Source organism: Oscillatoria sp. FACHB-1406 (assembly GCF_014698145.1).
In the GTDB taxonomy this organism is placed as follows: Bacteria; Cyanobacteriota; Cyanobacteriia; order Cyanobacteriales; family Spirulinaceae; genus FACHB-1406.
On the sequence record NZ_JACJSM010000002.1, the window covers coordinates 230,686 to 288,356 of the forward strand.

Here is a 57,671-nt window from a genome sequence, read left to right on the forward strand (position 1 = left end):
TGGGTTGGAGTTTGCGCTTGCTGTTGGGGGAAAGTATTCCTCGCTTGCTTCGCAATTATGAAGTGAGTAACTTCAACCTGTGGATGAGTTTAACTTTTCTCTTAATGTCAATTTTTGCTGTTATTTCGGGTTATTTGACCGCAAAAATTGCCCATCGCCAACGCAATCATTGGTCGCTCGCCGCAGGTAGCGCGCTAATTGTGGTTAGCCTCGGTTTGTTACTGCTAAAACCACCAGTCGCGATCGCGTTTTTGCTCGCAATTATCCTACTTGCAGGCTTGGGAACGGTTGCCAATAGTCCGCTCCCCCTTGCCCTCGAATTTTTCCCGTCCAATCGCGGGGGTTTAGCGCTGGGTTTATATTTTGGGGCGACGGGATTAGCAGCGGCAATCTTCAATTTAGCGATACCCAAACCGGCAGAAAGTTTGGATTTGTTGGCTGCTGTACTGTTCGCCCAAGGTGCAGTTGCACTTGCTGGAATTGGCGCGTTACTTTCAACTCCGCTGCAAGAATAAAAGATGTCATTCAAGGGTAAATTTTTAGCATTGAGAATGCGAAGCTAAAAATATTAAAGGCATAGCATTGCTATGCCCCATATTGAATTCGGTGGTCAAATTTACAATTCAGTTGATTTTCCACGTAATACCAATTCTCATTGATTTTGCACGATTCCAGAAGAGGGCATAACAATGTTATGCCCCTACTACGAAAAATTTAGTGCATCGCGATTGGGAATTGGTATAATTACATGACAGAAATGTCTGTCTTGACAATCATGTCGTTGTAATCGAAGTCGCCTCCTCCGGGAAGATCCTCAAATCCAAAGACATTATTTCCCAGCAAACGAATACGATCGACTTTATCAGCGTTAGCGCCAGAGTAAGCGAAGTAAACGGAGGGATCGTTAGATTTATCGACATCTAAAAGTTGCTCTACAGAACCGTTTGCAATCATAAACGGAGCAAAAATAGAGCCGCCCTGAAATACTGTGTCTATGGTTATCGTAGATTGGTTGGCAGTTTGTAAGTCGATCCCTGCAACACGATTTTTAATAGCGGCTTCGACATAACCTGAATCTCCTGGTTTTAGGAACGTTCCTGTCAATGGATCGGCGATTGTGCCTTGATAGTCGATGACCTTATATAAGCCAACAGAGTTGTTGTAGGCAGCTTCTCTACTGACTGTAAAGCTAGCTTGAACTGTTTTGGTTGAATCAACACCGCTTAAATCGAGAACTTCACCCTGTTGCCGATCTTGAAGATTTGCACCTAACGGTAAGGGGGTATCCGTGGCTTGAATATTAACTACGAAATCTTTAAAGTCGCTACTGTTGCCATTGCCATCTTCCCAAGCCAGGGTGAAACTTCCTGTGCTAGAGGCTGTAATTTTTTGATTGGAGGCATTGGAGAATAAAATGTCTGGATTGGATGCGTTTTTGTTACGAACACTATCTAAGGTGTCATTTTTAATCAGCAGGAACCTAAGATTATTGCCAGAGTCGAATTCTAATGACCGGTTCAAAGATTTTGGATCGAAGCCTTGGGGAACATTAGCAAGCATGGAAAAGATAACTTTGGCACGGCTTAGTGCAGCTTGAGCGTAACCCGTTTCGGTAGGAGCAATACCATCAATTGTTCCTCGAATATCATCAACAGTGAATACAGCTAACTCATTTACAGAGCTAGGTCTAGAATCTGAGATGGTAATTTGCAGTTTGGGTTTGTTGGCAGCACCACCTGAAATTCTGAAAATGTCATCGGCTATCCTAACCAGAGATGGCAATGTTGATGGTTCTGGGGTCGGGGTTGGAATGGGTTCTGGGGTCGGAGTTGGAACGGGATCTGGAGTCGGAGTTGTAATGGGATCTGGGGTCGGAGTTGTAATGGGATCTGGAGTCGGAGTTGGAACGGGATCTGGGGTTGGGGTGGGAATGGGATTTGGGGTTGGGATGATAACACTATCGTCGTCGCGGATGATGCCTGTAGCGGTAGCAGTGGCGAGCGTTGCTCGAATGGGATTGCTTAAGGTGACGGTGAATTCCTCATCGGGTTCGATCGTGGCATCGCCTCTGACGTTGAGGGTAATGGTGGCAGTGGCTTGATTGGCGGCAAACTCAATGCTGCCGGTGGTTGCGCCATCGAAGTCGGTAGCATTGGTGGGACTGCTGCCACTGCCAGCGACGGCATACTGGACGGAACTGGTGTCGCTGGTGTCGCCTGAGCGCGTGACGGTGAAGGTGAAAGGTGTGGTGTCAGTGTTACCTTCGGGACGATCGGCGTTGGTGGGGGCGATCGTCAAGCTAGGGGTTGTTGCATCAATCTTCCATAGCTCTGTCCCAGTCCCAGTTCTGCTGCCACTCGTGAAGGTAGAAGCAGTGAACAGCAACCGATCGCCCAGGATAGTGAAATTTTCAGGGTTATTAGAGAAGATGTCGGAAACCAGTTGAGTCCCTGCTGTCGTGCCATCACTGACCCATAGCTCACTCCCAGCGCTAATGAATAGTTTGCCATCGAAGACAGCAAGCTCCTCTATAATGCTGCCAAACGCGCCCGGTGTAATATCTTTCAGGAGTTGAGTCCCCGCCGCCGTGCCATCACTGAACCAGACTTCTCGCCCATAGGTGCCGTCGTTGGCGCTGAAAAACAGTTTGCCATTGAAGGCAGTTAAGTTTCTTGGACTGTAGATGCTAAATCCTGAAGAAATATTCTTAGTCAATTGAGTTCCCGCCGCCGTGCCATCACTCACCCACACTTGTTCTCCATTCGTGCCGTCGTTGACGCTGAAGAATAGTTTGTCATTCACGACGGTTAAACTTTGTGGACCAGAACCGATGTTGCCGCCAGGTCGAATATCTTTGATCAATTGAGTCCCTGCTGTCGTGCCATCGGTCACCCACAGTTCATCACCAGTACCTTGCCACTCCCTAGCAGTGAAAAATAGTTTGTTACCGAGGATGGTGAAGTTCTCTGGACTAGAACTCCAAAAGCCAGTATGACCCCTCCAGGAAATATCCTTCAGGAGTTGAGTCCCAGCCACCGTGCCATCGGAAATCCACAACTCTCTTGCAGTTGTCGGGTCTTGTGCAGCAAAAATTAGTTTGCCATTGAAGACGGTCATGCCCGTTGGACTAGAACCGTTGATGCCTGGAAAGATATCCTTGAACAGTTGAGTCCCAGCAGTTGTGCCATCGGTACTCCACAGTTCCCGCCCATTGATGCCGTCATTCGCAGTAAAAAACAGCCTGCCGTTGAAAACAGTAAAGTTTGGTGGGTAGTTAATGAAATCTAATGAAGAACCAGTGCCCGGTCGAATATCCTTTAGGAGTTGAGTTCCAACATCCGTGCCATCTGTCACCCACAGTTCTTCACCAGTGCTGCCATCATCCGCCGTGAAAAACAGCCTGCCGTTGAAAGCACAAAAGTCCTTTGGGTAAGAACTACCGACACCCGGATTGATGTCTTTGACCAATTGAGTTCCAACATCCGTGCTATCCGTCACCCACAGTTCATGCCCAGTGCCGCTTGCACGCGCACTGAAATACAGCTTGTCGTTGAAGACCGTAAGACCCTCTGGGGAGGAACTTCCAAATCCAGGGATGATGTCCTTAACTAATTGAGGTAGTGCAGGCACAACAGTTCTCCTTTGCTCTATCGGTTTCAATTGTCATTACAACAGAACGCAAGAGGGAAAGTCACCCAACTCGCGTTGGGGATCGATCGAAAAACTGGGTCTAAAAACCTGCCCATAAAAGTGCGGATTTTTATCCATCTCCAAATTGTTCCCCAATTCAGGCAGGGCCATTACCATTATTGCGAGAATGCACCCGCGTTCCCGCCCATTGTAACTTCTCTCTCAAGGTTTGATAAAAAGAGTTTTGTTCGCGCAGAATAATGAATTTTGCCTGACAATCGGCAATGCGAATATTAACCCGCTGTCCCGGCCAAATGGTAGTCGCGAGTACGCCGTCCGTCCAGAGTTTGGTGTTGACTTCACGATCGCCTAACGGACAAACTTCAATCGTTGCGCCGGGGGGTAAAATCAGCGAACGGATGGAAAGACTGAGGGGACAAATCGGCGTTACCGCGATCGCATCCATCCCCGCGTGCAAAATCGGGCCGCCCGCCGAAGCGTTGTAGCACGTCGATCCCGTGGGTGTAGAAACGATTAAACCATCCCCGTGGTAGCGATCGACCACATCGCCATCGACTTCCACTTCCAAAATCGAAGAGGGCATTCGGTCGAGACTGGCGGGTTTAACGCACATTTCATTCAGGCAAAGGATAGGATCGCTGGCGGTTTCCGGATGCGTGTGACTGCCTTCCACCAGTCGCGCTTGCAGCATCATGCGGCGCTGCACCGCATACAAATCCGACTCCAATCGCTCCCAAACGTGCGGCGTATCCTGAAAGTCTTCCGGCGATTCCGTGAGAAACCCTAAATGTCCGCCCACGTTCACGGCTAAGATCGGAATGCCTTCGGGGGCGAGATGTCGCGCTGCGGCGAGGGCAGCACCGTCGCCCCCCAAAACGATCGCGAGATCGAGCGGTTGCTGGGAAGAAGCCAAAAACACCGGGTAAGGGTTATCTTTAAAACCGCTCGGCCCCATCAAAACTCTGCTGCCGCGCGCTTCTAGCTCTTGGGCGCATCGTTCGGCTAGGGCTTTGCTGCTGGAACTTTCGGCTTTGTGAACGATAATAACGCGATCGAGGCGCACGGTGACAAGGCGGGTGGGTGGACGCTCTTCACTCTAGGGTTTGTCGAAGGGAAGTTGGCATCTCTGAATACTTTTTTCCGAATTCCCCTCAACCGAGGCCTCAAAATCGACTCTTCCCCATCTCCGGGACGCACCAAGCGGGGCTGAGAACAAATTTCCCCAATCCTGCTTGACATATTAATAGCTATATAGCTATATTGTGAATGTCATGGTTAATCTTTGCCTTGAACATTCATTAACCTTGAGGTCTTTATAGAATGACAACCACATATCAAACCGCCGTAAATCCGAACTTGTGGGAACGGTTTTGCAACTGGATTACCAGCACCAGCAACCGCCTCTATATTGGTTGGTTTGGCGTACTGATGATTCCCACCGGCTTAACCGCCACCATTGTTTACATTTTGGCAATGATTGCCGCACCGCCCGTCGATCTCGATGGAATTCGCGAACCCGTCTCCGGTTCCTTGCTCTCGGGCAACAACATCATTACCGCCACCGTCGTTCCCAGTTCCGCCGCCATCGGCTTACATTTATACCCTTTGTGGGAAGCCTCTTCGATGGATGAGTGGCTTTACAACGGCGGTCCTTATCAACTCGTCGTCTTCCATTTCCTCATCGCCATCTATGCGTATTTAGGGCGGCAATGGGAATTAAGCTATCGCCTGGGAATGCGCCCTTGGATTTGCGTTGCCTACTCCGCGCCCGTCGCCGCAGCAACCGCAGTGCTATTGGTGTATCCCATCGGACAAGGCAGCTTCTCCGACGGCTTAATGCTCGGCATCTCCGGAACTTTCAACTTCATGATTGTTTTCCAAGCCGAACACAACATCCTCATGCACCCCTTCCATATGCTGGGCGTAGCGGGAGTTTTTGGCGGCGCGCTATTCGCAGCCATGCACGGTTCCCTTGTCACCTCCAGTCTGGTGCGGGAAACCAGCGATAACGAGTCTACCAATGCCGGTTACAAGTTCGGGCAAGAGGAAGAAACCTATAATATCGTCGCCGCCCACGGCTACTTCGGACGATTGATTTTCCAATATGCGAGCTTTAACAACTCTCGATCCTTGCACTTTTTCCTCGCCGCTTGGCCCGTTGTTGGCATCTGGTTCGCCTCCCTGGGAATTGCAACGATGGCATTCAACTTGAATGGTTTCAACTTCAACCAATCGATTCTCGATACTCAAGGACGACCGATTAATAGCTGGGCGGATATTCTCAACCGCGCTAACTTGGGGATTGAAGTGATTCACGAACGAAATGCTCACCAATTCCCGCTCGATTTAGCCTCCACCGAACAACAGTCCGTCGCCTTAAGTGCGCCTGTTATTCGCGGCTAGGATGCGATCGCTAGAATTAGGATAATCTCTCTCTCAAATCAACTCAATTGCGCACCGCGCAACCCAGTTTAAAAACTATGGGTTGCGCTTTTCTTGTGATTCTTTGTTTTCAAGACGTAGGGTGCGTTAGGCGCAAGTTCAATCTTGATAAAAAAGGTCGATTTTTATCAGCGCCGTAACGCACCAACCTAGCTTATCGGTGCGTTACGCTTCACTAACGCACCCTACCTAAACCACTTTAATAACCCGATTGAGGGCGGGAAAAATGGCGATAAATTTGTTTTAAAGTTACATTTTGTAAGCCGTCTATAGCATTGATTTTATCAAGACTGCTTTGATTTTTTAGGCTATAGTTCTTTAAATCATTCAGATCGATTTGATCGGGTGTATAAAAAAAGGCTCGGCGATGTAACGGCGGCACGCTTTCCGATTCAATAGCCAGCATAATATTTTGACTTTTGACTATTTTATCATCTTCATCGTAGACAATTTCTAAGCAGAGGTGATAAACGTGGGTGATAAAACCAAAGTCACAACTTTGTGGAATGCTAGGGGGGAAAATCAAGGATAAGGTGAAGCGATCGACATCGTTATGAGCGACGCATTGGGATATACTAAAAGTTTCTGTTACCAAACAGGGTGGAGTTGCAGGATCGCTAGTAATAGAATTAAGTTGAGATTGTAACTCTAGCGCTTCAAACTCCATCTCTTCTAAACTAACTTCATAGTCATAACTCGGTTGAACCGTGCGACTTCTTGTCATGCTTTCTTCGGGGAGCGTTCTGGATGAAACGCTGGGTGCAGCACAGGGTACAGAATGCCTTTCCAGCAGACTTGCAAACTGCGGTATCCAACTATAAAGCGTCCAAGTTTTATAAAACTGAAACTCTGCTCGTTTTAAAAACGCAACTTGTTGACCGATATTGCGAACTTTTACATCTAAAACTGGATTTTTGCTCGTTCCGGCGAGGGAAATATCGACGATTTTAAGGATTGAATCGGGTTTAGGCTCTGAAATGCTAACAGAATTAATATTAATTTGATAACAACTCAACCAAGTTGCTACATCCCGCCAATCTTTCAGTTCGTTAGAGTTTCGCCCAGCTAAAATTTCAACATACCGATACAATCCTCGCGAAAGATCGACGCGCAAACCGCGAGTTTCTCGATTGAGTTCGGCGGCAATTTCTGGTGGGCTACACCCACACAATAATCCGCGCAAACACGCCGTTTCTAACAACGTCAGCGGCTTAACTTTATCGCAGTATTGGTGTTTGGCTTTGGCTAAGTCTCGATAAAGCTGTTCTAAATCCCACTGCTGTTTTGCTTGTTGAAAGGGTTCGGCAGAAGATCGCATGGTTTCGATAGGTGAGTAAGGGCTGATGCAAAGATATAAAAGATTTTTTGAGTGCCTCGTTAACGACAAGGAAGAAAGTCAAAATTCCGAACTGAAAATATTTCCTTGAATAGAGAATATTTAGTTTGCACTTCGGACAGGCTTCCCGTACTCGGAAACGTCTCAATCGTAGCTCTCTGGCGGGGGTAGCCGAAGTGGTAAAACCCGAACAGCAGGAGCGGGTTTCGCAACGATCGACTACACAAAAGTTTATAAACGCTAATTATGTAACATTATTGTTACACAACTTTCCGGAATGCGCTAGGTTGCATTGTAGCTACTGTCTGGAACTTTGCTAAGACTCTCCTAACAAACTTCCTAATACGGATTAGCAGCCAGTGGGAAAAGGCGATCGCTATGCTAGTTATAGGTTCGATAAAGACAACAAAGTTTCAGTTAGATTCTAGAAATATTCAGGGTGAAACACATCGACATTCAAACCATCCTTAAAGAATCCCTAGCGACCGGATATTTAACGATCGCGACAGAAAATAAACTGCGATCGCTGCTTAAACATCCCGTCAATGCTACCGAGCTTCAAGCCTTTTGGCAACTACAAGAGGCAGTAAGAAGGGGATTGGTTACGCAAGAATCAAAACAAGTTTTATGTAGTTTGGAGAGAAATTAATGAAAGAGGAAATAGAGTCTAAAAACTTAAGCTATCGCAACGCTTTAGAGCCATTGGTAGAGACAGAAGTGCGATCGCAGATCGAAAAATTCTCATCTCAGAGGGTGGAGTATTTGCGTCCCGAAGAAGCGATCGCGTTTGCGCTCAATCGCTTGCCCCCATTATACGCCACAACAGCGGAAGGATGGGACGAACAACAATATCGCGCGATCGCTCAGTACGATTCTCACATCAAAACTGCCGCGCGTTGGGGAATTGAGGTGGTGCAACGCAATCCTTACCGCATGGGTACGCCTCTAGAAAACCGATGTCAGGTGTCTTAATTCAACGATCGGAAGTCAAAAATTATGACGAATGCAAGCGAAAAAGTTTACGAAGAAACGTACCAAGGTTACAAGCTTGAAATTCATCGAGTCTGTAAAATGACTCCCGATGGAACGGGTGTTTATCATTACAAGGTAACAATCGATAACTGTGAATTACCGGGAGAGTTTGACGAATATTTTCATTTTCCTAACATTGCAGAAATGTTTTTTGAAGGCATGAATGTGGATTTTAAAGATCCCTCATTTGCAATGCTTAACGAGGTAGGTGAAAAAATGCCTACTGAAGAAGTTAAACAACTTTTGAGTGACGATCTCAATCGTAATTATAAAGTCGAAAATATTCAAACGCCTCCCCAAGAGTCGCAGGCATTGAAAGCAGCAAGAGAGTATTGCGATCGCGCGATCGCAGATCTCAAAGTTTTAGAAGAGCGCGGCGATGAAATGCTAGTTTTAAGACTTTCTGACGAAGAAGCCGAACTCTTACAGCGCGTACTTAAAGTCATTGGCGAACGTCCTCAACTTTCCCTACAAGCCTTGCAAAAACGCCTAAATCTATTACGGTAAGAGCGCTGAAGCAGTCGGTAATAATGAGTTTTCTTGGACTTTTTAGTAAAGAAATGGGTTACAAACAATGACTGGAACTATCATCGGTACAATTTACGAAGAAACTTACAAAGGTTACGCGATTGAAATAATAGCGAGTTGTTCGTCCGCGCCGGGAGGTCCCGTTCATTATTGGTGCAACTTTCGCGTTCAGCCGCTTGCTGCTAAGAAAGTTTTGGAGGGATTATCTCGCCCAGATCTCTGGTCTCCAGAACAATATGCGGCAACTTTAGTAGAAGCAAGGGCATATTGCGATCGCGAAATTGAAGAAGCCAAAAAGCTATCCCTAACCCTCTCCTACCGGGAAGCAAAAAACTTACAGCGTGCTTTAAAGCTTGCTGAGAAGCAAGATCGAGTTCCTATCTTGGACTTGCAAAAAAAGCTCGAATCTTTGTTGGAATAATGGCGCGATCGCTGCCCGCTTAATAAAGCATTTTTACCTTGCATCAGGGACAATACCCCCCCTAAATTACCCGAATGAATTCCTTTTTCACCCCTTACACCGGAGCAAAATCTCATGACTGCAACTACACCAGAACGTAAAATTGGCGGTTTATACGCGACTCACGAAGGTCAAGAAATTGCCTTTCCGCTCAAACATACCGATGTCAATGCCAAAGTTAACGGCAATCTTTCGCGAGTTACCGTAACGCAAACCTTTGAAAATCCGTTCGTTAAAACCCTCGAAGCCGTTTATATCTTCCCTTTGCCCGATGAAGCAGCGGTGGATGAGATGGAAATTCAGATCGGCGATCGCGTCATTAAAGGTAACATCAAAAAACGCGAAGAAGCGCAACAAATTTACCAACAAGCCAAAGCAGAAGGACGCACCGCCGGACTCCTGGAACAAGAACGCGATAATATTTTCACTCAATCCCTCGCGAACATTTTGCCGGGAGAACAAATCGAAGTCGTGATTCGTTACAGCGATAGCCTCAAATTTACCGGCGGCGATTATGAATTTATCTTTCCGATGGTCGTCGGGCCGCGTTATATTCCCGGTACGGGTTTAGATTCCGGCGGTGGCGGTAGCGCACCCGCACCCATGACGCAAAATCAAGATACCGATATTGTTCCCGATGCGTCGCGGCTTAATGCTCCGATTTTACCGGAAGGGATGAGATCGCGTCACGATATTAGTTTAATGCTCGAAATCGATGCAGGCGTTTCGGTACAGAAAATTGAGTCGCCTTCTCATAAATTACAAATTGAATATTTCGATCCCCCCCAGCCCCCCTTACTAAGGGGGGAGGAATCTAAGCACTCTTTAGAAGATACTTCTAACCTCCCCCTGGGAATCCGCATTCAACTCGGCGGCGGCGATACAATTCCTAACAAAGATTTTATTCTACGCTACCAAATTGCAGGCGATAATACCCGAGCCACAGTATTAACTCAAAGCGACGATCGCGGCGGACATTTTGCCCTCTATCTCATCCCAGCTTTAAAATATCGCAGCGACGAAATTCTCCCTAAAGATGTCGTTTTTCTCGTCGATACTTCCGGTTCGCAGTCTGGTGAACCCTTGCAGCAATGCCAAGTCTTGATGCGGAAGTTTATCAACGGTTTAAACCCTGACGATACCTTCACCATTCTCGATTTTAGCGATCGCGTTCGCCAACTCTCCAAAAATCCCCTGCCCAATACCGAAGACAATCGCAAAAAAGCCCTCAAATATATCGATAAATTACAAGCAAGCGGCGCAACCGAAATGTTAAGCGGTATCCAAGCCGCGATTAAATTCCCCACCCCAGAAGGACGAGTGCGAACCATCGTTTTACTCACCGACGGTTACATCGGTAACGAAGACCAAATTTGCGCTGAGGTGCAGCAAAATTTGCAACGGGGAAATCGCCTTTACTGCTTCGGGACAGGTAGTTCCGTCAACCGCTACCTCGTCAATCGCGTCGCTGAAGTCGGACGGGGAATGTCTTACGTTGTTCGCCACGACGAACCCATTCACCAAGTTACAACAAAGTTCTTCCGAGAGGTTAATAATCCCGTTTCAACTAATATTGAGGTGAAATGGAACGGAAGCGGAGAAGCGCCCGATATTTACCCCCCCAAAGCCCCTGATTTATTCGCCAAACAACCCTTAGTGTTGTTCGGGCGCAAAAGGGATGGTATCGACGGCAAACTTTCCATCAGCGGCACTACTGCGGGCGGTCAAGCCTACGAAAAGACGTTTGACCTCAAATTCGAGCAAAATAGCGGTAATCCCGCCGTCGCGCAACTCTGGGGACGGCAGCGCATCAAGGCGTTGAGCAACCAGATGCTTACCTACGAAACCCGCGAAGGCGTGGAAGCCGTAACGGAAACCGCGATCGCCTACCAATTGCTGTCCAACTATACCGCCTTTGTTGCCGTCAGCGAAGAAGTGCGCGTCAATCCTGATGGGGAAAGCATTTCCGTGCAAGTGCCGGTAGAAATGCCCGAGGGCGTGAGTCACGAAGGCGTTTTCGGCGGAGGCGCGCAGGAAATGGAGCGCGGAATTACTATGTATGCCGCACGCGGGCTTCGGTTAGCAAGCCCGCCGCCCGCCCCAGCAGCAGCACCCACCATGTATGGATTTTCCTTAACCGATCCGGGAATTACGGAGGAAGTTCATGTCCTGGCATCTTATATCGAGCCGCAGGAAGCTATTGCCTTTGAATCTTATAGCGACGAAGAGAGTTACATTGCGCCCGAACAACCCGTTTGCGTCCTTTCTGCGGTTGGGTTGGATAATGAAGCGATTACATCTTTAAACCAACATCTCCTGCAAGCTAATATTCCGACTGGATTAAGCGGCAATCTCGAATTACAGGTACAATTCAATGCCAACAACCGCGCGATTAAAATTCTCGTGGACGAGCAAAGTTCTACTGTTACCGATGCGGCGATGATTGCCGAAATTAAGCGCGTTCTGCTGCGGTGGAAAGCACCCGTTCCGGTTTCGGGAACGGTAACGCTCGTGCTGCAAATTGCGTCCTAATTTTGTGAGTAGGGACGTTAAATTTAACGTCCCTACGCCTTTTTCTTCAGGATTGTAGAGTCAATGTAATAGCGTGGGCAGCGCCATTGGTGTCAACTTAAGCTTCAACCTTCTCACCCAGACCGCCTTGGGTTCAAACCCAAAGCTAATAACTCAAGTCCTCTTCAGAGGACTGGGAAATTCAGATGTATCCAACCCGTTTCAACGGGTTTCAGCTAATCGCTGTGGAACTTGAGTTCCTGGCGGGCTAAGTATTTCACCTTAAGTTGACTCAATTCCCAGGATAATGGTGCGTTACGCTTCGCTAACGCACCCTACTCTCTTCCTAATTTTGCAAGTCCATCTTTCAGCGTAGGGATGTTAAATGTAACGTTCCTACTACTGCGTTCCTTCTGCTGGCAACTCCAGAGAGCAGAAGGCTATACTAGCTCGTAACTTCACCGCTTAATCCCCAGCCATGCCGAGCCTCCAAGAGATTATCAAACAGCGCCAGCGCACTAATTTTGTCGGTCGCGAAGAACAAGTGAATCTCTTTGGCGATAACCTCAAGTATTCCCCCGAAGACTCTCGCCGTCGCTTTATTTTTAACGTTTGGGGACAGGGTGGCGTGGGTAAAAGCACGCTGTTGCGGCAGTTTCGCAAAATTGCAGAAGAAGCGAAACTACTCGCCGCCTACATCGACGAAGCCGAAAGCAGCGTTCCCGAAGTCATGGGACGTTTCGCCGAACAATTGGAAGAAAAAGGGCAGAAGTTAGCGCAATTCTCCGAACGCTACAAGGTTTATCGCCAGAAGAAACAAGAATTAGAAGCAGATCCCGATGCACCTCAAGGATTTTCCGCGTTTGTGGGCAAATCGCTGGCAAAAACAGGAATGAAGCTGGGGCGGCAAGTTCCCGGCGCGGGGATTGCCCTGGAATTTGTCGATGAAGAAGCGGTGGCGACGCAGGCGGGAGAATGGGCGAGTTATGTGGCGAAAAAGTTGGGCAACAAAGATGAAGTCAAACTGGTGCGGGAACCGGAAGAAGTGCTGACTCCCCTCTTTTTAAAAGAGATCGGGAAACTGGCTGAAAAAAATAGCATTACGCTCTTGTTCGATACCTACGAACGCACCGATAGTTTTTTAGATCGCTGGTTGCGGGAAGTGTTGGAAGGGCGTTATGGCGAGGTTTCGTCTCAGTTATTATTCGTCATTGCAGGGCGAGAAGAATTAGATGAAAATCGCTGGGCGGACTACGAAGGATTAATCGCTCGTTTGCCTTTGGAACCGTTCAGCGAGGAAGAAGCCGAACAATATCTGGCGCGCAAAGGGATTACTAACCGTCGCGTTATTGAAGAGATTTTAAAATTATCCGGGTGTTTGCCGTTGTTGGTGGCGACGCTGGCGGCGGAAAGTCCCAACGATCCCGATAAACTGGGGGATGCGAGCGGAACGGCAGTGGAACGCTTTCTTAAGTGGGTGGAGGATACCAAACAGCGGCAGGTAGTGTTGGATGCGGCTTTAACGCGCTGTTTGAACCGAGATATTTTGGCGCAGTTGCATGGGACAGAAGAGGCGGATAAGCAGTTTGATTGGCTGAAAACGATGCCTTTCGTGCAGGAACGCAGCAGGGGTTGGGCGTATCACGATGTCGTGAGGATGCAAATGCTGCGCTACAAGCGGTTAACTTCGCCGCAAGGTTGGGCGGAGTTGCACGGGAAATTGGCAGAGTACAACGATAAGCTGCGGCAGGGTTTGGAATTGGAGGAGAAGAAACGACAGCGCGATGAAACTTGGCAACGTTATACGCTGGAGGTGCTGTACCATCGCCTCTGTCAAGCGCCGCAAAAGCATTTACCCGTTGCGCTGAATGAGTTTTTGGCAGCGTTAAAGGCGCAATATGAGTTTGCTCGGAAATGGGCAGAAACAATGGAACGGGCGGGGAAGGATGCGGAAGTGACAGAAGTGCAGCGTTGGGGAGCGCGTTTAACTGAGGGGTTGACGGCTTACGATGAGGATCGGTATGAGGTGACGGTTGCGATGTTTGCCGAACTGTTGAAGTGTTCTGAGATTCAGGAAAGGTGGCAGGCGGTGGCGTTGGGCTGGCGGGGCGAAACCTATCGTTTGATGGAGCGTTATGAGGATGCTCTTAAAGACTTGGATAAAGCGATTGAACTCGATCCCAAATACGATTGGGCGATCGCGCGTCGAGGCAATACTTACCGTTTAATGAAACGCTACGAAGATGCACTGGCTGACTTCAACCGCGCTATTGAACTCGATCCTGAGTATAAATGGGCGATCGCACAACGGGGCGAAACTTACCGTTTAATGGAACGTTACGAAGATGCGCTTGCTGATTATAATCGCGCGATCGAACTCGATCCTGAATTAGATTGGGCGCTCCTTTCATTGCGAGGAGTCACTTACCAAGCAATCAAACGATATGATGATGCACTTGCTGACTTCAACCACGCCATTGAACTCGCTCCTGAGTATAACTGGGCGATCCTTCAATTACGAGGAGTCACTTACTATTTAATCAAACGATACGAAGATGCACTGGCTGACTGCAACTGCGCCATCGAACTCGATCCTGAATTTAAAGAAGCGATCGCGTCTCGAGGCGAAACTTACAAAGCAATGGAGCGCTACGAAGATGCGTTGGCTGACTATAACCGCGCTATCGAACTCGATCCTGAGTATAAATGGGCGATCGCTCAACGAGGTCAAACTTACCGTTTAATGAAACGCTACGAAGATGCACTTGCCGACTTCAACTGCGCCATCGAACTCGATCCTGAATTTAAAGAAGCGATCAAGTTTCGAGGTGAAATTTACCGTCTAATGAAACGATATGAGGAGGCGCTTGCTGAATTCAACCGCGCCATCGAACTCGATCCTGCATACGATTGGGCGATCGCGTCTCGAGGCGAAACTTATCAAGCAATGGAGCGCTATGAGGATGCTCTTACTGACTATAACAGTGCCATCGAACTCGATCCTGCATACGATTGGGCGATCGCGCAGCGAGGTGAAACTTACCGTCTCATGAAACGATACGAGGAGGCGCTTGCTGACTTCAACCGCGCCATCGAACTCGATCCTGAGTATAAATTGGCGATCTCGTCTCGAGGTCAAACTTACCGTTTAATGAAACGCTACGAAGATGCACTTGCCGACTTCAACCGCGCGATCGAACTCGATCCTGAATATCAATGGGCGATCGCACAACGGGGCGAAACTTACCGTTTAATGGGACGTTACGAAGATGCACTAACTGACTTTAACCGCGCCATCGAATTCGATCCTGAAGATAAATGGGCGATCGCGTCTCGGGGCGAAACGTACAAAGCAATGGAGCGCTATGAGAATGCTCTTACTGACTATAACCGCGCGATCGAACTCGATCCCAAATACGATTGGGCGATCGCGCAGCGAGGCGAAACTCACCAAGCAATGGAGCGCTATGAGGATGCGCTTGCTGACTTCAACCGTGCCATCGAACTCGATCCTGAAGATAAATGGGCGATCGCGCAGCGAGGTGAAACTTACCGTCTCATGAAACGATACGAGGAGGCGCTTGCTGACTTCATCCGCGCCATCGAACTCGATCCTGAGTATAAATGGGCGATCGCACGGCGGGGCGAAACTTATCTCATGCTTCAACGCTATAGCGAAGCATTAGTAGACTTCAACCACGCTATCCAACTCGATTCCAATAATGATTGGAATTTATATCTTCGCGCCCTTGCCTACCAAGTTCTTAACGAACCCGACAACGCCCGCAACGACCTGCAAAACGCCATTCAACTTGCCCAACAAGCCTACAACAAAGACCCAAAACACTGGAGTAACACCTTTAACCTCGCCCTCTACTTTCTCGCAGCCGATAATATCGAAGAAGCTAAACATTTTTATCGCGATGCCCTCACCCGTGGCGCACCTCCCGAACGCATCAAAGAAGCAATCCGCGATTTAGAGGATTTTTTGCGAATTTTTCCCCAAAACGCCAACGCCCAAGCCGCGCGACAGTTCTTACAGCGCGCTCTCACTCCCTGAAAATAAATTTTATGGACTCAGAGATTATTTATAAACCTTTGTCAAGGAACTGTAGAGACGTTGTATACAACGTCTCTACAGTCCGGGAATGTATGGGGCAGTCGTCGGCAAGTACAGTTTTTGGCGAGCGATTCAATTAAATGACTGCCTTTGCCCACCCCACCAAGGCTGAAAATTACAGCATTTTTTGAGTGTAAAATATGGAGTGAATCATCAATGATTTTGCTCGACCTTTAATATTTTTTTTCAGGGAATGTCAGTCCTAATTGTTCTGAAACCGGCAACAGCCGAGGAAATTGAATCAATGCTCTCAACTCTCCAAGTTTACATTAAACTTGCTGTCGATATTGAAAAAAAGATACTTGCCGGTGGAGGGGAGATGCACGCCGACTGCGAACGTAAGCTCTTAGAAACTGGTAGTTTACAGCGGAATATTTGGGGAGCCGATTGGAACCCAGAAACGCAAGAAGTTACTTATGAGTCGTTAATTAATATCCGACCGAGCCAAAATAACCGTTCTATGGTTATCTCGGATTTAGGAATCCGTTGTAAAATCGAAGCTATTGTTCGCCATCTTTTAGAAATCAAATGAGCCAATTTTTAACCAGAAAACAGCGTTATATCATTGACCAACTGCCAATTCGTTTAGGGGGGATTGCTGCTAATTTAGCCAGAGTCAATTCTTTTGGCAAAAATCCTAAAAATAGCAAGCTTGTTGCTAGTTTATTAAGAGAGAGTGCTTGGTTTATCGAATGGTCTGCACCCGATACATCGCTCGAATTTGCCTTAGAACTTGTAGAGATTCAACGTCAAATCGTGCGATGGTTGGCAGACTGGTCTAGAATCTGGAATGATGAGTTGGAGAGAGAAATAGTATTAGCTAAATCTCAAAATTGGAGTGAAAGCTTATTAATTCGCTCTGGTCTGTTGGAGCCATAAAACATGAGCGATCTAGAAATTAAAGTTGTTTCTTACGAGACTTCCTGGAATGAAATCAAAGCGATTCGTCGCGCGGTTTTTCAGGAGGAACAGGGCGTTGATGAAGCGTTAGAGTTTGATGGTTTGGATGCGGGGGCGACGCAGTTCTTAGCTTATTGGCAGGGTAATGCAGTCGGGACGGCACGGATGCGAAATTTGGATGATTCTACGGTGAAAATCGAGCGTTTGGCGGTGCTGAAAGCGGCGCGGGGGCGAGGGATTGGCTCGCAGTTGATGCGAAAAGCGATCGCGCTCGCAAAAGAAGGAGGACGCGATCGCGCTGTTGTTAATGCTCAAGAATATGTCAAGCAATTGTATGAAAACTTAGGATTTGAAGCGGTGGGCGAACTGTTCGAGGAAGCGGGAATTCCCCATATCAAGATGGTGCTGAAATTTTGAGGGGATACGGGGAATTTGCACTCTTTTGAGATTAAATCGGGAAACGCGATCGCGCTTTTAATCTCGATCTAAATCCCGTTGTAACGGCCGTTGGTAGGTAAAAGTTATTGTACTGCCCATTGCTAAAACTTGGTTGATTTCCTCGTAGAGTGGATAGTTACCAACACCGCTTAAATTAACCCAACCGCGCGATCGCGTCAGGGCAACAAATAACTGATTGCGAAGGGCTAAATCGCTTTCAGTACGGGCAACGCGATCGCACCCTACCACATAAACTAAATCGGCTTCGTTGCCCTTAGCGCGGGAGATTCGGGATACCGTTACGCCGCCCTCCATCCAGAAGCGATCGGGATCGTTATCTGGATGTTTGGGATTGATTCGATCTAATTCTAAGGCAGTTGGAACGTAAACTTTTAAACCGCGATCGATTAAAAATTGAGCGACTTTAGTTTCCAGTTCTACGGCTTCTTCACTCGCACCTAAAACAACGACTAAAATTTCTCGACTGGGCTTCAAACCGTCATCGCCAATATTCGATGATATCTTCTGCGCTAATGCCTCTAATTCTTGCGATCGCGAATCATACGCAGTAAACTCAAAAACAGGTTCTTCCCACAACTCTTCAATACAATTGGGTGAATTTTCTTGCGGACGAGAAATAACAATCTTTTGACCGACTTTTTGAAAACTTCCGGTCACTTCGTAACCGAGTTTTTCCCAACCGTCTTTTTGGGTAATTCCGGCTAACATTCCTTGGGGACGCAATAATCCCATCCCAATTGCATGGGCAGCCATTAAAATCGTTCCTGGCGTTCGGTAACAGCGCCGCATAACTTCCGATTTTTTAATTCCGCCGGGATAGTTACCTTTGGACAGTAAATCGCCAAATTCTTCTCCAAATAACTCCTTCGCTGTCGGAATTTGTAACGAATCTAAACTTTGTGCTTCGTCATACGCCCATACTAAACGGCGCTGTTCTGGATGTTCGCGATCGACGGGGCGAAGCGCTTGATAAGCTAACCAATAAATGGCTTGTTTGTCAAGATATTTGAGGTCATTGTTCGTGACTAAATCTTGTCCCTCATCAATTAAAATTGCATCAAAAACTGGCTCGATTTCGCGCTCTTCTAGCAACCATTTACAAAATTCTGCGAGCGATCGCGTCGGCTGTTTGTGAGTGGTATCGTTAACAGTTTTGCGTCGAACATTAAGCGTTTTGCAGAGCGTGCTGTAGAGTCCGGGACGATTGCTAGCTCCCCAAGCATGAAGGACGCGCAATTTTGGATTGGTTTGGGGATCGTAGCTGAGTTCCCCATTACTAAATCGGCGCACCCAGCGATCGATTAAGCTGATAATTTGGTCGTAGAGCGATCGCGTAAAAAAGACCAAAGCAATATCCCAATCGGGATGTTTGAGGTGCATATGGGCTGCTTTCTGGCAAAGCAAAACGGTTTTTCCAGAACCGGCAATGCCTCGAATTCGCTGTACTCCCGGAGCAATTTCTTTACCGATATGTTCCTGTTTGAGGTCGAGTTCGTAAAGATGTTCGCGTAAAAGTTCGACGACAGCAGCGCGGTTTTTATTGCTGCTTGCAATGCGAGGTTGCGACGATTTTTTTAAAATCGAAGTTCCGCTGACAGCGATTAATAATTTCGTCCATTGTTCGTCGTTTAATCCTTCTCCGGGAACGAGAGGATCGAGATGTTTAATCAAATCGGGAAGGGTATCGAAGCGATCTTGGAAAAGAATGGGCGGTGAATGGGGATGTTGATGAAAACCGCGTTCTTGCCACTGCGCTTCGGGAATTGAGGGAAGAACAATTAGGGCGCGCCCGGTTACTTTTCGCCACAAACTCGGATCGCGATCGCACAATCCAATGATAGCCCGTAGGTGATGTTCTGCTAAAGGGTAAGGTTGACCGGAAAAGGGAAAATCGGCGCTAAACTCCCAGTCTCCTGCCTCATTAATTTGGGTAATTTGTGCGATCGCAGCCGCACAAATTTCGATCGCAACAATCCCCCACTCGCGATCGACAATAACGATATCCGGTTCTTTGCGCTGTTCCCCCACCTTACTAAAAAGAGGATAGCGCCAATAGACAATACAATCGCGATCGGAAAAGCTCGTTTTCACTGCCTCCCAAACCTGCTGTTGCCCGCCGTCTAACTCTTGGGTTTCAGTTATCACAAATTTCATCGCGCGATCGTCCATTTTTGTACCCCTGGCTAAATAAACATTGTGAGTTTCTAGCTTCAGAGTTCCCCTCATTTCAGGGAAAATCCACGCGATCGCCCAAAAAAACCGTACTTGAGTTGAAACCCACATTCCGCACCTGTTATAGGTAGGGACGTTGTATACAACGTCCCTACCTATAACCTGAGTAGAAAGGTTTGGGCAAAAGTCCCGTTAATCCGGACTTCGCCTTAAAATAACGGCTTGAGCCACTGAAATAAAACCCGCTCGACTAACCAAGGATAGCTGTTGTTACTGTCCGTACTCGCCAGTTCGCGATCCGCCACGACAGAACCCGGAGAACTTCCCGGCTTCCCAAGCGCCTGTTCCCGCGAGCTATCGAGCAATTTTTGCCAAGCACTCACCACAGTACGCAACGAAGACGGCAATTTCTCCACATCGTAATCGGCATAGCGCGTCGTCCCTTGGCGCGCGCTTAACGTCACGCTAATAATATCTGCCGAACCGGACGGCGGCGGAAAAGCGAGTTTGTTGTACTGCCCGAAACGCTGCTGTTGGAGAATTTGCTCGAATTCGCGGACTTGTTGCGGCGACACCCGGCGGGTTTGAGTGGTTCCCCCGCGCGTCGATTGGCTTGTAATCTTGCCATCTTTCCACAAAATAACTTCCCGCACGTCTCCAGTAATTCCGCCCCCAGAAATCGCACGAAAAACAGCGTTAGCCGGTAAGGGCTGCGGTAATTCGTTTTCGGGAATGGGAACGGAATTAAGCGTGCTGCTGTTACTCGAAATTTGGCTAATAGTGGGATTGAGGCGCGTATCGGAACCATTTTGGTTGGTATGGTAAACGAGGCGGTTATTGTTGCCTTCAACCGTCACTTGCCAGCCGGAAATGGCAATTTTCGTACAAACTTGGTTGGGTTCTGTGTAAATGCCGAAGCAGCCATCCCAAACGCGGGGAAAGGCGCTGGTGAGGCGCAGTTGGTTGCGCGGTAGCCCGGTTTGGCGGGCGGCAGCCGTTAATACGGCATCGCGCACGGAGGCGGGCAAAACGCTAACCCCATTTTCTAAGTAAAGGGTTTCGCCGCTGCTGTCGGTGCGATAGATGAGTTGCTTCTCGCCCGCACGGACGGTAACGCGCCAACCTTCAACCAGGGCTTCGGTACAACTGCGATCGGGAAAATTCAATCCCAAACAACCGTTAGGCCAAGTTTGCCGTTCGCTGCTGGTAATTTGAATCTTATCAACGGGAAGGTTAAGAAGTTGGGAAGCTTGCGATTTGACGGCATCGCTGATGGCTTGCGGCAAGTTTTCGGCAGGCTTACTATCTTCAGCTTGAATGATATTGCCCCGAGTGTCGGTACGATACGTCAGTTTTTGGTTGCCCGCGCGCGCGGTAACGATCCAACCTTCAGTGATGACTTGGGCGCAAACGCGATCGGGTGTTTCGATTCCCATACAAGCGTTTGGCCAGGTGCGAAATTCCGCCGAAACGATTTGAATGCTAGCCGCCGGAAGTCCGGTACGGCGCGCGGCATCCTGTTTAATCGTGTTGGCAACGTCAGGGGGCAGGCGGCGCGTTTGGGAGGGAGGATTTGTCGGAGGTGAGGTCGGTTTTTCGAGCAGTCCGAGGCGTTGGAGTTCGGTTTCGAGTTCGGCGTTCCAAGGGCGAGAGGAACCGAAAGCGCCATCATAAACGGCAGTCCAGTTATTTCTACCGTCGCGGTCGCCAAAAAAGAGGTAACGCCCGCCCGTTTCGGAGATAATATCTTGGCAAGAGGTTTGATTGAATCCGCTCAGCCGCACGGTTTGCGGCCCTTTACCTTTGAGGTAGCGGTTGACGCGAATGGTGAGGGTTTCACCGTCAACGCGAGCGATTGTGCCTTCAAAGACGTAAGGAGCGCTACTGATGCGCTGTTCGATCGCGGCAGGACGGCTGTCGGGAGCGGGCTTGCAAGCGCTGGCGGGGTTGGTAGTTGTGAGGCACAGGGCGATCGCGATCGGAAAACCCCAGAGCGGGAATTGCAGGGATTTGGGCTTGGAGGTGGAGTGAGTCATAGAAAGGCGGGTCTTTGCTCTAGCGTTGAAGGTGAAGCGTTTGTGGAAAATATTGACCATGCAAAGGGAGCCGACGAGGTGCAACGATGGCATCTGGGTTGGCACGCTCGTCTTCTTTAGAACTGTTGCATGGGTTCGTTGACGCAGAGATGCGTCAAAGGTTTCTGGGAGAATGCGCGCGATACTTCGACCTTCGGGGAGCTTGGATGGCGTGAAGATTTGCCAATGGCATTGCTTCAATCGTTAAGAAATTGTAGATTATAAGGGATGAGGAATTACATTCCGTTCTCTGGCAGCTAGCATTTTCACTTAGAAGTGGGAACTTTAATCGCCTACTGGTCGCTGAATTCCGGAGAACGCTTAGCTCCTGACTTTCAAAAAAAACTCTAATTTTTAGAAAATTTCATAATGAAAAACGTTTGTTTTACCGCCTCGGAGACGGTTCAAATTCCCGTTGAGGAACAAGAAATCCCGATTCGTCACTATTTGCGCCAACCACAACGGTTAGTGAACGCGATCGCAGAACCGCAACTCATGACTCCCTTAACCCAAGACCGTTACAGCTTGCGGATGCGTCCTCTCAATTTTATGGATTTGTATCGCCTTCAACCGACGGTCGTCCTGAAAGTCTGGACGAGTAGCGAAGGAACGGTCTATTTAAAATCCGAGTCCTGCGAGATTCGCGGCATTGATTATATCAACGATCGCTTCTCTCTCAGTCTCGCCGGCCAATTATCTCCCTGCGAGCAAGCCGGAACGACTTACCTCAAGGGAAAAGCTGACTTGCAGGTTAACGTCGAGTTACCTCCCTTGCTTTGGTTAACTCCCGCCCCGCTACTAGAAATGACCGGCAATGCGTTGCTAAAAAGCGTTTTAGTCCGCATCAAACAGCGCTTGCTCGGACATTTACTGGCAGATTATCGTCAATGGTCGAACAGCCAAAGCCGCACGAAAACTGCAACGCATCTCGGAAATGTCTGGACGGGCTAAGCTCAGAGCTAAGGCTTGTTAAGGCTAATTAATTTGTACTACATATCGTCAAAGGTAAAGCGTTACAATCAAAACCTACCTTAAGATAGAAAATTCTGGCGATCTCAGCAATTTTACGGGTTCGCCCGGTAAAGCGCTCGTCAGTTTTGGAAGAAAAACTTAATATTATGAAATAATTGGCGAAATATACAGAAGGGACGAAGCCATATCGCCTAAATTTCGCTTAAAGTACCAAGAGAAAGGAATGAGTTTTGTCGTCTGGCTAGCTGTTTGCTTGCTGCTCGGCTGGACCGCTCCCCTCTCTGATTTAACCCTCGAGCGGGAGATTGACAATTAACCATGTTTACTTACTACGATTTCCAACGCGGTTGCGACCCCAGAACCCAACAAACCTGTTATATCTTTTACTGCAAGCAAACGCAATTTGGAAATAAGCGTTTTCTCCTCGTTATCTGGCAGTCAGAGCGAGATATTGCGAAGACCTTAGCCACTTGCTGTTTAGAACTGCTCGCCTTTTTTTACAGCGATAACTACTATCAAGAGGTGGGAAATAATGGTTTCCACGTCTCGCAAATGTCATCGCTCTTAGCAACTTGGGGCGAACGCAATATTCTGAATGCAATGACGATTCTGCGTTTAAACGGCTTGCTTAAATACGTGCCGCTGATTCCAGCGAATGGCCCGGATGCCTGTCAAATTCCCTTTATCCCAGAAGGTAACGCCCGTAGAGATGCTTCTAAACTCACGGCTTAAATCTTGAGTTACGAATTATGAATTAGTTAATAATCTACAGTCAGGTCGAGCGATCGCGGCGGCAAGGTTGAAAGGAGAGACGGTGTTGGCTCGATGGACCGTGCTGCTGTAAGCCTAAGCGATGGCGCGGCGTTCCATAGCCTTTATTCGAGGCGAGATCGTAGTCAGGATACTTTTGTTCTAAACGAATTAATAATTCATCGCGCCAAACCTTAGCAACGATGGAAGCTGCGGCGATAACTAAACTTTGGCGATCGCCGCCGATGAGCGTTTCTTGGGGGATGCAGAGATTTGGCACGGGAAAGCGGCCGTCGATTAAACACTGTTGGGGCGGCGGCTGGAGTTGAAGGATCGCGCGTTTCATTGCCAAGAGGGAGGCTTGGAAAATATTGATGCGATCGATCTCGCGCGCGGTTGCCCAACCAATCTTCACATCCAGGGCAATCGCGCAAATCATTTGACTTAACTCGACTCTTTTTTTGGGCGAGAGTTGCTTGCTATCCTTTACGCCCGCGATCGCTAAATCCGGCCAAACCGAGGGCGGTAAAATCACAGCAGCAGCAACCACCGGACCGAACCAAGCACCCCGACCGACTTCATCGACTCCCGCAACGCGATCGCCGCCTAAAGACTCGCTCATGCGTTCAACCTTCCTTCTACACCTATACAATCCCAGAAACGCGAGTTCGATTAGAGAGCCAGTCACGTAGAATCATTCTCATCGGTCAAACACGCTCTATCGTAGGATGGGCATTGCTGTTTCTGGGATTAAACCTAAAAAAAGGCAGAAAGTCAGCAATGCCCACCAGCGTAATTTTGCCCGCGATCGAGTAGTTGACCCGCTCTCTAAAAGCAAAGGAATAGGAAAGCAAGTTTTAGATAGCTCAATCGCTCTGGGAGCGAGCCTTATTCCCCATCTCGGGCCGAAGAACGGCGGCGGCGGCGGCGAATCAGGGGACTGCGAGAATCGCCTTCCTCTTTGCCTTCCTCACTGCCCTCAAACTCGGCTTCCTCGTTACTCTCGAGGTCGGACTCTACTTCGCTACTCTCGGACTCTAACTCTACCGCGCTCTCAACCTCCGGCACCGGCTCTTCCGCTTTGAGTTCAACTGTCGGCGTTTGTCCCGGTTCCCCGATCGAGATCGCGACGGATTTTGCCTCTTTAACATCGCGATCGATCCGCACGAGGGGTGAAATCCCCATTAAGGCGTAAACATCCTGCTCTAAGGTCGTCATCTCGATCGCGATCGTTTCAGTGGGCGGATTATCATTGCGCGGGTTGCGGTTGAAGGGTTTCCGTTCGGGAAAACTTTCTCGAACCTCGGGTTCGTTCTCTTCCTCTAACTCCTTGAGTTCGTTCCCAAAAGTAAACACCCGTTTACTTTTCCCATTCCCCTCCGTACCGTTAATGCGGCGGCGGCGGCGGCGGCGACCGTTTGCCCCCTGCTCCTGATAGTTCGGATGGTGCAGCAGATCCAGGTCGGAACCGCTTTCTTCGCTGGAGAACTCAAACTCGTCTTCCGGTTCGGGTTCTCGTTTGTCTGCCAACTTCAGCACCGTACTCGGCGGCGTGGGAATCTCTGCATCGAGAACCTCTTCCTCGCGTTCTCCCGGCAAGTGAACCAGATGTCCTAAACCGCCACAGGTGGGGCAGGTTTGACCGAAGAGTTCGTAAATATTTTTCCCTTGACGCTTGCGGGTGAGTTCGACTAAACCGAGTTCGGAGAGTTGAGCGATTTGCGGTCTGGCTTTGTCGGCTTTGAGCGCTTTTTTGAAGTTATCGATCAGTTCGAGTTGGTCGCGGCGCGCGTCCATGTCGATAAAGTCAATGATAATTACGCCGCCGATGTTGCGCAGGCGCAGTTGTCGGGCAATTTCTTTGGTGGCTTCGTTGTTCGTCCACAGCACCGTTTCGCGGGACGTTGCCGATCGCGTGAAGGAACCGGAGTTGACATCGATCACCGTTAGGGCTTCGGTAGGTTCGATAATGATGTAACCGCCGGAGGGAAGATCGACTCTCGGTTTTAGGGCTTCGCGAATCGCGGCGTTAACGCGGAAGTATTCGAGGATGTGTTGCCGTTCTCGGTGGTGGTCGATGAGCAGTCCTTCGGGCATCCGTCCGCCGCTCCAGTTCATCAGTTGTTGCTTGACGCGCTTGACGGCGTGGTTGGAATCGACGACGATGCGATTGACTTCGGCTGAGTAGATATCGCGCAGCACCCGTTGAATGAAGTCATCGTCTCGGTTGAGGAGACTAGGCGGTTTGGTGGTGTTGGCTTGGGTTTGAATGTATTCCCACTGTTTTTGCAGGAATTTTAGATCCTCGATAATGGCTTCTTCGTCTTTGCCTTCGGCTTCGGTACGCACGAGCAAGCCCATACCGGGGGGTTTAATGAGAATGGCGAGGGCTTCAAGGCGCGATCGCTCGTTGTCGTTGGGTATGCGCCGGGATAATTTCACGCCTCTCCCGTAGGGCATTAAAACGAGGTAGCGTCCCGGTAAGCTCACTTTTCCGGTAAGTCGCGGTCCTTTATTGCCCGTCGGTTCTTTCATGACCTGCACGACGACGGACTGTTGAGGGGCGAGTAGTTCGGTAATCGCACCGGAACTGCGGCGCAGGCGTAACGGACCGAGATCCGTGACGTGCATGAAACCGTTGCGTTCGGCATCGCCGATGTTAACGAAGGCTGCATCGATACCGGGAATCACGTTTTCTACCGTACCGAGGTAAATATCGCCGACTTGCTGGTTGCCGGTGGCGACAACTAATTCTTGAACGCGATCTTCGCTAAAAACGGCAGCAATGTGATTTTTCTCTGCAATGATAATCTGCTTTGGCATTCAATTTCCTCAAAAATTCTTGCATTCGGATAAAGCCTTGTTTGCTCCTGCTGAGGAGGCGCTCGCACCCCGGGCGCTCGACTCAACATGGAAAATTCAAAAAATTAGGCCTATCGCGGTTGATTGTTACTGCGAGGCTGGGGGCTGGCACGGCGCGCGCTCGGGCAATCGTTCCCATCAACTCGCAAAAGGGCTTGGTTTCGTTCTTTTCGGATAGGCGACCTGCTGTGTCTCGGAAACAGGAGACAACAATTCAGATCGAGTCAGGAGAGAATCCGTGAGGCTGCGCGGATTTGCTCCTGCATGGCCATTGCGGTTCGCGAATCCAATAACGCAATTGTGAGGGCGCAAATACTGCCGACCGCTCGGCCCTATTATAGCCCGACTCTATGCAAAAGGTGTAAGATCTCGTCCGCTCTGAGGGCGGGTTAAGATACACAAGGGAGCGATGCTGCGGGACTTTGGCGCAGGGACTCGATCGCGGCGATCGCTGCTTGGGCGACGCAATCGATTTCAGCTTCGGTCGTCAAGCGTCCCAAGCCAAAACGCAGCGAGGCGTAAGCGAGCGCAGCCGGATGTCCTAAAGCCGTGAGGACGTGAGAGGGAGCCGTGCCGCTCGAAGAGCAAGCCGAACCGGAAGAAACGGCTACCACCGCTTTGAGTCCCAACAGCAGCGCGGAGCCATCGACCCCTTCTACGCTGATATTGAGGTTTCCGGGCAACCTCTGCACGGCATGACCGTTTAAGTGCATTCCTTTAACATTTTGTAATTGTTTCCACAAGCGCTCCCGCAATTGGGTCAGGCGTTGGGATTCGATTTCGCGTTCTGCCAGAGCCAGTTCTACGGCTTTGCCAAACCCGACAATTTGGGGAGGACAAAGCGTTCCCGATCGCAACCCTTTTTCTTGTCCGCCGCCCCGAATTTGGGGAGCGAGCTTGACTTTCGGGTTGCGCCGACGGACGTAAAGCGCGCCGATGCCTTTCGGACCGTAAACTTTGTGAGCGGTCAGCGACATCAAATCAACATTCATAGCTTGCACGTTGAGAGGGATTTTTCCAATCGCCTGTGCTGCATCTGAATGAAAGAGAATACCGCGATCGCGGCACAGAGAGCCAATTTCCGCAATCGGCTGGACTACGCCAATCTCATTATTGGCGACCATCACCGAAACTAAGATCGTATCCGATCGCAGACTTGTCTCCAATTGCTGCAAATCGAGCAGGCCGTCCCTGCCCACTGGCAAAAATGTTACCTCAAATCCTAACTGCTGTAAATACTTGCACGGATCGAGAACGGCGCGATGCTCGGTTTGGACGGTGACGATATGCCGACCTTTATTAAAATACGCCTCTGCGACTCCCGCGATCGCCAAATTGTTCGCCTCTGTCGCCCCGCTGGTAAATACGATCTCTTCGGGGCTACAGCCAATCGCCTCGGAAAGAATCCCCCGCGCCTGTTTGACTCCTGCTTCTGCCTCCCAGCCATAGCTGTGCGTCGTACTCGAAGGATTGCCGAAATACTCGCTAAAATAAGGCAGCATCGCCTCTAATACTCTCGGATCCACAGGCGTGGTTGCGTGAGCGTCGAGGTAGATGGGACGTTGAGCCATAGTGAATTGAAAAAGGGTTTTGGCTCGGTTAGACAACCGGCTTGACGCGATCGTAGCAAATAATTGAGCCGAACGGCTAGCGTCTAACTTCTTCCACATTTCCTTGATGCTCGCACTGAAAACCGCGTTTGCGCCACCGTTCCAAATCCACATCAACCAAGCGCTGAGTACCGCGACATTGAGGGCGGACGAACTGACTTCCCACCGCCCAGATTAAACTGCGAGTGACATCAAGGGTAGTTTTCAATACAGATTCGCGATTTCCCGGAACGCCAGTTTCTTTGGCTATCTCGGTTTCTACCCAAATCCCCTGCGCGCCCAAAAGAATTTGCGCCATCCACTGGGCGCGGGGGAGGTGGGTTTGCGAAGTCACCAGTTTGACTTTGCGCGCGCCCCAGTTGCGGAGAATGGGGATACTATAGTAAAAGTTGTCGAAGGTCTTTCGGGCGCAATCTTCGAGGAAAACGCGCTCTTGGGGGGCTTCTTCGCGCTGAAAAATTAAGCGAATACAAGGCGCTTTCGAGCCGCTAGAGATTAAAATCGGCGTTTGGGGGGATTGTTTAGCGAGTTTAGCGACGTATATTTCGCGTTGAATGCTACCTCCGAGGACAAAAATGGCATCGACTGGGAGATTCGCTGCGGCGCGCAGGCTTACCATGAGGTTAAGCAGCCAACTCGCCAGCACAACTCCTAACGTCGCTATAATGGCAACGCCTGCCCATCTTTGCCAGAGCCTAATCTTGCGTTTGCGCCCGCTCATTTTAATTCATAATTCATCATTCACCCTTCATAACTCATAACTCATAACTCATAATTCATAATTTTTATGTTTGTTAACGCTTTCATTAAACGCCCGGTACTGACAAGCGTATGCTCTCTGATTATCGTTATTTTAGGCGCGATCGCGGGCTTGCAATTACCGATCGCGCGCCTGCCAGAAATTGCCCCCACCCAAGTCCAAGTAAGCGCCATTGCCATCGGTGCCGATGCGCAAACGGTAGAAAATACAGTAACAACGATTCTGGAGCGGGAAATTAACGGTGTGGAGGGGATGAAATATATCGAATCCAGCAGCAGCAACAACGGTTTTAGCCAAATTACCGTTACTTTCGATAGCAATGCCGATCCCGATCTCGCTCAAGTTAACGTTCAAAATCGCGTCGCGAGCGCCGAATCACAATTACCCGAATCTGTCAAGCAAACGGGCATTGTCACCGAAAAAGCGTCTAGTAACCTCTTGATGGTTATTGGTTTTTACGCAAAGGATAAAGTTTACGACGATATTTTTATCAGTAATTACGTCGATCTTTTCGTTCTCGACTCGCTGCGACGGGTGGAAGGAGTGGGGCGAGCCTTTATTTTCGGGGAGCGCAAATATGCAATGCGGATATGGCTCGATCCCAATGCCCTCGCCAGTCGGGGTCTAACAGCGCTAGATGCGGCGAATGCGTTGCGGGAACAAAACGTACAAATTGGGGTCGGTGCGATCGCTCAACAACCCGCTCCGAGCGATGGCAAAATTCAACTGCCCCTGCGAGTAGAAGGACGGCTCAAAAGCGTCGAAGAATTCGAGAATCTCGTCATTAAAACCAACAGTGACGGCTCTTTAGTGAAATTAAAAGATGTCGGACGGGCGGAATTAGGGGCGGAAACCTACGATAGTACGGTACAAATTCGCAGCAATCCCGGAGTGGGGATCGGAATTTATCAACTTCCAGGCAGCAATGCCCTAGAAGTAGCCCGCAACGTCCAAAATGCGATCGCAGAACTCAAACAAGACTTCCCGCCGGGACTCGAGGAAGTTATTGCCTTTGATACAACGGAGTTTGTAAAAACCTCCCTCGAAGAAGTATTGATTACGCTGATAATTGCGATCGCGCTGGTAATCCTGATTATCTTCATTTTCCTACAAGATTGGCGCACTACCGTCATCCCTGCCGTCGCCATTCCTGTTTCGTTAGTTGGTACTCTCGCTTTCCTGAAAATCTTTGGCTTCGAGATTAACTCCCTTACCCTTTTCGGACTCGTACTCGCCACCGGATTAGTCGTTGATGATGCGATCGTCGTCGTCGAAGCGATCGCGACTAAAATACAACAGGGCAAAAAACCGCGTCAAGCCGCCATCGAAGCCATGCAAGAACTCACAGGGGCAGTCATTGCCACCTCTATCGTTCTCATGGCGGTTTTCATACCCGTCGCCTTCTTCCCGGGCAGCACCGGCAAAATTTATCAACAATTCGCCCTCACCATTGCCTTTTCCATCCTCCTCTCTACCTTCAACGCCCTCACCTTTTCCCCCAGTATGTCGGCGTTGCTATTGCGTCCCCTAGGAGATAGACGCGGCCCCCTAGCTGGGTTTTTCCGGCGTTTTAATGCCATTTTCGCCTGGATTATCCGCCGCTATCGGGCTGGGGTAGAATTCCTAGTTCGGCTGCGCTATATCGTCCTCGCTTGCTTTATTTCGGCGCTCGCCTTCACCTTCTGGATGTATGAAATCGTTCCCGGCGCTTTTATTCCCGAAGAAGATCAAGGCTATTTTTTGGGCATTGTGCAAACGCCTGAAGGAGTTTCCCTGAACTACACTCAGGGAATCATGGAAAAAGTCGATAAAGCAATGCAAAGCCTTCCTGAAGTCAAAAGTACCTTCGTCATTACAGGTTTTAGCTTCGGGGGTAGCGCTCCCAACCAAGGCATCTTTTTTGGAACCCTTAAGCCTTGGGAAGAACGGCGATCGCAGGAACAGTCAGTTTACGGCATTTTAGGACGCTTGAACGCCGAACTGCAAAAAATTCCTGAAGCGCTGATCTTCGCCCTTAATGCGCCTCCCGTGCAAGGCTTGAGCAACTTTGGGGGCTTTGAGTTTCAACTGCAAGATCGCAGCGGCGGACGATTTAGTATCAACGACTTAGTACAGTCTGCCTACGCTTTGATGGAAAACGCGAACAAGAAAAGCGGGATCGCGCAAGCCTTCACCCAATTTACTGCCAATACTCCCCAACTCCAACTCGAAATCGATCGCGACAGAGCCAAATCGCTCAACATCAACATTAACGAAGCCCTCACCACTCTCGGCGCGTACATCGGTTCCCAATACGTCAACGACTTTACTTATGGTTCTCGCAGCTATCGCGTCTATATCCAAGCCGAACCTAAATTTCGAGCCACTCCCGAGGCGATAAACCAAATCTACGTTCGCTCGCAAGATAATCGCCTCATTCCCCTCAGTAATATCATTAAAACAACCCCCGTCACCAGCGCGCCGACAATTACCCACTTCAACCTGTTTCGCGCCATCAAACTCCAAGGTCAAACCGCCCCCGGTGCAAGTTCCAGCGACGCGATCGCATCAATGGAACAAGCTTACCAAGAAATTGCCGCTCCCGGTTTCGGCTACGAATGGATGGGAACCGCTCTCGAGGAACGTTCCTCCGGCAACCAAGCCCCCATTATCTTTGGTTTAGGACTCGTTATGGTGTTCCTCGTCCTTGCCGCCCAGTACGAAAGCTACATCGATCCGGTCATTATCCTCCTCTCCGTCCCCCTCGCCCTCCTCGGCGCGCTTTCTTTCCTCTACCTACGCGGCTTAAACCTCGATGTCTATGGACAAGTCGGTTTAGTCATGCTTATCGGTTTAGCCAGTAAAAACGCTATCCTCATCGTTGAATTTGCCAACCAACGTCTCGAAGAAGGGTCAACCGTCATTGATGCTGCCCTAGAAGCCGGAGAACAGCGTTTCCGACCGATTTTAATGACTGCTATTTCCAGCTTAGTCGGCTTCTTTCCTTTGGTCATTGCGACGGGTGCGGGTTCCGCCAGCCGTTGGTCGTTAGGAAGCGTTGTTTTTGGCGGTCTTCTCGTCGCTACCTTCCTCAGCTTTTTCCTGGTTCCCATTCTTTATATCATCATTAAAAGCCTGGAATTGCGCTACTTCCCCGCTCATGAACATCATGAATCTAATGAATCTGAACTGTTAGTTCCTATTCCGGTTACGCCTAGCAGCCCCACTCTTACTACACCTTCTGTCCCCAAACAGCAGCGTCCTTCGACTCACATCAATCTTAATACAACAGTATTGAGCGAAGAAGAAGAACAGAAGCCCAAACCTTCGCAGCGTCCTTCGACTCAAATTAATGATGATGCAACGGGTTTAAATGAAGAGGAACAGTACCCTAAAACCCCGAAACGTCCTTCGACTCAAATTAACGATGATGCAACGGGTTTAAATGAAGAAGAACAGCACCCCAAACCTTCGCAGCGTCCTTCGACTCAAATTAATTATGATGCAACGGGTTTAAATGAAGAAGAACAGCACCCCAAACCTTCGCAGCGTCCTTCGACTCAAATTAATTATGATGCAACGGGATTGAGTGAAGAAGAACAGCACCCTAAAACTCCGCAGCGTCCTTCGACTCAAATTAATTATGATGCAACCGGATTGAGTGAAGAGGAAAGCAATAACAGTAATCCAAATTCTTGATTTTTATTCGGCTTTTAGGATAATCTAATTCCTTCATTATTCATTATTCACCATTCATTATTCATTATTCTACCAAATGCCGTTCTAGAGCAAAACGAACGAGTTCCGCGCGGTTATTTGTCTCAGTTTTTCGTAATAAAGAACTAACGTGCTTCTCAACTGTTCGGGGACTGAGATGTAGTTCCGTACCGATATCGACATTGGAAAGCCCCATTGCTAGAAGTTGTAAAACTTGCTGTTCGCGAGCAGTAAAATCGATCGCTTCAGTCTCAGCAAAAAGAATGCGGGCAGTTTTAAGGTTAGCTTTAACCTCTTCAGAACTGCCGCGCTTTTCTGATTGTACGATCTCAGATTGTACAATTTGCGATCGCTCCAGCAAATTGCGAATGACCGCTCCTAATTCTTCCATTTCAAAAGGTTTAGGCAGATAAAGATCGCAGCCTGCTTTGTAGCCGAGAATGCGCTCCTGAGTGCTACCGCACTCGGTCAAAAAAATCACAGGCAGCAGTCGATATTCGGGACGCTTGCGAATTTGTTTAACCAAAGCATAACCATCCTTAAGAGGCATTTTAATATCAGCCACAATCAGGTGAGGGCGATAACTTTCTAACAAAGTCAACGCTTCTACGCCGTTTTCGGCAGCGATCGCGGAATACCCCAATAACTCTAGGTAATCACACACCGCAAGGCGAATTCCTGGATCGTCTTCAGCAACTAAAATGAGGAGCGGCATGAAATAATTGATAATTGATAATTGATAATTGATAATGTATAGCGTTTTTTATATGCGTGAGGTACAGATTCCAAAATCAAATCGGTAGGGGCGCGGATTTCGAGGGTTCCTCGAAATTAAACGCCGCCCCGTAGGGGCGCAAGCCTTGCGCCCGTTGGGTGTACCTCACTCACGTGAAAACTGCTATACGAGGGACTATTAACTATCAACTATTCACTAACTTATGTCCGTGACAGCGCCTAAACTGCTCGAAGAAACCAGTTTGGCATATTAATTGATAATTGATAATTGATCGTGCACGAGCGACTATCAACTATCAACTATTGACTAACTCATGTCGGTAACAGCCCCCAAACTGCTCGAAGAAACCAGTTTGGCATATTTGGCAAGGACACCGCTAGTGTAGCGCGGCTGTGGGGGTTGCCAGCGATCGCGCCGCTGTTGCAATTCTTCATCGCTGACATTAAGCTGGATCGATCGCGTCTCGGCATCAATAATAATCTCATCGCCTTCCTCCACAAAAGCGATCGTACCGCCGACTGCGGCTTCCGGGGCCACATGACCCACGACAAACCCGTAAGTCCCCCCGGAAAAGCGTCCGTCGGTAATCAAGCCTACCGAATCGCCCAATCCTGCCCCAATAATCGCCGAAGTCGGCGCTAACATCTCCCGCATTCCCGGGCCGCCTTTAGGCCCCTCATAACGAACGACAATAATATCTCCTGCATGAATTTTACCCGCAAGAATTGCAGCCAGACACTCTTCCTCAGACTCAAAAACGCGAGCCGGACCGCTCATTTTTGGCGTTTTGACCCCGCTAATCTTAGCAACAGCACCTTCGGTGGCGAGATTGCCCTTGAGAATGGCTAAATGACCGCGTTTATAGAGGGGATTTTCCCAAGGGCGAATGACATCCTGACCTTCTGGGGGGGTTTCTGGAACCTCAGCGAGCAATTCAGCTAAGGTTTTGCCAGTAATGCTAAGTGCGTCGCCGTGCAAAAGGTTGTGGGCTAAAAGCATTTTCATCACTTGCGGAATGCCGCCGGCCTTGTGTAAATCGGTTGCAACGTAGCGTCCGGAGGGTTTGAGGTCGCACAGAACCGGGACGCGCTGGCGAATCGTTTCAAAATCGTCGATCGTTAAGTCTACGCCGATGGTTCGCGCGATCGCTAGCAAATGCAGTACGGCATTGGTGGAGCCGCCGATCGCCATAATAACAGAAATCGCATTTTCAAACGCTTTGCGCGTCAACAACTGGCTGGGGAGAATCTGATTGTTAATCGCTGCAACGAGGACGCGGGCAGACTCTTCGGCGCTATCGGCTTTTTCGGCATCTTCAGCGGCCATTGTCGAAGAATAAGGCAAACTCAAACCCATCACCTCCAACGCCGAGGACATCGTATTCGCCGTGTACATCCCGCCGCAAGAACCCGCACCGGGACAAGCATTGCGTTCGATGTTTTTCAGTTCTTCCTCGTCGATTTTCCCCGCGCTGTACTGTCCCACAGCTTCAAAAGCGCTAACCACGGTCAAATCGCGGCCGTTGTAATGCCCCGGCTTAATCGTACCGCCATAGACAAAGATAGCGGGAATATTCATGCGCGCGATCGCAATCGCTGCCCCCGGCATATTCTTATCGCAGCCGCCAATTGCCAACACTCCATCCATGCTTTGAGCGTTGCAAGCGACCTCAATCGAATCGGCAATCACTTCTCGCGACACGAGGGAATACTTCATCCCTTCGGTTCCCATCGAAATGCCGTCCGATACCGTAATCGTACCAAACATCTGGGGCATTGCCTCTGCCTGCTTCAACCCCGCGATCGCTCTAAGCGCAAGGTCGTTAATACCCATATTGCAAGGTGTAATCGTGCTGTAGCCGCTAGCGACCCCCACGATCGGTTTGCTAAAATCTTCATCGCCAAAACCCACAGCGCGAAGCATCGCTCGGTTTGGACTTCTTTGAACGCCTTCGACGATAGCTTGGCTTCTTTTGTTGACTTGCATCTGCTCCATTGCTCCTGTAATAAAAGAATAGCTCGCGCTAGAACCATCCCGGTTAGTGCGAGCGAACGTTCGTCCGCCCTTTTTAGTAGCTTCCGCCTTTTGAAGGATATCCTCGCATCGAACCCTACTTTTTTTAAGATTCCTGCGTAATCGAAATTTCCAGCTAAAGACCTGGTATGACAAAAGACTGACTAGAGCAGCATTGTACTGAGTTTCAAGCTTTTTTAGCTTGCAATCCCAGCTTGCTGGGTACATTTAAACTAAGGAAAGGAAGATAGAACGCGCTGTTGTGGAGACTGACTTTTTGGAGATTGAATGGGTAATCGGGCAATCACTTTCCGGGAAAATACGCACCTGACCAAAACCCGCTCCTTACTCAGCACGCTCTGGTTTTATCAAAACTTTGACCTGAAGTGCTGCGCCCGAGTCGGAATATTGTTGTATTGGAAGAAAATTAAAAGCATAAGCAAGGGATTGACGAACATGAATGGGGCAGAACTTCTCGAACGTTACGCTGCGGGAGAGCGAGAATTTCGATCGGTGGATTTGCAAGGTGCATTTCTGGGCGGTGCGGATTTGAGCGGAGCGAGCCTTCGGGAAGCAAATCTGCAAGGCGCGAATCTTATTGGGGCGAGTTTAGTGAGGGTCAATTTTCGCGACGCGGATCTCAGCGAAGCTAGCCTTCAAGCTGACTTAACCGAAGCCAATCTCATTAGTACCAACTTGACGGGAGCAAAATTGACGGGCGCTCGTTTGCTCGATGTCAGTTTGCGCGCGGCCAATTTAAGTCGAGCGACGTTGCGCGCCGCTAACCTCAGCAATGCGATGCTCAACGAAGCGGACTTGCGGGATGCGGATTTGAGTCGAGCGAAACTCATCGGCTGCAATTTTGGCCGGACAAAATTGATGAATTGCAATTTAAGCGAGGCAGATTTGCAAAATTCTAATCTCACGAGCGCGATTTTGATGAATGCTGATTTGCGCGGGGCAAATTTAAGCGGTGCGATTCTCAATGGCGCAAATGCGACGGGGGCAAATGCGGAAGGGGCTGACTTTAGTAGAGCGAACCTCAACGGCTCGAATTTAACCAATATCGTGCTGCGGCAGGCGAATTTAAGGGCGGCGACTCTGACTTGGACGACGTTGCGCGGAGCCGATTTGACGGAGGCAAATTTGTACCGAGCTAAACTTTGCTGGTCGAATCTAACGGGAGCTACGCTGGTCGATGCTGTTTTGATCGATGCAAATTTGCACGAAATTAATCTTAAAAATGCAGATTTGACGCGCGCGATTATGCCGAATGCGGGCAGTTCCAGCGAGCGGTAGATAATAATTGATAATGGACAATTGATAATTGATAACGGGGAGCCGGTCACTTTTGCAAAAACGCTTGAACTACGTTCGTGCTTGGGAGGCTCCAGTAACGCTTGTCGGTTTCTTTATAATTGCTTTTGGAAGCGAAGTTTCGTTAATTTGTGAGTTTATTTAAGGGCTGAGTTTGGCTTGAATAAAAACTTGCAGTGCCGTATTCCAGAGGGCGTAACCGCGTTGATTGAGATGCAAACCATCGGTACTCAAATCCATTTTTAATTGACCTTGCTGGTTGGCAAAAATGGGATATAGGTTGAGATACATGACATTTTCCGACTCAGCAATTTTCCTTAATTCGTCGTTAATGCCTTGAATGCGTTGATTGGGTAGCGCTAATAGGCGATCGCGTCCTTCCCAAGTCGCCCCCTCGCCTCCGTGAGGAAGAATCGACTGCATAACAATCGTTGTATTTGGGTGCGCGCTTTTGAGATAGCGCACGATTAAACGCTGGTTGGCTAAAATTGTGTCGTCGCTAATGCCTTTGAGCAGGTCGTTAATACCAATCATGACGAAAATCGCCTTCGGCTCGGTTTCATCGAGCGAGGTTAAACGTCTGAGTAAGCCTAACGTCGTTTCGCCAGAAATTCCTTGATTGAGCCAGGTTTTCCCAACAGGAAGCAGTTCTTTGGGAAACCAGAGACTAATTGAATCTCCGAGCAGAATGTAGAGATTATCGGGTTTATTTTGGGCGGCAACGCGGGCTTCTTGAGCGAGCAGGGCCACCCATTGTTGATAATTGAGGGTATAAGTATCCCCGACATCTAGGGTTGTTTCCTGCCGTGCTTGTGCTAGCAATTCGCGGTTGGGTAGGGCTGCGCCAAAAGGTAAGTTTGGAGGAACATAAGGCGCGCGCTGCCAGAGATACGCGATCGCGAGCATCAAAAATCCATTTGCCATGAGGGATAAAATTGCCCAACGGGGATAGTACTTCAAGGGAATCAATCCACGAGCCGTGCTTCTACATCTTTTTACCACAACAGCGGCCTTCTCTCCCTTCTATTGCTTCTATCTCGAAGCAACGCGATTGTTATTCAGTAAATAATCGACCTCCTGCACGCGACAGAAGGTCGATCGAGTTTGAAGGGGGTTGCTTTAATACCCTTCGTTTTCGCGATTACATTTCCGAACGACCGGCTACATCGTTAGTACGAGGAATTCCGATCGCGGCACGGCTGTTAAAGGTATCGGGTTCTGTAACGAAGCCGCTATAAGCTTCCATACCGTGTTCGCCGATATCCAGCCCCTCTGCTTCTTCTTCTGGGGTAACGCGAATCCCCAAGGTTGATTTGAGCGCTAGCCAGAAGATTGTCGAGAGCAATACGGTGATACCGCCTACGGTGATGACACCGAGGAATTGATACCATAGTTGGGTGATACCGCCGCCTGCAAACAGTCCGGCCGCCGGACCAGCAGTATAGAGCGCGCCTTCTGCTTCGCTCGGACCGACAGCAAACAGACCGACGGCTAAGGTTCCCCAAATGCCGCAGACTAAGTGAACCGAAGTTGCGCCTACGGGGTCATCAATTCGCAAGCGATCGAAGAAGCCAACGGCAAAGACGACTAAAACCCCGGCAACGGTGCCGATGAGGGCAGCAGAAAAGACAGTAATCCAGGCGCAGCTAGCTGTAACGCCGACTAAACCCGCCAAGATGCCGTTAATCACCATCGAGAGGTCGGGTTTGCCCAGCACTAGCCAAGCGGTAATCGTTGCGGCTACGCCGCCAAAGGCTCCAGCGGTGTTGGTGGTAATGGCAATGTGCGCGATCGCGGAACCATCGCCGACTGCCATTGTCGAACCGGGGTTAAACCCGAACCAACCCAACCAAAGGATCAAGCAGCCCAGCGTCGCAATACTCATATTGTGACCGGGAAGTGCGTTACCCGTCCCATCGGAGTTGTATCTGCCCAAGCGAGGACCGAGGAAAGCAGCGCCCATAAGCGCCGCCCAACCGCCGACGGAGTGAACGACGGTTGAACCGGCGAAGTCCCAGAAACCGAGCGTTTGCAGCCAGCCGCCGCCCCAAATCCAGTGGCCGGTAATCGGGTAGGCAATACCGACTAAAAGCAAGCTGAAGATGAGGAAGTCGAGGAATTTGATGCGTTCGGCTACCGCACCGGAAACGATGGTTGCAGCGGTTCCGGCGAAGACCAACTGGAAGAAGAACTTCGCCATTAGGGGTACGCTTGTCCAGTTGAGCGCTTTATAGGCTCCTGTGTAGCTGTCGGCGAGGGCTGGGCTGTTATCGGCACCGGAGATGAAGAACAATCCTTCGGTTCCAAAGAAGCCGTTACCGTTCCCAAACATCAAGCCGAAGCCGATAAACCAAAAGGCGATCGTCGAAAGGGCAAAGACGATTAAGTTTTTGGCGAGGACGTTAACGGCGTTTTTCTGCCGGCAGAAGCCGGTTTCGAGCATTCCGAACCCCGCGTTCATGAAGAAGACCAGCATCCCCGCGACCATAACCCAGACGGTATCTAAGGCAATTTTTAGATCGTCTACGGTCAGTTCGCTGCCGCCTTGGGCCATTGCGGCGGCATTCCAAAATACAACGATCGCGGCGGTTAAGGGAATGCAGGCTAACCAGTAGGGAGAGAAGCGATCGGCGAGCATTTTTGCTGCCTTCAGGGACGGCGCATTCCACACAGCTTGAGGAGCCTGCGATCCCTTAAATCGCCTACGTTTTAGACGAGTTTGAGTTTCCATTTTCTTTTAAGCGATCTTATTAGACGAGACTTTTTAGAGCGATCGAAGCACCGAGAGTAGAGAGTTCGGGTTTACACAATAATCATTAGCGATTGTTGGTTTTTCCGAACCGATACATAAAGCGAGCTACTCGCTGTCGTCTTAAAAATTTTAGACCCAGTATGCTACTTTCGATAGGCTTTCAGTTCCCACTCTTCAAGGTTTTTGTGAATCCGACTGAGTTAATTTAAAGTCTGTCGAAGAGGTAAGGATGACATTTTTGAACTGAGATACTTATGAAGCCGCATTCTGGCTGAAAATTTTGTCAATTATTCATTCAATATGGTTTTTATTTCTGTATCTTTGATTACAATATTGGGGCTGCTATTGTGTGTGTTTCTGCTCGAATGCTCCCATCTTGGGACGTTTTTCACGTGGCAATGCGTTTGAGGTATTGGGCGCGACACCAGTCGATATCTTCTCCTACCCGGAAGGTGATATACTCGAACCCATAGGCACTCCAGTAGTTGATGACTTTACCGCGCTGTCCTTCGAGGTCGTTGAGGCGCTGCACGATGCAACCGAGGGGAAATTTTTGCGCGATGGGGTGGTCTTTCCAACGTTCGAGGAGTTTAATGCGATCGCGATCGCTTTCCGGCAAGAGTTTCCACGCTTCGACCTTCCAATCCGAGTAAGTCGCAGTTAGCGCCTCGATTTCCGTCCATTTGAGCGCTTGCTTGAGACATTCCGCTAGCTCGGCAGGACTGTTAAGTTCAAAGGTAGAGAGAGCAAGAGCAGTCATGGGAGAGACAGCATTAAGTTAGGAATCTGTCTCAGTGTACTCTACCTGTAGCGTTAGGGAACAGCGATCTGCCTAAATATGGTGTAAAAAAGTTTATCGCTTCTCTCGGAGTTCTCCCATCTCGCCCAACTCGCGCAAAACCCATTGTGTCCGCCGAGCGAAAAATTATAGATAATAAGAAGAAATGTAAACTTTCTTCCTCGGAATGAGATCGTGCGCGTAATTTTAATGACTGGTAAAGGTGGCGTGGGGAAAACCTCGATCGCCGCAGCAACGGGACTTCGCTGTGCTGAGTTAGGTTACAAAACCCTCGTTCTCAGTACCGATCCCGCCCATTCCCTCGCCGACAGTTTCGACCTCGAACTCGGACATGACCCCCGACAAATTCGCCCCAACCTCTGGGGAGCGGAGTTGGACGCGCTAATGGAATTGGAAGGCAACTGGGGCGCGGTGAAGCGCTACATCACCCAAGTGCTGCAAGCGCGGGGTTTAGAGGGCGTGCAGGCAGAAGAATTGGCGATTCTGCCGGGAATGGATGAAATCTTCGGTCTAGTGCGTATGAAGCGTCACTACGATGAAGGGACTTACGACGTTCTCATTATCGACTCCGCACCGACCGGAACCGCTTTACGCCTATTGAGCATTCCAGAGGTCGGCGGTTGGTATATGAGAAGATTTTACAAACCGTTACAAGGGATGTCCGTCGCCCTAAGACCGCTTGTCGAGCCTCTTTTCCGACCGATCGCGGGATTTTCTCTGCCCGATAAAGAAGTCATGGACGCTCCCTATGAATTTTACGAGCAAATCGAGGCATTAGAGAAAGTTTTAACCGACAATACCCAGACCTCGGTGCGTTTGGTGATGAATCCCGAAAAAATGGTTCTCAAGGAGTCATTACGCGCTCACGCTTACCTCAGTTTGTATAACGTTTCAACGGATCTTGTTGTAGCAAATCGCATTATCCCTGAAAGCGTAACCGATCCTTTTTTCCAAAAGTGGAAAGAAAATCAGCAGGTTTACAAGCAAGAAATCTACGATAACTTCCACCCGCTGCCCGTCAAAGAAGTCCCGCTTTATTCGGAAGAAATGTGCGGACTTGCGGCATTGGAACGGTTGAAAGAAACGTTATATGCTGACGAAGACCCCTCCCAAGTCTATTACAAAGAAAATACAATTCGTGTTGTACAAGACGGAAAAAATTACAGCTTAGAGTTGTATTTACCGGGGATTGCAAAGGATAAAATTCAACTCAATAAAACGGGAGATGAGTTAAACGTTCGCATCGGCAATCATCGCCGTAACTTAGTCCTGCCGCAAGCCCTAGCAGCACTCAATCCATCGGGAGCGAAAATGGAGGATGATTACTTAAAGATTCGTTTTGCAGATGCGGTAGCAAGGTGAGAGGGCGATGCAATAATTCGTAGTTTGTAATTCGTAATTCGTAATTGCGGACAAAATTTGCCGAAGTCTTAATGACTGCAAAGCACGCAATTACAAATTGGAGCGAAGCGACTTGACGAGGTGACGGCGAGAAGGCAATTTGATGGCTACTACTTCTTGAAGTTGACAGCTACAAGCAACTGCTATCTCTCCTCTGTCACTTTTCTGTAGCGTTTTCGCTTTTTCTTTTTCGAGCTACTCTTGCGATCGCGAACGATTTAGGAGCGACTTTGCCTAAAATATTGTTTTAATCGCATTAGGTAAGTTTATTTAAGGATCGCATCTCTCTTTGGGTAGTAGCCGCTGGTTCGGTAATTCTTTAATCTAGATATTGATGTCAGTTTAGGAAATTACATTCAGTACACAGGGAGATAAGAATGACCGCGAACATTGAGCCTAATACCACTAAAAGATTGAATAGTCCCCTCTGGTTAAGCATTATATTAATTGTGTTAGGGATTGTAGCGATCGCCCTACCGAATATTTCTACCCTCGTTACTGAAACTTGGGTTGCACTAATTTTGATTTCTGCTGGGGGTGCAAAATTGGGCTATGCTTTTCAAACCCGCGATCGCGGCGGTTTATTGTGGCAAGTTTTACTAGCCATTCTCTACGTTGCCACGGGTATATTACTATTCTCCGCCCCTTTAACTGGCGTTCTCACTCTGACGTTATTGTTAGGCAGCTTTTTATTAACGGAAGGAGTTTTTGAATCGATTTTGGCGTTTCGTTTGCGTCCGCAAGCAAACTGGTCGTGGCTCCTCATTAACGGTGTAGTAACATTTTTACTAGGTTTAATGATTTGGTTCCAATGGCCGTTTAATGCGCCTTGGCTGATCGGCACGCTAATCGGTGTCAGCGTTTTATTTACCGGCATCTCTCGCCTATCTTTTTCGTTACAGCAGCCGAAGTTACCTGGAGATTCCAGCCAACAATCAGCATAATTCGTAATTGATAATTCGTAATTCGTAGTTACAAATCTAGAGGTCTTTGACTCTATTCCATTGGAAAATTACATTGCGATATTTCGACAAGCATCCGGCGAAAATTCGACAGGGGAAACACCTGTCGAATTGTTTATTTGCGGCGCGGGAACCGAGCTTAAGTTACGAACTACGAACTACAAATTATCTATTCATCGCGTACTAATACCAGATTGATATAAAGCTGCATAGAATGAAAAGTAGGGTGTGTTAGCAAAGCGTAACGCACCGTTATAGCGTTTTTCGTTATTAAACACCGCTCCGTAGGAGCGAATGGTATTCGCCCGCTGGGTGTACCTTATCCATTTGAAAACTGCTATATCTTGAGAATTGAGGAGAGTTGATTCTATGCAACGCAATCTTAAATTGGTATAACAAGTTTCTGGTTAAGTGCTTGTTTCTCTACAAGCGGCGCGGTTAACGCTTCTTCTAATTCTGCCCGTCCCAATCTTTCCTCCAAAATTTTCATCACTTCGCGCCCAAAATCGTTAGGGTTTCGCTTCCACGCTTGCAGGCAAACTTCCCCAAAGAAAGAGCCTAACGGTTCGGGATTCCAGAGCAGTTTTTTCGCAGTCCAAGGCATTAAGCTCATGGGGTTATAACCCGGTTTGAGAACGTCATTTTTAAAGGCATATTCTTCGAGGTGAGTATGCGGTTGCAAGCCAATGAAGAAAATAGCGGGTTCGACTTTATCCGCACCGAAAATCGCTTCGAGTTCGCGATGATAGGTAACAGTTTGTCGAATGGTATCGAAGGTTTCGTCGATGACGTTAAAGGAGTAGTTAACGGAGACGATATCGTTAAATCCAGCCACTTTGAGATCGCGGCAATTTTGCAGGACGGTGCGTAAATTGTAGCCCATTCGCATTTTGCGAACCAGTTCTTGAGAACCGCTGGTAATCCCGATTTCAAAGTAGTTCATGCCGGTTTTTGCCATCAGATCGCACAGTTCCGGCGTGAGATTATCGGCACGAATATAGGAAGCCCAATGAATATCTGTCATCCCGGAATCGAGGATTTTTTGAAGCAGTTCGATCGCGTCGTCGATATACTTGCGGGCGGGGATAAACTGTGCGTCAGTAAACCAAAAGTTACGAATCCCGCGATCGTAGAGTTGCCGCATTTCTTTGACGACTTCATCGGCTGGATTAATGCGAACTTGTTTGCCCTCAACGACCGTATAAACGCAGTAACAGCAATTGTGAGGACAGCCGCGTTTGGTTTGAACGCCAATATAAAAGTCGTTATCTTGTAAGTAGTAGTCAAATTCCGGCCAAATACGGGCGATATAGTCGTAGTTGCAGGCTGTTTTCTCGATGGGGGTGGGGAATTCGTGGATGGTGCGATCGCGCGGTTGCGTTTCCCCGACAATATAGCAGCGTTCGTCGAGAAAATCTTGCCCTCGCAGCAACTTCTCCAACAACAGTTCGCCCTCCCCAATCGACACCACCGTTCCCTTCGGAAGCAAGGTTTTCATCTGTTCGTAAAAAACGCTTACCGCACCGCCCCCAACCACAGCGCGCGCTTCGCTATGGTAGCGCCTCGCCCGCTTCAAACCGCGCCTAATTAAACCTTGATTGCGCCAGAGTTCGCCGTAATACGCCGTTGCGACTTTTAAGCCGCCGATCGCGCCCCGCAGTCGCAAAAGGGGATTTTTAGCATAATAGACTTCAAAGGCATTCTGTAACGGGTTACCGCCCCGACCCCCAACGGGGGCGTAGATTTGGATGTCCCGCCAAGAGTAAACGAGGAGGGTGGGCTGAAAGTCGTCGATCGCGCGATCCAACGCTTCTGTAAAATCCAAGGGAGGAACCGTCCCCAGATCGAAAATTCGCTGTTCGACTTGGGGGAAACACTTATGAATGTGGTCGGCTAAATAGACTGCACCGATGGGAAAGATGGGGTTGCAGGGAAGGCGGACGTATAAAATTCGCTGGGCCATTGTTTAATCTATCTTAAGGAAGTTTGTTAAGGTCGTTCTTACGATCGCGAACTTACGAGAATGTCGCAATCGTAACAAAGAAATAAAATTTACATAACTTAACTGTAGCGCGATCGCTGCGTCCTATCAACCGTCCCTCGCCATAATGCAGACCTCTGCTACTAAGTTCTCCCCTTCCTCGACATCGATTTAAGAAAGTTTTAATGCAGTCCAGAAAAGCGATAAATCAACGGAGAATTGCCGATTTTGTAGCGTTTTCTCGTTTTGCAGATTTCGCTCCCGATAATAGACGAACTAAGATTGGTAGTCAGGTTTACAGCAAGTGGGGATCGCGAAATGTTAGCTTTAGAAGCGTAATAGTAAACTCCTATAGCTTAAAGCGTTACTCAACCTATGGCTCAAATTTTTGACCCAGTTCCGGATACCGAAAAAGCCCCTCTACTCTGCTGCTACGTGAACGCGACCAGTCAGATTCAAGTAGTACGCATTACCAACATTCCCAATTGGTATTTTGAGCGCGTGGTTTTTCCCGGACAACGTTTAGTTTTTGAAGCCCTACCCGAAGCCTTTTTAGAAATTCACACGGGTATGATGGCGAGTTCCATTCTTTCCGATACGATTCCCTGCGAGCGCCTGCGTATTAGTGAGGAACTAGAAGGGAATCTTGAATTAGAAAGCGATGCTCCTGTGGAAAATACCGATAACAATCAACAGATTTCGACAGAATCCCTGGCTACTGTATAAAAAAATCTCGCATTTTTTATGAGTAGGGGCGAACAGTAGTTCGCTCCTACTCAATTTTATTGAAGAAATACCTCTCCTGCTCCATCCAGCTATAATCAATTTATCTCAATGACTGTTGCGGGTCGGATTCTATGGTTCAAACCCCCCTCTCTTCCCAAACCCTATATCCCGATTCAGACGGGAAACCGATGGCAGATAACACCGAGCAATATGAGTGGATTGTCCGTTTAGCGACCAATCTCAAGCATTTATTGAAAGATAAAATTGCCTTTGTTGCGGGAGATTTGCTGTGGTATCCCGTACAAGTTAGCGAACCGCCCGCCCCCTGCCAAGCGCCTGATGTAATGGTTGCTTTCGGTCGCCCGATGGGATATCGAGGCAGTTACAAACAATGGGAAGAAGATAATATTGCACCTCAAGTGGTGTTCGAGATTCTCTCTCCCAAAAACACCCGTCGGGAAATGGCACAAAAGCAGAAGTTTTATGAAAATTATGGGGTATTAGAGGCTTATTATTACGACCCACAGCGTCAAGATTTCTGGGGTTTTGTGCGGGAAGATTCCGAAGATGTTTTCACGTTGATAACGGCGTTATATTTACCTTGGACATCGCCTTTATTACAGATACGGTTTGAGCGATTTGAAGATGGGTTATCTGTATTTCATCCAGATGGCGAACTGTTTGCCGACCCGGAAGCGAGTATGCTGGAACGGGATGAGGCCCGTAGCGAACGAGATGAGGCACGTAGCGAACGAGATGAAGCACGTTTGAGAGAAGAAGAAGCCCGGGTTAAATTGAGTCAAGCTTTAGCAAAACTTCAGGAGTTGGGGATCGATCCGGATGTTCTGTAATACCAATTCCCAGTCCTGATTCACTAAATTTTATCTGTAGGGGCGCGCTTGGCGAATCGCATTCGCGCTCGTAAGCGCCACACCGTAGGGGCATTGCAGTGCAATGCCCTAATTGTTGCGGAACAGTGCAAAATCTTTTCCCAATCGAATTACTAGATCGACAGTAATTCCTCTTCTACTACCACTCCTCATTCAGCTTGCGTTGCGGCTTTTCCCAATCATCTTCTTCTTCGCCAACAACGAGTTCTGCTTCCATTTGTTCGATTTCTAGAGGTTCTTCTTCGCCCGTTCCGAGTAGCGCTTCCGGTTCGAGGGTGGCTTTAATCGGATCGACGACGCGCGCGATCGCATCTTTAACAAAAACCTTGAGAAACTCTTCCTTCTGCACCAACTTAAACTGACGCTGCACCACTTCCGTCATACCGCCATCTCCCCAATCTTGGTCGCGGCGGAAGTATTCGATAAAACTTTTACCGGCAATACGGGTTAAATAAGCTGCCGTTACGCCTTGAATGGCTTTCCCGATTAAATAGGTTGTCACCTGAAATTGCAATGCTGTAGAAAGCAGTTGCACCGCCCCTTTTACCACGCCTAAACTCACTAAAGTTTTGCCTAAAGATAGCGCTAATTCTTTGCCATTTTCGGTATCTAAATCTACGCCATAAACTTTACCGATTTCGACGACCATTTGGGCGTTAATCGCGGCGGTGGCGAGAATATCGACGACAGGAACGGGCGTAACGGCAATCACTCCCGCACCAATCCATTGATAGCGAGTCATAATTTTATCGGCTTGGCGTTTGCGCTGGTTATCGATGATGCGGCGCGCTTCCGCCCCGAGACGCTGGGATTGCAGGAGGATGTTATCTGCCACTAAGTCTTCACCTTCGGCACGCAGAACGGCGGCGAGGCGCTTGATGAGGGGGATGATTTCGGGTTCGGGCTTGACGAGTTCGCCGGTTTCGAGGTGGGCGGGCTGGGGGTTGGCGGCGACGGAAATTAAGTCAGATGGGCCGATGAAGCTTTTGGTGCGATCGCGCAAATGAGCGAGAATGGTTTCGCGATCGCGATCGCTGTACAAATCGCTCTTATTAAACACCAACAGCGATCGCTTGCCAATTTCCGCCAGCATTCGCAACGGTTCGTATTCTGAAGATCGCAGGTCATTATCGACCACAAACAGCAATAAATCCGCCTCCGCCGCCAACTGCCGCGCTAACTCTTCCCGCTGCGTCCCCATCGTCCCCATTTCCAGGATACCGGGCGTATCGGTAATTAAAATTTGGCGATCGAGTCCCTTCAGTTCTAAGGTGTACGTTGCACCGTTTTGCGTCGTTCCCATCGGCGCGCCCACTTCCCCCACCATCTCGCCGATTAAACTGTTCACCAGCGAGGTTTTGCCCGCCGAACCCGTGCCAAAGACGGCAACGCGCAACTCCCCGCGTGCTAAACTAGCTTCAATTTCCCGCGATCGCTCCAACAGCGCCTTTTGAGCAACGCGATCCTGAATTTGCCCCACCTGTTTGCGTACCGCTTTGAGCGTTTCCGAAGCTGCTTCGGTTTTCTGTTCCGGTAACTTCAGATTCGGGCGGCGTTTCGTACCCCCTCGGCGCGTCCCTTTCCCCGTCACCAAGTTGAAATAGTAGAAAAACGCCGCAATGACTAGCCCCAACAGAACGATAATCAACAGCAGCAAAAAATTGCCCAATAGCGGCGCGGTAAACGAAACTTGAATATAGAGTCGGTAAATCGAATTGACCAACCACAGCATCATCCCGATGATGACGCTGAGACCGACAATCAGCGCCACGAGGCGGGGAAAGGACATTCGATACATGGCGCACTTCCTACTACTGGCTTCTTTAACTAGAGTTTCGATAGCGTTTCTTCTATCCAACTCGCTCTGTTAGAAATTGTAGGAAATTATTGATAAGTTCTACCATTGTGCCGAATCCATCCGGCAACGTGCCGTCCCACCGGATCTCGATGCGTCCAGTGAATCACCCCTCCTTGTGTATTCCATTCGTACTCGCCAAAAAATGCAACGCGATCGCCAACTTTTAACCCCTCAATCCTCGGTGCAATATCGATATTATGAGCCATTAATAGCGTTTGTCCGGAACTCAAACGCACGATGAAACGTTGATGGCGGCTACCGTCGCTATCATCGCTAAGAATTTTTGTAACAACACCTTGACTTTCAACTTGAATGTTAGTTCGACGATTTTGAAAGGCATCTTGTAAAACTTGTTCGTTGCCTTTAACCGCTCGGACTGGCAGGGGAATTGGAGCAGCAAGGGTATAATGTGCAGAACCCATTGCAATGAAGACAATTGCAAAGAAAGAAATTAACGATTTGTGCATAAAAATTCGGGTCAATGTAGAGACGTTCAATTGAACGTCCCTACAGCATTATAACTCTCTTCTCTCCGCGTCTTCTGAGATTCCGAGATAAAAATGTTTAGAAAGAAAAAGTCGTCCGAATTATCCCGATTAAAATGTCGTTATTACTCGCATTATGGTCGGGCGCTGTTAACCACATTATCGCTGGTGTAATCGAAATATTGTCGTTAATTGGATACTGATAAAACCCTTCAATATGGAACGACGTACTCGGATCCGTACCGATGACATCGTTAATATTAGAAGTCGCGCCCGTTACTTTCGGCTCCATCCCGAAAATCAAACCGCCCATGCTGCCTTCCTTTCCTAAATCGGGGAAGGCTGCCATCGCCGCCCAATTCCACGCCCGATAGTCGCCGCGCCCCAGCGTTACCGTCCCCGTACCGAGAGGATCGCTAACTTCCACCTCAGCGAGGGTGCGAGTGGTGGTATAGCCAACCCAACCGCCTAAAATCAGCCCTGGGTTGATTTGGAAGGAGGCGAGGGCGGTGTAGGTATTGCTGGAAATCGGCAAACTCGCACCGAATTGACTCTCGACAAACGATCGCAAGTTCGCTCGATTGCTACCAACTCCGGGATCGTTGTTGTAACCGTTGGCGTAAGCAAAAGCGAGGGTAATGTTTTCGGTCGGATTAACGGTAATTTGCCCAAAAAGTCCATAAGGACCGTTGAATAAGCCTTTACCCGGGCCGGGATCGTTGGCTTCGCTAGCAAAATAACCGGCGCTGACTTCAAGAAAGTCGCTAAAGGCGTGCTGAATGCCGATTCCCGCGCCGTTGGGGATGTAGTAAACGCTGTTGCGGGTGGCGAAATAGCTGGGCGCTAAGGTTGCGCCGTCGCTCCCATCAAAGGGCGTAATCGTGTTGGCGATGTCGTTGGTTGTTGCCCCAGCAGCGGCGACGAAAACGGAAGTGTTGTCACCGAGGGGGAAGCGATAGTTGAGGGCATCGATGCCAAGGCTATTTCCCGTTCCGGTGGCAATGCCGAGGGAACCTTCGGGAGTGCCGGTGACATCGTTGAAGTTGCCCAATCCGTTGGCTTGCAGCCGTATCATTAAGGTGTCTTTGCCGCTGAAACTGCTGTGGAATTCGAGGCGCGATCGCGCGCCGAAGAGCGTTTGTTCATCGAGATCGTTTCCTTGGAAGTCATCCCCAGAAAATAAACTGGTCAATCCCATCGAAACTTCGCCAACCAGTTTAGTGGTGGTGGAAAATTGATGGTCTTCGAGAAATACGGTTCGCGCTTCGAGGTTATCGACTCGCGCTCCCAAGCTGGCGAGTTCGGTTTCAAATTCTTGCAACAGTCGCCGCAAAATTTCTAAGTCTTCGCGCGTGACGAGATTGGTTGCGGAGCCGATTAAGCGCTCGATTTGGTTCAAGCAGGCATTGAGTCCGGCGGCGAATTCGTAGCGCGTTAGCGGGCGGTTGCCTCGAAATGTCCCGTCGGGATAACCAACGAGGCAGTCATAGCGCTTAATGAGGTCGTCGAGGGCCTGAAACGCCCAGTCGGTGGGGCGAACGTCGCGGAATTTGGAGGCTCCTTGGACAGTTTGCCCTTGCTCGCTGCTGTACTGTTGGATTTCTTCTAAGACGGTGCTGATGTCCGATGGGAGCGCGTCTTCGGCTCGGGCTGTTCCGGATGCTAATAGCGCTGCGCTCAAGAATAGCAGCGATCCTTGCAGCGATCGCATTTTCGATGTTGTAACGTTTGATACTCGAATTGACATTGATTGGTTCCTCACACGGTACTCATCTTTTTTATGAGAATGATAATCATTCTACTCCCATAGGGGTTTTAGGAGTTTAATGAGAATAACTTTAAATAACCCTATCGGGATATAATCTCTAAAAGTCAATTTTGTTTATAAAAATTTTCAATAAAGCCAAGGGTGTCTATGTCCAATTCTCTGCTACCCAAAATTTCCGGTCGAAGTCGCCGCCAATTTCTCGAATGGGGACTGACGGGAGTTGGAGCGATCGGGGGCGCGATCGCTCTGCGTTCTTTCCTTTCCGATCGAACTGCGCCGCGCGTCCCGGAGATCGTTGTTCCCTCACCGACGGAAACCCCGAATGGCTTCAGCCCAACCGCGATCGCGCGCGAGTTCGACTACGGTGTTCTGAAGCGAGAAGGGGGAAAAATCATTCGCGAGTTTCGCCTCACGGCTCGTACCACGCCCTTACAACTGAATAGCGCCGTCTCTTTCGTGAGTTGGAACGTTAACGGGCGCGTCCCCGGGCCGACGCTACGCGCCACGGCTGGCGATCGCGTTCGCATTATCTTCCACAACGAAGCCGGACATTCCCACAGCCTCCACTTCCACGGCACGCACCCCCCCGAAGCGGACGGCGTAATGCCGATTCGTAACGGCAAAGAAACCATCTACGAATTCACTGCCGAACCTTTTGGCGTTCACCTCTACCATTGCCATATTGCCCCGATCGCGCGTCATATCAGTAAAGGATTGTACGGAATGTTCATCGTCGATCCGCCCCAAGCACGTCCCCCCGCCGACGAAATCGTATTGGTTATGGGCGGCTACGATCTCAACAACGACAAACGCAACGAACTGTATGCGTTTAACGGCTTGCCCGACTATTACAGGTCGCATCCGCTCAAGATTTACCAAAATCAGCTTGTAAGGCTCTATTTACTGAATATGGTCGAGTTTGACGCGGCTTTAAGCTTCCATATCCACGGAAATCTGTTCCGCGTCTATCGAACTGGGCGATCGCTAATTCCGGCAGAAGAAACCGATGTCATCACGATGGGGACGGCAGAACGCCACATTTTAGAGTTTTCTTATCCCTATGCCGGCCGCTATATGTTCCATCCCCACCAAGACGAGATTGCCGAACGCGGCTGTATGGGATTATTTGACGTGCTTCCGGCTTGACAAAACTCGCAATATATGCAACAAATAGCTTTTTTAGCCATTTAGCAGGACAAGTCACAAATTTTGTTATTGATAATAATTGCTATTTAAGGCACAATGCACTGTACGATTTTTTGTTTTTGGAGAAACCCCCAAAATGACCCAACGCGCACCGTTACGCGGATCCCTGCGGGATCGCACCTCAAAATCAATAGAACTGTTTCTGGCTGCCAGCTTAGCGTTAACCCTAGGAGCCTGCAATACGACGACAAGCAACAATCCCACTACTCCCGAATCGCCCACACCGCACGCCAGTGCGACGCATTCTAGCGCGGAAGGGGGAGAAGGCGGGGAAGGCGGAGAAGGTGGAGTTGTCGGCAGCGATTCCGACTACCTCGCTACTTTAGGACTGATGAAAGGGCATTTAATCGTTGCTAAAGAGCTAATTGAAGCCGGAAAACTCGATAAAGCAGAACCGCACATCGGTCATCCGGTTGAAGAGTTGTACGGAACGGTAGAATCGGAATTCACCAAGCGCCAAGTCCCGCAATTCAAAACAACGTTAAATCAATTGCACGATTCGGTTAAAGCGAAGGCAGATAAGGGTAAGATTAGCTCCGAATACGATGCAGCGATGAAAGCAATTGACGGCGCGATCGCTAATATCCCGGCCGCGCAACTTCAAGACCCCAACTTTGTCCTCAAAGCAATATCGGGAATCTTGAAAACCGCTAGCGACGAGTACGGAGCCGCGATTGCCGACGGTAAAATCGAAGAGTTAATCGAATATCAAGATGCAAGAGGTTTTGTACTTTATAGCAAAAGTCTCTATCAAACAGTTAGCGATAAAGTCAGTCAAAGTAAACCCGACGTTCATAAAACGATTGCTGGCAATTTAGAAGCGCTCGAGAAAACCTTTCCGACTGTAGAACCGCCGCCAGCCCCCATTAAGACCGCCGCAGAATTTTCGAGTCTGGTCGAGAAGATTCCCGAAAGTCTTTAAAAATTCAAAAGCGAGAGCTTCTAATTTGTGAAAATCTCTTGGGGGAAGAACGCAGAAGTTCGGGAGTTTAGAATCGAGCCGATTTAGGCAGATGCTCAAAAAAATCGAAGATTGCGCGATTTATTTAGACTCGCTAGACTTCATCGCTCTCCCCCTTCTATTCCCCAATCCCCCAGGGAATATTAACAGCATTCAAAATTATTCCCATCTTCCCCTCATTACTTATCATTCATTATTCACCATTCATTATTCATTATTCCCCCCTCCTGGTATAAACTGGCTTTAAACCTAAAAACCGTAAACTAGAACTCGTGCTAACTCTAGGCGTTAATATCGACCACATTGCCACCGTCCGACAAGCCAGACGAACCGTAGAACCCGATCCCGTGGCGGCGGCAGTTTTAGCAGAACTTGGCGGTGCGGATGGTATTACCGTTCACTTGCGCGAAGATCGGCGACATATTCAAGATCGAGATGTACGCTTATTACGGCAAACCGTTCGCACCCATCTCAATTTAGAAATGGCTCCTACCGCAGAAATGGTTGAGATTGCTCTCGAGCTTAAGCCCGACTACGTGACTCTGGTTCCAGAACGGCGGGAAGAGGTAACAACAGAAGGCGGACTCAATCTGCTGGGCGATTTCCCGCGCTACGAAGAAGTCGTTGCACGCTTGCAAGGGGCGGAAATTCCCGTCAGTTGGTTTATCGATGCAGACGAGGCGCAAATCGAGGCAGCAGGAAAAACTGGTGCTAAATTTATCGAACTGCATACGGGAAAGTATGCCGATGCGTCCGATGAGGAGGCGCGCAAGCAGGAGTTGGCGTTGTTAATCGCCGGTTGTCAGCAGGCGCAGGCGCTCGGGTTGCGAGTCAATGCAGGACACGGTTTAACCTACTGGAACGTCTATCCCGTGGCGTGCATTGAGGGGATGGAAGAATTGAATATCGGTCACAGTATTATCAGCCGTGCGGTTTTGGTAGGTTTGGAGCGAGCGGTGCGAGAGATGAAGTTGGCGATGCGGGGAGAGGTGTGAGGGAGTGAGGGCGCTTCGACTTCGCTCAGCGCAACGGTGACGGGGTGAGGGGATGAGAAAGATAATTTTTAAGTTTTAAGTTTTAATTTTTAATTCCCCTCGGGGCGGTGGAATTGGTATAACAATACTGGATTTTCCGGCGCGCTCTCTAACCTGCTAATCTAAAATCGGGAGCGATCGCTCCGGCTCTGCAATCATCATAATTTTAAGAAACGACAATGACCACTTACTACTACGTTTTAGCCAGTCAAAAGTTTTTGCTCGAGGAAGAACCCTTTGAAGAAGTCTTGAAGGAACGGACTCGCCACTACCACGACCACAATAAAGAACTCGATTTTTGGTTGGTCAAAGAACCGGCATTCCTGGAAGCGCCGGAATTTGCTGAAATTAAGAAGCAATGTCCGCAACCGTCTGTAGCGGTCATCAGCACAAATCACAATTTTATTAATTGGTTGAAGTTGCGTTTAGAATATGCCCTCAAAGGCGAGTTTGAAGCGCCTTCGGATACCATTCCCGAACCGTTGGCTTCCTTAGCTGCCGTTGCTTAGTCCCGTCTAAATAAAACTTAACTTGCGATCTGTGGTCAATTCTGCTGTCTCTGCTTTCCAGTTTAAACGCCCCGAACGCACAATTTTCTGTTTGTTGTCCCTGGGTTTGACTTTCGGGGTACAACCGCCGCTTAAGGCGCAACTCACTGACTGTCAAGGGCCTGCAACGGGCGAATATCTCCTCTTCGTCCAAACCCCGACACCCGATAGCCAACTGCTGGCGCGCCGCATTTTGCCGTCGGCAGCAACCACAACAGTTTGTAGCTATCAGGGCAATACGTTCGCGCGCATTGGCGGTTTTCGCAGCGCGCAAGATGCGGACAAATGGGGGCGTTTTGTGTCGGCGCTAACGGAGTTGGCGACGGCGGTTGTCGAACCTGCAACTGCGACAACCGCAATGCCTCCCTCGAGTCCGGTAGCGGCTTACAATCCTCAACCGTTGGGGGCCGGTTATGCGGTACTGGTAGATTATTTAGATCGACCGCAGATTGCTGCCCAAGTCCGTCAAGCGATTGGGCGGGAGGTGGGATTGGCTTCTTATTTGTCTCGCCCTTACCTTCTCGCGCTCTATAGTAGCGATCGCGATTCAGCCAATACTACCTTACGTCAACTGAGCGCTCTCGGTTTGAGCGCCCTCGTTGTCGATAGCACTCAGGTGATTCTGTTAACGCCGAGCGTGCGTTACTGAAGTTTTAACGCCCAAGGAACAAGCCAAGCAATACCAATGCCCAAACTCAAGCCAACTAACACTTGAAAGGGCGTATGTCCGAGCAGTTCTTTGAGGCGTTCTTCGTTTAATTCTTTGCCGTCCTGGAACATATCGTCGAGGATTTGGTTGAGAATGCGCGCTTGAATGCCAACGGCTTGGCGCACGCCTGCTGCATCGTACATGACAATGACGGCAAACAAACAGGCGATCGCAAATTCGGCACTCGACCAACCTTTTACCTGACCGACTCCCGTCGCCAAAGCGGAAACGAGGGCAGAGTGAGCGCTAGGCATTCCTCCGGTACTCACCAGAGAACGCAGATTAACCTTACCCTTTGTAATGAGTTCGACGATCGCCTTCAATCCTTGGGCGGTGAAACAAGCAATTAGTGCAACCAGTAATACCTGATTGTCAAAAATATCGCCAACATCCTGCATAATTTCGTTTTTTTTGCGGAGTTTAAGAAGAGTTTTTCTAGATTAACTTTAAGCGGACTTTGACAAAAGTTTTTAGTTTTTGCGGGATGTAATATAACGGGCGAGGGCGCACAGGGGTTCGGCTTTCGTGCCGTAAGGTTCTAAGCTCGCGATCGCCTCTTCTATTAAGCGATCGGCTTCGGTTCGAGAAGCTTCTAAGCCCAACAAACTTGGAAACGTTGCTTTCTGTGCCTTAATATCCTTGCCCGCCGTTTTCCCTAATTCTTCTGGGGTAGCGGTGATATCCAAAATATCATCCACAATTTGAAAAGCAAGGCCGATATTGGTAGCATATTTTGCCAATCTTTGCAAGTCTTCGGCTCCCGCTCCCGCTAAAATCGCGCCGGAAGTCACGCACGCTTCCAAAAGAGCGCCAGTTTTGTGAGTATGGATAAAACGCAAGGTTTCCAAAGTAATATCCGACTTGCCCTCCGATTCGAGATCGATCGTTTGTCCGCCCACCAATCCCGCCGCACCCACCGCACGCGCCAAACGCGCGATCGCTTGCAAGGTGCGTTCGGCCGGAACCTCGCGCGTGTTGACCGCCACGTACTCAAACGCATAGGCGAGCAAGCCATCCCCAGCTAAAATTGCAATATCGTCGCCATAAACTTTGTGGTTGGTCAGTCTGCCGCGCCGATAGTCATCGTTATCCATCGCGGGCAGATCGTCGTGAATCAACGACATCGTATGAATCATTTCTAGCGCGCAAGCTGTTGGCAGCGCCATTTCCAGTGTGCCGCCCATCAATTCGCAGGTTGCCAAGCAGAGAATGGGACGGAGGCGCTTCCCACCTGCAAGCAGCGAGTATCGCATGGACTCATAAATTTTTTCGGGCGCGACGACCGTCAGCGAACGATCCAATTCAGCTTCGACGATCGCTTTTTGCTGCTTCAAGTATGCTGCTAGATCGAAGGCGGAGACTCCTTCTTGAGGAGCAATGCGCTCGTCTGTAGATACCATGCCTTGTATTCCTCAAACCAACCACAATGACGTTTTTTATTGTACAGGGATTGGGGACGGGGAGATAATGGACAATGGACAATGGACAATTGCAAATTAAGAAGATTGTATTTTCACTGAAGTAAAGGAGCCATCTTATTATTAAAAAATTTTGCGAAAAGTTTTGGTTCCTAAAGCTTTGTCAGTCTCTATCAATAAATGCTGAAAAACGTAAAACTTCCAGTGCTTAAAAGTTAAAGACGAGCGGGCCGCACCATAATGAGAGGAAGAATATGTCTCATCATGCGAAACAATTAGGAGTTCGAGCCATGACGACTGTAGATTTTATTGCCCGACTGAACGATGCTGAAAAAGGCTGGGGCTTGTGGATCGATCGCGACAATCCCGAACAGCACCACGTCGGACAGTACGCCTTTGAAAACGATCGAATGCCGAGAAACTTCATTCACGTTGCCAGTTTAAACCGTCTGGCTCACCTGCGCCAAGTTTATATCCTCAACCAAGGAGGCACGCCCAATGCCGAAGAAACCCTCGGGCGCGAATGGGCAGAACAATTTATGCGGGAATGGCAAAGTTTACCAGTCTAGCTCGAAAAGGGGGGGAAACGCGATTATTTATTCCCCCCTTTCAGTGCGGGCGCGCTTCTGCCACCGCCAGAGTTCCCCGATTCCTAGGACTACCGAAGTCCCCCCCATAATCGCCCCCCATTCTACCAGCGAGAGCGGAACCGTTCTAAAAGCCGAGCCGCCAAATTGGATAATCAAAATCTGTCCGATCGCAATCGTCGCCGCGATCGCTAAAAAGCTCTTATTTTGCGATAAGCCCTCAAAAGCCGAACGATTCAACCCCAAACAGCGCGCGTTAAAAAGGTTCCAAAATTGTAGAAACACGAAAACCGCGAAAAAAATCGAGAGTTCGTGGATTCCAATTTCACCGTCTCGCTGTAAATACTTCAAAAAACCGACCAAAAACGCTAAAAAACCGAAACCGCCGATTAAAATACTTTTCGTCATCGCCGCCGAAATAATAAAATCTTGCGGATTGCGGGGCGATTCCTCAATAACTTCTTCGTGGGGCGGTTCGGTGGCTAAGGCGAGGGCGGCGAAGGTATCCATAATCAGGTTAACCCAGAGCATTTGCGTCACCGTCAGCGGCAAACCCACTCCAATAAACGGCCCTAACAGGGCGATTCCTAAAGCAGCGACGTTAATCGTCAGTTGAAAGAGAATGAAGCGTTGAATATTTTTATACAGCGATCGCCCCCAAATAATCGCATTAACAATGCTCTTAAACGAATCGTCCAACAAGATAATATCGCTAGCTTCCTTGGCAATTGCCGTACCGCTACCCATCGCCAGCCCGACGCGCGCCTGTTTGAGGGCTGCCGCATCGTTGGTTCCGTCTCCCGTCACAGCTACGACTTCGCCATTTTCCTGCAACAGTTGTACCAAGCGCAGTTTATCGAGGGGAATCGCGCGCGATAGCACTTTCAACGACTTCACCGCTTCTTTTGCCGCCGCATCGTTCAATTGGCGGAAACTCTTTCCCGTCATGTGGGCATAGGGATGTTCGCCCTCGCCCTGCCATAACCCGATTTGCCGCGCGATTTCCAGCGCCGTTTCGCAGCAGTCGCCAGTGACGACTTTAATATTAATACCCGCATTCAAACAAGCTTGAATTGCGCTCGGCACTTCCGCGCGCAGCGGATCCGCGATCGCCACAAACCCCAACCAGGTTAAATGATGCCTTAAAGTCTCCAAATCCGGATTCATCAGATTATCGGGCAATT

The 57,671-nt window shown here is 49.1% G+C and carries 46 protein-coding genes (2 of these 46 only partly in view); 25 read left to right on the plus strand and 21 right to left on the minus strand.

Annotated elements, in window-relative coordinates:
• Positions 1–515: the end of an MFS transporter gene (locus H6G50_RS03615; RefSeq protein ID WP_190713375.1), read on the plus strand. Its footprint begins 703 nt before the window's first position; 515 of the gene's 1,218 nt are visible here — the last part of the coding sequence; its start codon lies beyond the left edge, outside the window; the stop codon is at positions 513–515.
• A gap of 229 nt (positions 516–744) precedes the next feature.
• On the opposite strand, the gene H6G50_RS03620 is transcribed toward H6G50_RS03615, so the two are convergent.
• Together H6G50_RS03620 and H6G50_RS03625 are read right to left on the minus strand one after the other, a co-directional pair.
• Positions 745–3,630, minus strand: a complete 2,886-nt coding sequence (locus H6G50_RS03620; protein WP_190713377.1) for an ELWxxDGT repeat protein — start codon at positions 3,628–3,630, stop codon at positions 745–747.
• Between the two features lie 157 nt (positions 3,631–3,787).
• Positions 3,788–4,714 (minus strand): NAD(+) kinase, encoded by a 927-nt coding sequence (locus tag H6G50_RS03625; protein WP_190713379.1) that lies wholly within the window; start codon positions 4,712–4,714, stop codon positions 3,788–3,790.
• A 257-nt stretch (positions 4,715–4,971) separates the two neighbouring features.
• Between H6G50_RS03625 and psbA the strand changes: the two genes are divergently transcribed.
• Entirely contained in the window at positions 4,972–6,054 is a 1,083-nt protein-coding gene (gene psbA / locus H6G50_RS03630) for a photosystem II q(b) protein (protein WP_190713380.1), read from the plus strand.
• Positions 6,055–6,292: 238 nt separating this feature from the next.
• Here the strand turns inward: psbA and H6G50_RS03635 are convergent, their stop codons facing one another.
• Complete coding sequence (locus H6G50_RS03635) at positions 6,293–7,411, minus strand: hypothetical protein (protein ID WP_190713382.1); 1,119 nt, start codon at positions 7,409–7,411, stop codon at positions 6,293–6,295.
• Between the two features lie 457 nt (positions 7,412–7,868).
• On the opposite strand from H6G50_RS03635, the gene H6G50_RS03640 reads away from it, so the two are divergent.
• From H6G50_RS03640 to H6G50_RS03680, 9 genes are all read left to right on the plus strand, one after another.
• Complete coding sequence (locus H6G50_RS03640) at positions 7,869–8,078, plus strand: hypothetical protein (RefSeq protein WP_190713384.1); 210 nt, start codon at positions 7,869–7,871, stop codon at positions 8,076–8,078.
• The gene (locus H6G50_RS03645; RefSeq protein WP_190713386.1) at positions 8,078–8,401 is read left to right on the plus strand and encodes a late competence development ComFB family protein; all 324 of its coding nucleotides are present in this window, start codon (positions 8,078–8,080) and stop codon (positions 8,399–8,401) included. The genes H6G50_RS03640 and H6G50_RS03645 overlap by 1 nt, the downstream gene beginning before the upstream one ends.
• Before the next feature lie 24 nt (positions 8,402–8,425).
• Complete coding sequence (locus H6G50_RS03650) at positions 8,426–8,968, plus strand: hypothetical protein (RefSeq protein ID WP_190713387.1); 543 nt, start codon at positions 8,426–8,428, stop codon at positions 8,966–8,968.
• Positions 8,969–9,035: 67 nt separating this feature from the next.
• Complete coding sequence (locus H6G50_RS03655) at positions 9,036–9,410, plus strand: hypothetical protein (RefSeq protein WP_190713389.1); 375 nt, start codon at positions 9,036–9,038, stop codon at positions 9,408–9,410.
• Positions 9,411–9,524: 114 nt separating this feature from the next.
• On the plus strand, positions 9,525–11,981 hold the full coding sequence (locus H6G50_RS03660) for a VIT domain-containing protein (protein WP_190713391.1): 2,457 nt from the start codon (positions 9,525–9,527) through the stop codon (positions 11,979–11,981).
• Between the two features lie 457 nt (positions 11,982–12,438).
• The gene (locus H6G50_RS03665; RefSeq protein ID WP_190713393.1) at positions 12,439–16,020 is read left to right on the plus strand and encodes an ATP-binding protein; all 3,582 of its coding nucleotides are present in this window, start codon (positions 12,439–12,441) and stop codon (positions 16,018–16,020) included.
• Between the two features lie 253 nt (positions 16,021–16,273).
• Positions 16,274–16,612, plus strand: a complete 339-nt coding sequence (locus H6G50_RS03670) for a DUF5674 family protein (RefSeq protein ID WP_190713395.1) — start codon at positions 16,274–16,276, stop codon at positions 16,610–16,612.
• The gene (locus H6G50_RS03675; RefSeq protein WP_190713397.1) at positions 16,609–16,959 is read left to right on the plus strand and encodes a hypothetical protein; all 351 of its coding nucleotides are present in this window, start codon (positions 16,609–16,611) and stop codon (positions 16,957–16,959) included. The genes H6G50_RS03670 and H6G50_RS03675 overlap by 4 nt, the downstream gene beginning before the upstream one ends.
• A gap of 3 nt (positions 16,960–16,962) precedes the next feature.
• Positions 16,963–17,397, plus strand: a complete 435-nt coding sequence (locus H6G50_RS03680) for a GNAT family N-acetyltransferase (RefSeq protein WP_190713398.1) — start codon at positions 16,963–16,965, stop codon at positions 17,395–17,397.
• A gap of 57 nt (positions 17,398–17,454) precedes the next feature.
• Here H6G50_RS03680 and H6G50_RS03685 read toward each other — a convergent pair whose 3' ends face one another.
• Both H6G50_RS03685 and H6G50_RS03690 read right to left on the minus strand, forming a co-directional pair.
• Positions 17,455–19,722: an ATP-binding domain-containing protein gene (locus tag H6G50_RS03685; protein WP_242032699.1), complete on the minus strand. Its 2,268-nt coding sequence runs from the start codon at positions 19,720–19,722 to the stop codon at positions 17,455–17,457.
• 98 nt (positions 19,723–19,820) lie between these two features.
• A complete protein-coding gene (locus H6G50_RS03690) occupies positions 19,821–21,887 on the minus strand; it encodes a hypothetical protein (protein ID WP_190713401.1) in 2,067 nt (688 codons plus the stop codon).
• Positions 21,888–22,055: 168 nt separating this feature from the next.
• On the opposite strand from H6G50_RS03690, the gene H6G50_RS03695 reads away from it, so the two are divergent.
• On the plus strand, positions 22,056–22,637 hold the full coding sequence (locus tag H6G50_RS03695) for a DUF1997 domain-containing protein (RefSeq protein ID WP_190713403.1): 582 nt from the start codon (positions 22,056–22,058) through the stop codon (positions 22,635–22,637).
• Positions 22,638–22,976: 339 nt separating this feature from the next.
• A complete protein-coding gene (locus H6G50_RS03700; protein WP_190713405.1) occupies positions 22,977–23,390 on the plus strand; it encodes a hypothetical protein in 414 nt (137 codons plus the stop codon).
• A gap of 40 nt (positions 23,391–23,430) precedes the next feature.
• Here H6G50_RS03700 and H6G50_RS03705 read toward each other — a convergent pair whose 3' ends face one another.
• The 4 genes from H6G50_RS03705 to H6G50_RS03720 all read right to left on the minus strand — a co-directional run bounded on the left by H6G50_RS03705 (position 23,431) and on the right by H6G50_RS03720 (position 28,601).
• A complete protein-coding gene (locus H6G50_RS03705; RefSeq protein ID WP_190713407.1) occupies positions 23,431–24,030 on the minus strand; it encodes a ribonuclease HII in 600 nt (199 codons plus the stop codon).
• A 266-nt stretch (positions 24,031–24,296) separates the two neighbouring features.
• Entirely contained in the window at positions 24,297–26,231 is a 1,935-nt protein-coding gene (locus H6G50_RS03710) for an Rne/Rng family ribonuclease (protein ID WP_190713409.1), read from the minus strand.
• A gap of 428 nt (positions 26,232–26,659) precedes the next feature.
• Positions 26,660–27,841, minus strand: a complete 1,182-nt coding sequence (locus H6G50_RS03715; RefSeq protein ID WP_190713411.1) for an aminotransferase class V-fold PLP-dependent enzyme — start codon at positions 27,839–27,841, stop codon at positions 26,660–26,662.
• A 76-nt stretch (positions 27,842–27,917) separates the two neighbouring features.
• Positions 27,918–28,601, minus strand: a complete 684-nt coding sequence (locus H6G50_RS03720; protein WP_190713413.1) for a YdcF family protein — start codon at positions 28,599–28,601, stop codon at positions 27,918–27,920.
• 66 nt (positions 28,602–28,667) lie between these two features.
• On the opposite strand from H6G50_RS03720, the gene H6G50_RS03725 reads away from it, so the two are divergent.
• A complete protein-coding gene (locus H6G50_RS03725) occupies positions 28,668–32,318 on the plus strand; it encodes an efflux RND transporter permease subunit (protein ID WP_190713415.1) in 3,651 nt (1,216 codons plus the stop codon).
• Positions 32,319–32,382: 64 nt separating this feature from the next.
• On the opposite strand, the gene H6G50_RS03730 is transcribed toward H6G50_RS03725, so the two are convergent.
• Together H6G50_RS03730 and ilvD are read right to left on the minus strand one after the other, a co-directional pair.
• Positions 32,383–33,051, minus strand: a complete 669-nt coding sequence (locus H6G50_RS03730) for a response regulator transcription factor (RefSeq protein WP_190713417.1) — start codon at positions 33,049–33,051, stop codon at positions 32,383–32,385.
• A gap of 327 nt (positions 33,052–33,378) precedes the next feature.
• Positions 33,379–35,058: a dihydroxy-acid dehydratase gene (gene ilvD / locus H6G50_RS03735; RefSeq protein WP_190713419.1), complete on the minus strand. Its 1,680-nt coding sequence runs from the start codon at positions 35,056–35,058 to the stop codon at positions 33,379–33,381.
• A 315-nt stretch (positions 35,059–35,373) separates the two neighbouring features.
• Here ilvD and H6G50_RS03740 point away from each other — a divergent pair, with 315 nt between their 5' ends.
• The gene (locus H6G50_RS03740) at positions 35,374–36,384 is read left to right on the plus strand and encodes a pentapeptide repeat-containing protein (RefSeq protein WP_347239864.1); all 1,011 of its coding nucleotides are present in this window, start codon (positions 35,374–35,376) and stop codon (positions 36,382–36,384) included.
• Positions 36,385–36,543: 159 nt separating this feature from the next.
• On the opposite strand, the gene H6G50_RS03745 is transcribed toward H6G50_RS03740, so the two are convergent.
• The 3 genes from H6G50_RS03745 to H6G50_RS03755 form a co-directional block, all read right to left on the minus strand.
• Entirely contained in the window at positions 36,544–37,362 is an 819-nt protein-coding gene (locus tag H6G50_RS03745; RefSeq protein WP_242032700.1) for an SGNH/GDSL hydrolase family protein, read from the minus strand.
• Positions 37,363–37,543: 181 nt separating this feature from the next.
• Entirely contained in the window at positions 37,544–39,040 is a 1,497-nt protein-coding gene (locus H6G50_RS03750) for an ammonium transporter (RefSeq protein WP_242032706.1), read from the minus strand.
• Positions 39,041–39,542: 502 nt separating this feature from the next.
• A complete protein-coding gene (locus tag H6G50_RS03755) occupies positions 39,543–39,914 on the minus strand; it encodes a hypothetical protein (RefSeq protein WP_190713424.1) in 372 nt (123 codons plus the stop codon).
• A gap of 213 nt (positions 39,915–40,127) precedes the next feature.
• Here H6G50_RS03755 and H6G50_RS03760 point away from each other — a divergent pair, with 213 nt between their 5' ends.
• Positions 40,128–41,315, plus strand: a complete 1,188-nt coding sequence (locus tag H6G50_RS03760) for a TRC40/GET3/ArsA family transport-energizing ATPase (RefSeq protein ID WP_190713426.1) — start codon at positions 40,128–40,130, stop codon at positions 41,313–41,315.
• 416 nt (positions 41,316–41,731) lie between these two features.
• On the plus strand, positions 41,732–42,298 hold the full coding sequence (locus H6G50_RS03765; RefSeq protein ID WP_190713428.1) for a DUF308 domain-containing protein: 567 nt from the start codon (positions 41,732–41,734) through the stop codon (positions 42,296–42,298).
• Between the two features lie 400 nt (positions 42,299–42,698).
• Here H6G50_RS03765 and H6G50_RS03770 read toward each other — a convergent pair whose 3' ends face one another.
• Positions 42,699–44,279, minus strand: coding sequence for a photosystem II high light acclimation radical SAM protein (locus H6G50_RS03770; RefSeq protein WP_190713429.1), 1,581 nt, complete (start codon positions 44,277–44,279; stop codon positions 42,699–42,701).
• Between the two features lie 393 nt (positions 44,280–44,672).
• On the opposite strand from H6G50_RS03770, the gene H6G50_RS03775 reads away from it, so the two are divergent.
• Together H6G50_RS03775 and H6G50_RS03780 are read left to right on the plus strand one after the other, a co-directional pair.
• Complete coding sequence (locus H6G50_RS03775) at positions 44,673–45,023, plus strand: DUF1830 domain-containing protein (RefSeq protein WP_190713431.1); 351 nt, start codon at positions 44,673–44,675, stop codon at positions 45,021–45,023.
• A gap of 131 nt (positions 45,024–45,154) precedes the next feature.
• Positions 45,155–45,874 (plus strand): Uma2 family endonuclease, encoded by a 720-nt coding sequence (locus tag H6G50_RS03780; RefSeq protein ID WP_190713433.1) that lies wholly within the window; start codon positions 45,155–45,157, stop codon positions 45,872–45,874.
• Positions 45,875–46,052: 178 nt separating this feature from the next.
• On the opposite strand, the gene H6G50_RS03785 is transcribed toward H6G50_RS03780, so the two are convergent.
• The 3 genes from H6G50_RS03785 to H6G50_RS03795 all read right to left on the minus strand — a co-directional run bounded on the left by H6G50_RS03785 (position 46,053) and on the right by H6G50_RS03795 (position 50,003).
• Positions 46,053–47,702: a GTP-binding protein gene (locus H6G50_RS03785; RefSeq protein WP_190713435.1), complete on the minus strand. Its 1,650-nt coding sequence runs from the start codon at positions 47,700–47,702 to the stop codon at positions 46,053–46,055.
• Between the two features lie 95 nt (positions 47,703–47,797).
• A complete protein-coding gene (locus H6G50_RS03790) occupies positions 47,798–48,193 on the minus strand; it encodes a DUF3465 domain-containing protein (RefSeq protein WP_199302688.1) in 396 nt (131 codons plus the stop codon).
• A 142-nt stretch (positions 48,194–48,335) separates the two neighbouring features.
• The gene (locus H6G50_RS03795; RefSeq protein ID WP_190713439.1) at positions 48,336–50,003 is read right to left on the minus strand and encodes an iron uptake porin; all 1,668 of its coding nucleotides are present in this window, start codon (positions 50,001–50,003) and stop codon (positions 48,336–48,338) included.
• A 168-nt stretch (positions 50,004–50,171) separates the two neighbouring features.
• Here H6G50_RS03795 and H6G50_RS03800 point away from each other — a divergent pair, with 168 nt between their 5' ends.
• From H6G50_RS03800 to H6G50_RS03820, 5 genes are all read left to right on the plus strand, one after another.
• Complete coding sequence (locus tag H6G50_RS03800; protein ID WP_190713441.1) at positions 50,172–51,170, plus strand: multicopper oxidase domain-containing protein; 999 nt, start codon at positions 50,172–50,174, stop codon at positions 51,168–51,170.
• 136 nt (positions 51,171–51,306) lie between these two features.
• Entirely contained in the window at positions 51,307–52,152 is an 846-nt protein-coding gene (locus tag H6G50_RS03805) for a hypothetical protein (RefSeq protein ID WP_190713443.1), read from the plus strand.
• A 311-nt stretch (positions 52,153–52,463) separates the two neighbouring features.
• Positions 52,464–53,186, plus strand: coding sequence for a pyridoxine 5'-phosphate synthase (locus H6G50_RS03810; protein ID WP_190713445.1), 723 nt, complete (start codon positions 52,464–52,466; stop codon positions 53,184–53,186).
• Between the two features lie 218 nt (positions 53,187–53,404).
• Complete coding sequence (locus H6G50_RS03815; protein WP_190713447.1) at positions 53,405–53,734, plus strand: MgPME-cyclase complex family protein; 330 nt, start codon at positions 53,405–53,407, stop codon at positions 53,732–53,734.
• Positions 53,735–53,765: 31 nt separating this feature from the next.
• Positions 53,766–54,422, plus strand: coding sequence for a hypothetical protein (locus H6G50_RS03820; RefSeq protein ID WP_190713450.1), 657 nt, complete (start codon positions 53,766–53,768; stop codon positions 54,420–54,422).
• Here the strand turns inward: H6G50_RS03820 and H6G50_RS03825 are convergent.
• The gene (locus tag H6G50_RS03825) at positions 54,416–54,880 is read right to left on the minus strand and encodes a divergent PAP2 family protein (protein ID WP_190713452.1); all 465 of its coding nucleotides are present in this window, start codon (positions 54,878–54,880) and stop codon (positions 54,416–54,418) included. The genes H6G50_RS03820 and H6G50_RS03825 overlap by 7 nt on opposite strands.
• Positions 54,881–54,952: 72 nt before the next feature.
• Positions 54,953–55,882: a geranylgeranyl diphosphate synthase CrtE gene (gene crtE / locus H6G50_RS03830; RefSeq protein WP_190713454.1), complete on the minus strand. Its 930-nt coding sequence runs from the start codon at positions 55,880–55,882 to the stop codon at positions 54,953–54,955.
• 308 nt (positions 55,883–56,190) lie between these two features.
• Here crtE and H6G50_RS03835 point away from each other — a divergent pair, with 308 nt between their 5' ends.
• A complete protein-coding gene (locus tag H6G50_RS03835) occupies positions 56,191–56,469 on the plus strand; it encodes a hypothetical protein (RefSeq protein WP_190713456.1) in 279 nt (92 codons plus the stop codon).
• 27 nt (positions 56,470–56,496) lie between these two features.
• On the opposite strand, the gene H6G50_RS03840 is transcribed toward H6G50_RS03835, so the two are convergent.
• Positions 56,497–57,671: the 3' end of a calcium-translocating P-type ATPase, PMCA-type gene (locus H6G50_RS03840; protein WP_190713458.1), read on the minus strand. It continues 1,765 nt past the right edge of the window; the window shows 1,175 of its 2,940 coding nt (coding positions 1,766–2,940); the start codon falls outside the window, past its right edge; it ends in the stop codon at positions 56,497–56,499.

What these genes read in the sequence shown, in the direction of transcription:
- psbA (WP_190713380.1), top strand. Translation starts at nt 4,972, where the DNA reads ATGACAACCACATATCAAACCGCCGTAAATCCGAACTTGTGGGAACGG.
- H6G50_RS03635 (WP_190713382.1), bottom strand. Translation starts at nt 7,411, where the DNA reads ATGCGATCTTCTGCCGAACCCTTTCAACAAGCAAAACAGCAGTGGGAT.
- H6G50_RS03645 (WP_190713386.1), top strand. Translation starts at nt 8,078, where the DNA reads ATGAAAGAGGAAATAGAGTCTAAAAACTTAAGCTATCGCAACGCTTTA.
- H6G50_RS03650 (WP_190713387.1), top strand. Translation starts at nt 8,426, where the DNA reads ATGACGAATGCAAGCGAAAAAGTTTACGAAGAAACGTACCAAGGTTAC.
- H6G50_RS03655 (WP_190713389.1), top strand. Translation starts at nt 9,036, where the DNA reads ATGACTGGAACTATCATCGGTACAATTTACGAAGAAACTTACAAAGGT.
- H6G50_RS03660 (WP_190713391.1), top strand. Translation starts at nt 9,525, where the DNA reads ATGACTGCAACTACACCAGAACGTAAAATTGGCGGTTTATACGCGACT.
- H6G50_RS03665 (WP_190713393.1), top strand. Translation starts at nt 12,439, where the DNA reads ATGCCGAGCCTCCAAGAGATTATCAAACAGCGCCAGCGCACTAATTTT.
- H6G50_RS03670 (WP_190713395.1), top strand. Translation starts at nt 16,274, where the DNA reads ATGTCAGTCCTAATTGTTCTGAAACCGGCAACAGCCGAGGAAATTGAA.
- H6G50_RS03675 (WP_190713397.1), top strand. Translation starts at nt 16,609, where the DNA reads ATGAGCCAATTTTTAACCAGAAAACAGCGTTATATCATTGACCAACTG.
- H6G50_RS03680 (WP_190713398.1), top strand. Translation starts at nt 16,963, where the DNA reads ATGAGCGATCTAGAAATTAAAGTTGTTTCTTACGAGACTTCCTGGAAT.
- H6G50_RS03685 (WP_242032699.1), bottom strand. Translation starts at nt 19,722, where the DNA reads ATGTGGGTTTCAACTCAAGTACGGTTTTTTTGGGCGATCGCGTGGATT.
- H6G50_RS03695 (WP_190713403.1), top strand. Translation starts at nt 22,056, where the DNA reads ATGAAAAACGTTTGTTTTACCGCCTCGGAGACGGTTCAAATTCCCGTT.
- H6G50_RS03700 (WP_190713405.1), top strand. Translation starts at nt 22,977, where the DNA reads ATGTTTACTTACTACGATTTCCAACGCGGTTGCGACCCCAGAACCCAA.
- H6G50_RS03705 (WP_190713407.1), bottom strand. Translation starts at nt 24,030, where the DNA reads ATGAGCGAGTCTTTAGGCGGCGATCGCGTTGCGGGAGTCGATGAAGTC.
- H6G50_RS03710 (WP_190713409.1), bottom strand. Translation starts at nt 26,231, where the DNA reads ATGCCAAAGCAGATTATCATTGCAGAGAAAAATCACATTGCTGCCGTT.
- H6G50_RS03715 (WP_190713411.1), bottom strand. Translation starts at nt 27,841, where the DNA reads ATGGCTCAACGTCCCATCTACCTCGACGCTCACGCAACCACGCCTGTG.
- H6G50_RS03720 (WP_190713413.1), bottom strand. Translation starts at nt 28,601, where the DNA reads ATGAGCGGGCGCAAACGCAAGATTAGGCTCTGGCAAAGATGGGCAGGC.
- H6G50_RS03725 (WP_190713415.1), top strand. Translation starts at nt 28,668, where the DNA reads ATGTTTGTTAACGCTTTCATTAAACGCCCGGTACTGACAAGCGTATGC.
- H6G50_RS03730 (WP_190713417.1), bottom strand. Translation starts at nt 33,051, where the DNA reads ATGCCGCTCCTCATTTTAGTTGCTGAAGACGATCCAGGAATTCGCCTT.
- ilvD (WP_190713419.1), bottom strand. Translation starts at nt 35,058, where the DNA reads ATGCAAGTCAACAAAAGAAGCCAAGCTATCGTCGAAGGCGTTCAAAGA.
- H6G50_RS03740 (WP_347239864.1), top strand. Translation starts at nt 35,374, where the DNA reads ATGGGTAATCGGGCAATCACTTTCCGGGAAAATACGCACCTGACCAAA.
- H6G50_RS03750 (WP_242032706.1), bottom strand. Translation starts at nt 39,040, where the DNA reads ATGCTCGCCGATCGCTTCTCTCCCTACTGGTTAGCCTGCATTCCCTTA.
- H6G50_RS03755 (WP_190713424.1), bottom strand. Translation starts at nt 39,914, where the DNA reads ATGACTGCTCTTGCTCTCTCTACCTTTGAACTTAACAGTCCTGCCGAG.
- H6G50_RS03765 (WP_190713428.1), top strand. Translation starts at nt 41,732, where the DNA reads ATGACCGCGAACATTGAGCCTAATACCACTAAAAGATTGAATAGTCCC.
- H6G50_RS03770 (WP_190713429.1), bottom strand. Translation starts at nt 44,279, where the DNA reads ATGGCCCAGCGAATTTTATACGTCCGCCTTCCCTGCAACCCCATCTTT.
- H6G50_RS03775 (WP_190713431.1), top strand. Translation starts at nt 44,673, where the DNA reads ATGGCTCAAATTTTTGACCCAGTTCCGGATACCGAAAAAGCCCCTCTA.
- H6G50_RS03780 (WP_190713433.1), top strand. Translation starts at nt 45,155, where the DNA reads ATGGTTCAAACCCCCCTCTCTTCCCAAACCCTATATCCCGATTCAGAC.
- H6G50_RS03785 (WP_190713435.1), bottom strand. Translation starts at nt 47,702, where the DNA reads ATGTCCTTTCCCCGCCTCGTGGCGCTGATTGTCGGTCTCAGCGTCATC.
- H6G50_RS03790 (WP_199302688.1), bottom strand. Translation starts at nt 48,193, where the DNA reads ATGGGTTCTGCACATTATACCCTTGCTGCTCCAATTCCCCTGCCAGTC.
- H6G50_RS03795 (WP_190713439.1), bottom strand. Translation starts at nt 50,003, where the DNA reads ATGTCAATTCGAGTATCAAACGTTACAACATCGAAAATGCGATCGCTG.
- H6G50_RS03800 (WP_190713441.1), top strand. Translation starts at nt 50,172, where the DNA reads ATGTCCAATTCTCTGCTACCCAAAATTTCCGGTCGAAGTCGCCGCCAA.
- H6G50_RS03805 (WP_190713443.1), top strand. Translation starts at nt 51,307, where the DNA reads ATGACCCAACGCGCACCGTTACGCGGATCCCTGCGGGATCGCACCTCA.
- H6G50_RS03815 (WP_190713447.1), top strand. Translation starts at nt 53,405, where the DNA reads ATGACCACTTACTACTACGTTTTAGCCAGTCAAAAGTTTTTGCTCGAG.
- H6G50_RS03825 (WP_190713452.1), bottom strand. Translation starts at nt 54,880, where the DNA reads ATGCAGGATGTTGGCGATATTTTTGACAATCAGGTATTACTGGTTGCA.
- crtE (WP_190713454.1), bottom strand. Translation starts at nt 55,882, where the DNA reads ATGGTATCTACAGACGAGCGCATTGCTCCTCAAGAAGGAGTCTCCGCC.
- H6G50_RS03835 (WP_190713456.1), top strand. Translation starts at nt 56,191, where the DNA reads ATGACGACTGTAGATTTTATTGCCCGACTGAACGATGCTGAAAAAGGC.